Annotated in this window: 50 protein-coding genes (2 of these 50 running past the window's edge); 21 read left to right on the top strand and 29 right to left on the bottom strand. The window is 62.9% G+C overall.

Features of this window, described 5'->3' with window-relative positions; genetic code table 11:
• On the bottom strand, positions 1-672 hold the 5' portion of the coding sequence (locus tag CKW40_RS11735; RefSeq protein WP_095200304.1) for a UDP-2,3-diacylglucosamine diphosphatase. Its footprint begins 144 nt before the window's first position; only the first 672 of its 816 coding nucleotides appear in the window; it begins with the start codon at positions 670-672; the stop codon falls past the left edge of the window.
• A gap of 119 nt (positions 673-791) precedes the next feature.
• On the opposite strand from CKW40_RS11735, the gene CKW40_RS11730 reads away from it, so the two are divergent.
• From CKW40_RS11730 to CKW40_RS11715, 4 genes are all read left to right on the top strand, one after another.
• Entirely contained in the window at positions 792-1,571 is a 780-nt protein-coding gene (locus CKW40_RS11730; RefSeq protein ID WP_095200050.1) for an SDR family oxidoreductase, read from the top strand.
• 177 nt (positions 1,572-1,748) lie between these two features.
• Positions 1,749-4,073: an NADP-dependent malic enzyme gene (locus CKW40_RS11725; RefSeq protein WP_095200049.1), complete on the top strand. Its 2,325-nt coding sequence runs from the start codon at positions 1,749-1,751 to the stop codon at positions 4,071-4,073.
• 192 nt (positions 4,074-4,265) lie between these two features.
• Positions 4,266-4,946: an outer membrane protein gene (locus CKW40_RS11720; protein WP_095200048.1), complete on the top strand. Its 681-nt coding sequence runs from the start codon at positions 4,266-4,268 to the stop codon at positions 4,944-4,946.
• Between the two features lie 160 nt (positions 4,947-5,106).
• Positions 5,107-6,312 carry a DUF2865 domain-containing protein gene (locus CKW40_RS11715; RefSeq protein WP_095200047.1) on the top strand — a complete coding sequence of 402 codons (1,206 nt, stop codon included), beginning with the start codon at positions 5,107-5,109 and terminating at the stop codon, positions 6,310-6,312.
• On the opposite strand, the gene gltX is transcribed toward CKW40_RS11715, so the two are convergent.
• From gltX to CKW40_RS11690, 5 genes are all read right to left on the bottom strand, one after another.
• Positions 6,230-7,603, bottom strand: coding sequence for a glutamate--tRNA ligase (gltX, locus tag CKW40_RS11710; protein WP_095200046.1), 1,374 nt, complete (start codon positions 7,601-7,603; stop codon positions 6,230-6,232). The genes CKW40_RS11715 and gltX overlap by 83 nt on opposite strands.
• Before the next feature lie 148 nt (positions 7,604-7,751).
• A complete protein-coding gene (locus tag CKW40_RS11705) occupies positions 7,752-8,933 on the bottom strand; it encodes a hypothetical protein (RefSeq protein ID WP_095200045.1) in 1,182 nt (393 codons plus the stop codon).
• A gap of 230 nt (positions 8,934-9,163) precedes the next feature.
• Positions 9,164-10,969, bottom strand: a complete 1,806-nt coding sequence (locus CKW40_RS11700; protein WP_095200303.1) for an ABC transporter ATP-binding protein — start codon at positions 10,967-10,969, stop codon at positions 9,164-9,166.
• Between the two features lie 377 nt (positions 10,970-11,346).
• Positions 11,347-13,023, bottom strand: a complete 1,677-nt coding sequence (locus CKW40_RS11695; RefSeq protein WP_095200044.1) for an NAD+ synthase — start codon at positions 13,021-13,023, stop codon at positions 11,347-11,349.
• 147 nt (positions 13,024-13,170) lie between these two features.
• Positions 13,171-13,887, bottom strand: a complete 717-nt coding sequence (locus CKW40_RS11690) for a DNA-3-methyladenine glycosylase I (protein ID WP_095200043.1) — start codon at positions 13,885-13,887, stop codon at positions 13,171-13,173.
• 86 nt (positions 13,888-13,973) lie between these two features.
• Here CKW40_RS11690 and CKW40_RS11685 point away from each other — a divergent pair, with 86 nt between their 5' ends.
• Both CKW40_RS11685 and CKW40_RS11680 read left to right on the top strand, forming a co-directional pair.
• A complete protein-coding gene (locus tag CKW40_RS11685) occupies positions 13,974-14,537 on the top strand; it encodes a DUF1003 domain-containing protein (RefSeq protein WP_095200042.1) in 564 nt (187 codons plus the stop codon).
• Positions 14,534-15,121, top strand: a complete 588-nt coding sequence (locus CKW40_RS11680; RefSeq protein ID WP_095200041.1) for a DedA family protein — start codon at positions 14,534-14,536, stop codon at positions 15,119-15,121. The genes CKW40_RS11685 and CKW40_RS11680 overlap by 4 nt, the downstream gene beginning before the upstream one ends.
• Before the next feature lie 30 nt (positions 15,122-15,151).
• On the opposite strand, the gene CKW40_RS11675 is transcribed toward CKW40_RS11680, so the two are convergent.
• Both CKW40_RS11675 and CKW40_RS11670 read right to left on the bottom strand, forming a co-directional pair.
• Positions 15,152-15,511 (bottom strand): diacylglycerol kinase, encoded by a 360-nt coding sequence (locus CKW40_RS11675; protein WP_095200040.1) that lies wholly within the window; start codon positions 15,509-15,511, stop codon positions 15,152-15,154.
• A gap of 78 nt (positions 15,512-15,589) precedes the next feature.
• Positions 15,590-16,006, bottom strand: coding sequence for a GFA family protein (locus CKW40_RS11670; RefSeq protein WP_095200302.1), 417 nt, complete (start codon positions 16,004-16,006; stop codon positions 15,590-15,592).
• A gap of 415 nt (positions 16,007-16,421) precedes the next feature.
• Between CKW40_RS11670 and CKW40_RS11665 the strand changes: the two genes are divergently transcribed.
• A complete protein-coding gene (locus CKW40_RS11665; protein WP_095200039.1) occupies positions 16,422-17,492 on the top strand; it encodes a GGDEF domain-containing protein in 1,071 nt (356 codons plus the stop codon).
• Positions 17,493-17,604: 112 nt separating this feature from the next.
• On the opposite strand, the gene CKW40_RS11660 is transcribed toward CKW40_RS11665, so the two are convergent.
• The 3 genes from CKW40_RS11660 to CKW40_RS11650 form a co-directional block, all read right to left on the bottom strand.
• Positions 17,605-18,978, bottom strand: a complete 1,374-nt coding sequence (locus CKW40_RS11660; protein WP_095200038.1) for a class II 3-deoxy-7-phosphoheptulonate synthase — start codon at positions 18,976-18,978, stop codon at positions 17,605-17,607.
• Between the two features lie 305 nt (positions 18,979-19,283).
• Positions 19,284-22,781 carry a transcription-repair coupling factor gene (gene mfd, locus CKW40_RS11655; RefSeq protein ID WP_095200037.1) on the bottom strand — a complete coding sequence of 1,166 codons (3,498 nt, stop codon included), beginning with the start codon at positions 22,779-22,781 and terminating at the stop codon, positions 19,284-19,286.
• 71 nt (positions 22,782-22,852) lie between these two features.
• Entirely contained in the window at positions 22,853-23,140 is a 288-nt protein-coding gene (locus CKW40_RS11650) for a succinate dehydrogenase assembly factor 2 (protein ID WP_095200036.1), read from the bottom strand.
• 92 nt (positions 23,141-23,232) lie between these two features.
• Here CKW40_RS11650 and recG point away from each other — a divergent pair, with 92 nt between their 5' ends.
• Positions 23,233-25,341: an ATP-dependent DNA helicase RecG gene (gene recG, locus CKW40_RS11645; protein WP_095200035.1), complete on the top strand. Its 2,109-nt coding sequence runs from the start codon at positions 23,233-23,235 to the stop codon at positions 25,339-25,341.
• Here the strand turns inward: recG and CKW40_RS11640 are convergent.
• The 4 genes from CKW40_RS11640 to glmS form a co-directional block, all read right to left on the bottom strand.
• On the bottom strand, positions 25,293-26,045 hold the full coding sequence (locus tag CKW40_RS11640) for a DUF502 domain-containing protein (protein ID WP_095200034.1): 753 nt from the start codon (positions 26,043-26,045) through the stop codon (positions 25,293-25,295). The two genes, recG and CKW40_RS11640, sit on opposite strands and share 49 nt — an antisense overlap.
• An 80-nt stretch (positions 26,046-26,125) precedes the next feature.
• Entirely contained in the window at positions 26,126-26,425 is a 300-nt protein-coding gene (locus tag CKW40_RS11635) for a HigA family addiction module antitoxin (protein WP_095200033.1), read from the bottom strand.
• 36 nt (positions 26,426-26,461) lie between these two features.
• The gene (locus tag CKW40_RS11630) at positions 26,462-26,743 is read right to left on the bottom strand and encodes a type II toxin-antitoxin system RelE/ParE family toxin (protein ID WP_095200301.1); all 282 of its coding nucleotides are present in this window, start codon (positions 26,741-26,743) and stop codon (positions 26,462-26,464) included.
• Positions 26,744-26,847: 104 nt separating this feature from the next.
• Positions 26,848-28,671, bottom strand: coding sequence for a glutamine--fructose-6-phosphate transaminase (isomerizing) (glmS, locus tag CKW40_RS11625; RefSeq protein WP_095200032.1), 1,824 nt, complete (start codon positions 28,669-28,671; stop codon positions 26,848-26,850).
• Between the two features lie 208 nt (positions 28,672-28,879).
• Here glmS and CKW40_RS11620 point away from each other — a divergent pair, with 208 nt between their 5' ends.
• On the top strand, positions 28,880-29,254 hold the full coding sequence (locus CKW40_RS11620) for an ADP-ribosylation/crystallin J1 (protein WP_095200031.1): 375 nt from the start codon (positions 28,880-28,882) through the stop codon (positions 29,252-29,254).
• Between the two features lie 3 nt (positions 29,255-29,257).
• On the opposite strand, the gene glmU is transcribed toward CKW40_RS11620, so the two are convergent.
• Both glmU and CKW40_RS11610 read right to left on the bottom strand, forming a co-directional pair.
• A complete protein-coding gene (gene glmU / locus CKW40_RS11615; protein ID WP_095200030.1) occupies positions 29,258-30,634 on the bottom strand; it encodes a bifunctional UDP-N-acetylglucosamine diphosphorylase/glucosamine-1-phosphate N-acetyltransferase GlmU in 1,377 nt (458 codons plus the stop codon).
• A gap of 160 nt (positions 30,635-30,794) precedes the next feature.
• On the bottom strand, positions 30,795-31,541 hold the full coding sequence (locus CKW40_RS11610; RefSeq protein ID WP_095200029.1) for a cytochrome c biogenesis CcdA family protein: 747 nt from the start codon (positions 31,539-31,541) through the stop codon (positions 30,795-30,797).
• A 178-nt stretch (positions 31,542-31,719) separates the two neighbouring features.
• Between CKW40_RS11610 and CKW40_RS11605 the strand changes: the two genes are divergently transcribed.
• The 8 genes from CKW40_RS11605 (at position 31,720) to rpmG (ending at position 40,796) form a co-directional block, all read left to right on the top strand.
• Positions 31,720-32,097 (top strand): COG4315 family predicted lipoprotein, encoded by a 378-nt coding sequence (locus tag CKW40_RS11605; protein WP_095200028.1) that lies wholly within the window; start codon positions 31,720-31,722, stop codon positions 32,095-32,097.
• Between the two features lie 371 nt (positions 32,098-32,468).
• Positions 32,469-35,090, top strand: a complete 2,622-nt coding sequence (topA, locus tag CKW40_RS11600; RefSeq protein ID WP_095200027.1) for a type I DNA topoisomerase — start codon at positions 32,469-32,471, stop codon at positions 35,088-35,090.
• 6 nt (positions 35,091-35,096) lie between these two features.
• The gene (rnr, locus tag CKW40_RS11595; protein ID WP_095200026.1) at positions 35,097-37,403 is read left to right on the top strand and encodes a ribonuclease R; all 2,307 of its coding nucleotides are present in this window, start codon (positions 35,097-35,099) and stop codon (positions 37,401-37,403) included.
• The gene (locus tag CKW40_RS11590) at positions 37,403-37,855 is read left to right on the top strand and encodes a DUF983 domain-containing protein (protein ID WP_095200300.1); all 453 of its coding nucleotides are present in this window, start codon (positions 37,403-37,405) and stop codon (positions 37,853-37,855) included. The genes rnr and CKW40_RS11590 overlap by 1 nt, the downstream gene beginning before the upstream one ends.
• 72 nt (positions 37,856-37,927) lie before the next feature.
• On the top strand, positions 37,928-38,668 hold the full coding sequence (locus CKW40_RS11585) for an NUDIX hydrolase (protein WP_095200025.1): 741 nt from the start codon (positions 37,928-37,930) through the stop codon (positions 38,666-38,668).
• A 77-nt stretch (positions 38,669-38,745) separates the two neighbouring features.
• Positions 38,746-39,924, top strand: coding sequence for an MFS transporter (locus tag CKW40_RS11580; protein ID WP_095200024.1), 1,179 nt, complete (start codon positions 38,746-38,748; stop codon positions 39,922-39,924).
• A gap of 91 nt (positions 39,925-40,015) precedes the next feature.
• A complete protein-coding gene (locus CKW40_RS11575) occupies positions 40,016-40,474 on the top strand; it encodes a YqfO family protein (protein WP_095200023.1) in 459 nt (152 codons plus the stop codon).
• A gap of 154 nt (positions 40,475-40,628) precedes the next feature.
• On the top strand, positions 40,629-40,796 hold the full coding sequence (gene rpmG / locus CKW40_RS11570) for a 50S ribosomal protein L33 (RefSeq protein ID WP_006201775.1): 168 nt from the start codon (positions 40,629-40,631) through the stop codon (positions 40,794-40,796).
• A gap of 104 nt (positions 40,797-40,900) precedes the next feature.
• Here rpmG and CKW40_RS11565 read toward each other — a convergent pair whose 3' ends face one another.
• The 7 genes from CKW40_RS11565 to CKW40_RS11535 form a co-directional block, all read right to left on the bottom strand.
• A complete protein-coding gene (locus CKW40_RS11565) occupies positions 40,901-41,968 on the bottom strand; it encodes an ABC transporter ATP-binding protein (protein WP_095200022.1) in 1,068 nt (355 codons plus the stop codon).
• A 4-nt stretch (positions 41,969-41,972) separates the two neighbouring features.
• Positions 41,973-42,821, bottom strand: coding sequence for a carbohydrate ABC transporter permease (locus CKW40_RS11560; RefSeq protein WP_095200021.1), 849 nt, complete (start codon positions 42,819-42,821; stop codon positions 41,973-41,975).
• Positions 42,821-43,744: a carbohydrate ABC transporter permease gene (locus tag CKW40_RS11555; RefSeq protein WP_095200020.1), complete on the bottom strand. Its 924-nt coding sequence runs from the start codon at positions 43,742-43,744 to the stop codon at positions 42,821-42,823. The genes CKW40_RS11560 and CKW40_RS11555 overlap by 1 nt, the downstream gene beginning before the upstream one ends.
• 187 nt (positions 43,745-43,931) lie before the next feature.
• Complete coding sequence (locus CKW40_RS11550; protein WP_095200299.1) at positions 43,932-45,209, bottom strand: ABC transporter substrate-binding protein; 1,278 nt, start codon at positions 45,207-45,209, stop codon at positions 43,932-43,934.
• Between the two features lie 29 nt (positions 45,210-45,238).
• Positions 45,239-46,426 carry a PLP-dependent transferase gene (locus CKW40_RS11545; RefSeq protein ID WP_095200019.1) on the bottom strand — a complete coding sequence of 396 codons (1,188 nt, stop codon included), beginning with the start codon at positions 46,424-46,426 and terminating at the stop codon, positions 45,239-45,241.
• Positions 46,423-47,157, bottom strand: coding sequence for a FadR/GntR family transcriptional regulator (locus CKW40_RS11540; protein WP_095200018.1), 735 nt, complete (start codon positions 47,155-47,157; stop codon positions 46,423-46,425). The genes CKW40_RS11545 and CKW40_RS11540 overlap by 4 nt, the downstream gene beginning before the upstream one ends.
• A gap of 118 nt (positions 47,158-47,275) precedes the next feature.
• The gene (locus CKW40_RS11535; protein ID WP_095200298.1) at positions 47,276-47,983 is read right to left on the bottom strand and encodes a DJ-1/PfpI family protein; all 708 of its coding nucleotides are present in this window, start codon (positions 47,981-47,983) and stop codon (positions 47,276-47,278) included.
• 88 nt (positions 47,984-48,071) lie between these two features.
• On the opposite strand from CKW40_RS11535, the gene CKW40_RS11530 reads away from it, so the two are divergent.
• Positions 48,072-49,019 carry a GlxA family transcriptional regulator gene (locus tag CKW40_RS11530; protein WP_095200017.1) on the top strand — a complete coding sequence of 316 codons (948 nt, stop codon included), beginning with the start codon at positions 48,072-48,074 and terminating at the stop codon, positions 49,017-49,019.
• 9 nt (positions 49,020-49,028) lie between these two features.
• Here CKW40_RS11530 and CKW40_RS11525 read toward each other — a convergent pair whose 3' ends face one another.
• The 3 genes from CKW40_RS11525 to CKW40_RS11510 all read right to left on the bottom strand — a co-directional run bounded on the left by CKW40_RS11525 (position 49,029) and on the right by CKW40_RS11510 (position 52,786).
• Entirely contained in the window at positions 49,029-50,495 is a 1,467-nt protein-coding gene (locus CKW40_RS11525; protein WP_095200016.1) for an FAD-dependent monooxygenase, read from the bottom strand.
• Positions 50,496-51,007: 512 nt separating this feature from the next.
• Positions 51,008-52,381 carry a PleD family two-component system response regulator gene (locus CKW40_RS11515; RefSeq protein ID WP_095200015.1) on the bottom strand — a complete coding sequence of 458 codons (1,374 nt, stop codon included), beginning with the start codon at positions 52,379-52,381 and terminating at the stop codon, positions 51,008-51,010.
• A 33-nt stretch (positions 52,382-52,414) separates the two neighbouring features.
• Positions 52,415-52,786 (bottom strand): response regulator, encoded by a 372-nt coding sequence (locus tag CKW40_RS11510; RefSeq protein ID WP_006334976.1) that lies wholly within the window; start codon positions 52,784-52,786, stop codon positions 52,415-52,417.
• Between the two features lie 247 nt (positions 52,787-53,033).
• Between CKW40_RS11510 and CKW40_RS11505 the strand changes: the two genes are divergently transcribed.
• Together CKW40_RS11505 and CKW40_RS11500 are read left to right on the top strand one after the other, a co-directional pair.
• The gene (locus CKW40_RS11505; RefSeq protein WP_095200014.1) at positions 53,034-53,333 is read left to right on the top strand and encodes a DUF3572 domain-containing protein; all 300 of its coding nucleotides are present in this window, start codon (positions 53,034-53,036) and stop codon (positions 53,331-53,333) included.
• On the top strand, positions 53,330-53,983 hold the full coding sequence (locus tag CKW40_RS11500) for a hypothetical protein (protein WP_095200013.1): 654 nt from the start codon (positions 53,330-53,332) through the stop codon (positions 53,981-53,983). The genes CKW40_RS11505 and CKW40_RS11500 overlap by 4 nt, the downstream gene beginning before the upstream one ends.
• Positions 53,984-54,080: 97 nt before the next feature.
• Here CKW40_RS11500 and CKW40_RS11495 read toward each other — a convergent pair whose 3' ends face one another.
• Both CKW40_RS11495 and CKW40_RS11490 read right to left on the bottom strand, forming a co-directional pair.
• Complete coding sequence (locus tag CKW40_RS11495; protein WP_439330978.1) at positions 54,081-55,688, bottom strand: hypothetical protein; 1,608 nt, start codon at positions 55,686-55,688, stop codon at positions 54,081-54,083.
• Between the two features lie 85 nt (positions 55,689-55,773).
• On the bottom strand, positions 55,774-56,361 hold the full coding sequence (locus CKW40_RS11490) for a GNAT family N-acetyltransferase (RefSeq protein ID WP_095200011.1): 588 nt from the start codon (positions 56,359-56,361) through the stop codon (positions 55,774-55,776).
• Positions 56,362-56,427: 66 nt separating this feature from the next.
• On the opposite strand from CKW40_RS11490, the gene CKW40_RS11485 reads away from it, so the two are divergent.
• Positions 56,428-56,543 carry the 5' end (the start) of a DNA polymerase IV gene (locus CKW40_RS11485; protein WP_095200010.1) on the top strand. The gene runs 1,213 nt beyond the window's last position, so the window shows 116 of its 1,329 coding nt (coding positions 1-116); its start codon is at positions 56,428-56,430; its stop codon lies off the right edge, out of view.

Below are 56,543 nucleotides of genomic sequence, written 5' to 3'. Positions count from 1 at the left end.
GCCGGTGTTGATGTACTGGACATCGCCGAAATTCTCGATGGCGGCATGGTGGATATGGCCGCAGATGATGCCGTCGACATGCGAGCGGCGCGCTTCTTCCGCAAGCATGGTCTGGAACGAGCCGATGAAGTTCACTGCTTTCTTGACGTTGACCTTGGCCCAGGACGAGAACGACCAGTAAGGCAGGCCGAGCAATTGGCGCAGCCGCGTCACCACGCGGTTGACGATCATCGCGGCGTCATAGGCGTGGTCGCCGAGATAGGCGAGCCAGCGCGCGTTGTGCACCACCGTGTCGAACTGGTCGCCATGGATGACGAGCAGGCGCTTGCCGTCGGCTGTTTCATGGATGGCGCGGTCGGCAACGACGATGCCGCCGAAATGCACGCCCTGGAACTGGCGGGCGAATTCGTCGTGGTTGCCGGCGATATAGGTAATCGAGGCGCCCTTGCGTGCCTTGCGCAGCAATTTCTGCACGACGTCATTGTGGCTTTGCGGCCAGTGCCAGCTGCGCCGCAGCCGCCAGCCATCGACGATGTCACCGACCAGATAGATGATGTCGGCGTCGTGGTAGCGCAGGAAATCGATCAGGAAGTCGGCCTTCGCCGCCTTCGAGCCGAGATGGACGTCGGAAATGAACATGCTGCGGAAAGTGCGGGGCTCTTGGCCTGACATCGCGATTTCACCCTTGCTTTCGAGCAGCCTATGCCCCGATTCATGCAACAACCGTATGACGGTTGCGATTGGTCCAGCCTAAGGACTAGCTTGCCGGGCAAATCACAGGAGAAATCGTCATGGATCTCGGTATCCGCGGGAAGAAGGCCATCGTCTGCGCTTCGAGCAAGGGGCTTGGAAAAGGCTGCGCCATGGCGCTGGCCGAGGCCGGTTGCGATATCGTCGTCAACGGCCGCAATGCCGAACTGGTGGCGAAAACCGCTGCCGAGCTGCGCCAGCGTTACGGCGTGACGGTGACGGAAGTCGCCGGCGACGTTTCGAAGCCGGAAGTGCAGAAGGCGCTGCTCGCAGCCTGCCCGGAACCCGATATCCTGGTCAACAACAATGGCGGCCCGCCGCTGCGCGATTTCCGCGAACTCGATCGCGCAAAAATCCTCGAAGGCGTCACCCAGAACATGGTGACGCCGATCGAGCTGGTGCAGGCCGTCCTCGACGGCATGGCCAAGCGCGGGTTTGGCCGCATCGTCAACATCACCTCGCTGTCGGTCTATGTCCCCATCCCCGGCCTCGACCTGTCGTCGGGCGCGCGCGCCGGCCTGACCTCGTTCCTCGCCGGCGTGGCGCGAACGGTGATCGACCGCAACGTCACCATCAACAGCCTTCTGCCCGGCAAGCTCGACACCGACCGTCTGCGCGGCCCGCATGAGGCTGGCACTGTCGAGGACCCCGCAGCGGCCGCGGCACGCAAGACCCGTATCAGCGCCGATGTGCCGGCCAAGCGGCTCGGCACGCCAGAGGAATTCGGCCAGATCTGCGCCTTCCTGTGCTCGGTCCATGCCGGCTATCTCACGGGCCAGAACATACCGGTCGATGGTGGTCTCTATGTCAGCGCCTTCTGATCGAAAGGTCCGTGACGCAGCACTGACTCATCTGGCATGAAACAGCCGTAAGCATCTGACATCTCGTGATTTTTGACGCGCCGGCACTTAAAGCTGGCGGCGCGTCAATTAGCGTCGCGAAAAACCTTGGCCGCATGCTAAAAGGACTCTCGAAGCAGGTTTCGAGGGAGCGGCCGCATGGAAGGCGAGAACAAGAAAACGGCACGTTCGGACCTCGACGAAGCCGCGCTCTACTTCCACAAGCACCCGACACCGGGAAAGCTCGAGATCCAGGCGACCAAGCCGCTCGGCAACCAGCGCGACCTGGCGCTCGCCTATTCGCCCGGCGTGGCCGCCCCTTGTCTTGAGATTCGCGACAATCCGGCGACCGCCGCCGACTACACGGCGCGCGCCAACCTGGTCGGCGTCGTCTCCAACGGCTCGGCCGTGCTCGGCCTCGGCAATATCGGCCCGTTGGCCTCCAAGCCGGTCATGGAAGGCAAGGCGGTGCTGTTCAAGAAGTTCGCCGGCATCGACGTCTTCGACATCGAGATCGACGCGCCGGGGATCGAGCGCATGGTCGAGACGATCTCGGCGCTGGAGCCGACCTTTGGCGGCATCAACCTCGAGGACATCAAGGCGCCTGAATGTTTTGAGGTCGAGGAACAGCTCAAGGCGCGTATGAAGATACCGGTGTTCCACGACGACCAGCACGGCACCGCCATCATCGTCGCTGCCGCCGTGCTCAACGGACTGGAATTCGCCGGCAAGACCATTTCGGACATCAAGGTCGTCACCTCCGGCGCCGGCGCGGCCGCCCTTGCCTGCCTCAACCTGCTGGTCTCGCTCGGCGTGCGTATCGAAAACATCTGGGTCACCGACCGTTTCGGCGTCGCCTACAAGGGCCGCACCGAAGAGATGGATCGCTGGAAAGACCCCTATGTGAAGGACACGGATGCGCGCACACTGGCCGACGTCATCCCGGGCGCCGACGTCTTCCTAGGCTTGTCGGCCGCCGGCGTGCTCAAGCCGGAACTGCTGCAGCACATGGCGCCGAAGCCGCTGATCCTGGCGCTGGCCAACCCCAATCCCGAGATCATGCCGGAAGTGGCGCGCGCTGCGCGTCCCGATGCCATGATCTGCACAGGTCGGTCCGATTTTCCCAATCAGGTCAACAACGTCCTGTGCTTCCCCTACATCTTCCGCGGCGCACTTGATTGCGGCGCCAGCGCCATCAACGAAGAGATGAAGATGGCTGCCGTGCGGGCCATCGCCGCCCTCGCCCGCGAAGAGCCTTCGGACGTCGCCGCACGCGCCTATTCGGGCGAGACGCCGATCTTCGGACCCGAATTCCTGATCCCGTCGCCCTTCGATCCCCGGCTCATCCTGCGCATCGCGCCGGCCGTCGCCAAGGCAGCCTGCGACACTGGTGTGGCGACACGGCCGATCACCGATTTCGCAGCCTATATCGACAAGCTCAACCGTTTCGTCTTCCGTTCTGGCCTGGTGATGAAGCCGGTGTTCTCTTCGGCCAAGGCATCGAGCGCCAAGCGCGTCATCTATGCCGACGGCGAGGATGAGCGCGTGCTGCGCGCCGCCCAGGTGGTGCTCGAGGAAGGCATCGCCGAGCCGATCCTGATCGGCCGTCCGCACGTCATCGAGGTCAGGCTGAAGCGCTACGGCCTGCGCATAAAGCCGGGCGTCGATTTCGGCCTGATCAACCCGGAAGACGATCCGCGCTACCGCCACTATGTCGATCTGCTGATCGAACTCGCCGGACGGCGCGGCGTCACGACCGAGGCCGCGCGCACCATGGTGCGCACCGACAATACGGTGATCGCGGCACTTGCCCTGAAGCGCGGCGATGCCGACGCCATGGTCTGCGGCCTTGAGGGCCGTTTCGAGCGGCATTTGCGCAACGTGACGCTGATCATTGGTCCTCGCGCGGGCATCAAGGACTATGACTTGTCGACGCTGTCCATGCTGATTTCGCAGCGCGGCATCATCTTCCTCACCGACACGCACGTCTCCGTCGACCCGACAGCCGAGGAGATCGCCGAGATGACCGTGCTGGCGGCCGAGGAAATCCAGCGCTTCGGCATCGAGCCAAAGGCGGCCCTTCTGTCGCATTCGGATTTCGGCTCGCGCGATTCACCAAGCGCGCTGAAGATGCGGCAGGCGGCGGCGATCCTGGCGCGCATCGCGCCGGAGCTGCAGTGCGACGGCGAAATGCATGCCGATTCCGCGCTGTCCGAACATCTGCGCCAGCGCGTTTATCCACATTCGCGGCTGAAGGGCGAAGCCAATCTTCTGGTGTTCCCGAACCTCGATTCGGCCAACATCACGCTGACGGCGTTGCGCGCCATGATGGATGCGCTGCATGTCGGGCCGATCCTGCTCGGCACCGACAAGCCGGCGCACATACTGACGCCCTCGGTCACCTCACGCGGTGTCGTCAACATGACGGCGCTGGCCGTGGTCGAGGCCGCGCACAAGGCGCAAGCGATCGCCCATCTGGACTAAGCCGGCTCCAGCAGGGTCGGTCTGGCCTGCAGGGCGGCTTCCCTCATGCGCCGACAACCACCTCGTTCCAAAAACCGGGGTGTTGCCGGCCAGCAACTTGCGATTGCGGAAATTCGACCCTGGCCGGAAGCGGATTTCACAGGGAAAGCCGACCTGATATGGTTGCGCATCTGATTTGACGGCGAGGACGTCATGAAGGGCCTGTTGCTCGCATCCGCATTGTTGTCGCTGATGAGCGGACAAGCTCTGGCCGCGGATGCCATCAGTGCCGATCCCGCAATCGTCCACGACTGGTCCGGCGTCTACGTCGGCGGGCAGATTGGCTATGGTTTCGGAAGGACCGATGCGGCTTACAACTTGCCGAACACCCCGACCATCCGGGGTTCGCAGGATTACGATACCGATGGTTTCCTGGGCGGCGTCCAGTTCGGCTACAACTACCAGATCAACTCCACCGTTCTCGGCGTCGAAGCCGATTTTTCCGGAGCCGACATCAAGGGCGACTCCGACGAGATCCATGTCGGCGCAGGCGACACTTACGACACCAAAGTGGACTGGTTTGGAACGCTGCGCGCCAGGGCCGGCTATGCGTTCGATCGTACCCTGATCTACGGCACCGGTGGGTTGGCGTTTGGCAGCGTCGAAAACCGGTATCTCGACGGTCCCCTGGACAGCTTTTCCGAGAAGAACACCAAGGTCGGCTGGACCGTTGGCGCCGGACTCGAGCAAGCGATCACGGACCATTGGTCGGCAAAGTTCGAATATCAGTATGTCGATCTGCGGGACCAGACCATCGACTATGCCCCGAACTCCAACACCACGTTCGACAACACGTTCAACGCCGTCAAGATCGGCATGAACTACAAGTTCTGACAACCAGCCGAAGCGGTCTATCCATTGTTACTCGGCGGATTGAACCCGCCCAATGCCGCGACCAAAGGGCTGTCGGCCAACCACCGGATAGCATCCGAAATAGACGATTAACCGCGAACGGGGTAGCTTGGCGACCACTGGCAAGCGGGATTTGAGGCGGATGACAAGCGCAGGGTTGAAGCGGGCGCATGCTGCCATGCTGCTTGGCCTTCTGCTGTCCGGCGCCACCATCACCGAACCACAGGCCGCCTCGCGGGTTTGCCGTCAGTTGGAGGCCGATCTTGCCGCCGCTTCGCGCGGCGGTGGCGGTGGCCCGGCCATAATCCAGAGATACGATGCCGCGATCGACCGGCAGCGCGAACAGATCTCGAAGGCCCGCGACCAGGCAAGTGATGCCGGTTGCGGGTTTTCGCTGTTTTCCCGCAACATCAATCGATGCGCCGGGCTCAACGCCACCATCGATCGCATGAACGCCAATCTCGACAGTCTGCAGGCCAAGCGTGCCCGGCTCGCCAGCGGGGGATCACGCCGCGACCGTGGCCGCATCCTGGCCGCGCTCGACGCCAACGGTTGCCGCGACGACACGGTCGCGCCCCGCCACTCGCCGCTGCAGGAAGCGGACCGGGGGGAAGAAGACAGCAACGCGAACCTGTTCGACCAGCTTTTCGGCAACGACAGCCAGCAGAGTGACACACTTGACCAGCCCGATGATGCAGGCGAGGAGCGCAATGTCCGTCGCGTCCTGAACCTGCCCGGCATTCCGGACTTTCCGAGCACCGGCGGCGAGTTCCACACCACTTGTGTGCGCACCTGCGACGGCTATTTCTTCCCGATGTCGAACGCTGCCTCGACGAGCGATTTCGAGCGCGACCAGAAAAATTGCGAATCGAGCTGCCCCGGTACCGAGATGCAGGTCTTCTATTCGCGTGGCATGGACGACGATTCCGCCTCGATGACGTCATCCGTCACCGGCAGGCCTTACAGCGAATTGCCGACCGCCTATCTCTACAAGCAGTCCAACATGTCGCGGCCGCCGGCTTGCGGCTGCAACGCCGCTCAGAATTTCCAGATCATTGGCGGCAACCCGCCGCCCCCGCAGCAGTCGCAGCCGGAAACGGACGCGGCACCGTTTGTTCCCATGCCTGCCTCCAAGCCCGATCCAGGCGCAGACCCGGAGACGCTGGCCAACAGGGAGGGCGGGCTCGACCGTGAAGCCATCAAGCGGCTTTCCGCCAAGCCGGTGACGTCGCCGGTGTCCGCCCTGCCGCCGGAGCAACGCAAGGTCAGGGTCGTCGGGCCAACGTTCCTTCCCGACCCATCAGCGGCAATAAATCTGCAAGCTCCGGCCCCGAAGGCAGTCCAGTAAGGGCAAGCCTCAGCGGCATGAACAGCCCCTTGCCCTTGCGCCCAGTCGCTTCCCTGATCTTGCCGGTCCAATCCTTCCAGACCGTGCCGTTCCAGGGCTCTTCAGGCAGGACATCGAAGGCCTGATGCAGAAAATCGCGGTCGTCGGTGGAAAATTCGGACCGCTCCTGCGGTCCCTCGCGCAGGATGCGCCACCAGCCCACCGCGTCTGAAAGCCGGTCGAGATTGCCGCGCACCGCCAGCCAGAACGGCTCGGCCTGTTCGCCGGAGATGCCAAGCACCATCAGCCTGTCGCGCGCCTCGTCGAACGGCATATGGTGCATCAGCACGCGGTTGAGCACGAACAATTCGTCCGGATCGAACTTGGCCGATGATTTCGAGGTCGCGGCCGGGTCGAAATGACTGCCAAGTTCGGTCAAATCATGCGCGGCCGCGACATTCTCCGAGGTGCCGACCAGCACGGCGAGCGACGCGACGGCCATCGGCTCGATGCCGTCCTCGCGCAGGCTTTCGATGGAAAGCGCCCCGGTGCGCTTCGACAGCCCCTCGCCCGACACGGTGGTCAAAAGATTGTGGTGGCCGAAGACAGGCGGCTCGGCGCCCACCGCCTTGAACAGGGCGATCTGCACGCCGGTGTTGGTGACATGGTCGTCACCGCGGATGACATGGCTGACGCCCATCTCGATGTCATCGACGACGGATGGCAGCGTGTAGAGATAGGTGCCGTCCTCGCGCACCAGAACCGGGTCGGACAGCGAGGCCAGATCGACCGTTTCCTCGCCGCGCACCAGATCGTTCCAGTGGATTTCGGTGCGCTCCGGCTGTAACGGATCGCCGGAGAAATTGGGCAACAGGAAGCGCCAGTGCGGCCGGCGCCCGTCAGACTGGTATTCGGCGATCTGCTCTCGCGTCAGCGCCAAGGCCTCGCGGCCATAGACCGGCGGCAGGCCGCGCGTGCGGCGCACTTTTCGCCGGAGATCAAGCTCTTCCGGCGTTTCGTAGCAGGCGTAGAGAACGCCCGCCGCCTTCAGCCGCTCGACTGCCGCGTCATAGACTTCGAAGCGACGCGACTGATATTCGGTGGCATCCGGAAAAATGCCCAGCCAATGCAGGTCGTAAAGGATGGCGTCGGCGAATTCCTGCTTCGAGCGGGCGACGTCGGTGTCGTCGAAGCGCTGGATAAAGCGGCCCTTGTTGTTGAGCGCAAACAGCCAGTTGAACAGAGCGGTGCGCGCATTGCCGATATGGATGCGGCCGGTCGGTGATGGGGCGAAACGAACGGTAACTGTCATGAGCGGGGCGTACCGGATGCTTTTGTGATTGACAAGACGCGCCCCCGCGCTGCTCGGCACACATAGAACATGACGCGCGCGATGAAAAGACCAAGGCCATGCGACGCGCATGGCTCCTTGTCCAACCAGATCAGGTCGTTGAAGGTGATCAGCGACCGAAGTCGTCGGAACTGAGACGGGTCCAGCGGTCGCCCATCAACCCACCGATGAAGATGTCGCCGGAACGCACCGCTTCCGTAACCTCGGGAATGCGCGAGCGGACCATCGTCCCCCCAGCATAGCGGAAGAAGACGTTCTTGTAGCTGAAGAGTTGCGGCATGAATCTGCTCTGCGCTTGCCCGATGATGCCTGCGCAGCCCATATTCCACGTGTCCGCGACAAGGCCATCCAGCGTTGCGCCCCAGTGAGATCCGGAGGCCTGGATTTGCAACAGGTTCGCGATGCCGCCGGCTTGACCGTAGAAAGCGTAGCAGCCGAGCATTTTACCGGCTTCGTCGTAGGTCCCGCCGAAATGAAGGGGGCCGTCGGCCCGCTTCTCGGCCGCCAATGCCAGCAGCCGTGGCAGTTCGCCATCCTGCCAACGCGGCCGAAGCGCGTAATCGGACATAAGCGTCGGCAACCGCTCCGCAAATTGCGCGGCATCCATCGGCTCGCGATGCACCCGGTGTGACGAGGCATGCTGGACGGACGGCTCGAACCTTTTTCTCGTAAAAGGATCGAATGCCTTGGCGCAAGGATCGAATACAAAGCGAGACAGGCCCGGCCATTTACCGCGTACCACGGCGGAGGCCACCGCGGCCGGCCGGAAAATGCGGGTCCATCCCAGACAATGCACCGGCAGGAGCTGGTATTTCAACGGACGCGCGAAGGCCAGTGATACACGGTTGGCCGAATCGGTCAGGTGCAGATCGAATTCGCCTTGATGCACGGCGCGCAGCAATTGCGGCCCGGCCGAGCCGTGATCGGTTCCGGTGTCGGCCATGAGCGGACCGATGATCGCCGCGTTCAATTCCGTTCCGTTGAGCTCGTAGCGGGCTTTCAGGACACCGAGGAAGCCACCCAGATCGCCCTGTGGGTTGATCTGGACAAGAGCGTTGCTCTCACCGGGCTGGCGGGCAGGGTCAAGATAGATCTTTCTCATATACTCGGCCGTCTCCGCGATCGCGCGATCAAGGAGATGACGCCGACGCCGGCGAAACTTCGTCAGGAAGAGTGCGGCGACGCGCTCGAGATCTTCGGCAACTAGCGGCCGAACCAAGCCGTGGTGGGTCGCCAGCACCGACGGCGCGGCCACCTTTTCCACACCGGTATCTTCGGAAGCAAGATGCATCGTGAAGCCGAAATCCTGCGCAGACCAATCTGATCCCAGAGCACGGGCTTACGCCCCCTGGGTTGCTTTTGAGTAAATATGCAGCAACCAGTGGTAGAAAAGGCGTGTTGTGCCCTGGCATCATAAACAACGTCTAAACCGCCGGGATGCCGCAAGATGCCGCGTAGGTCACTCAGGCTGACAGCGCCTGGTGGAGTTGGCCTCCGGCGGAAGCCAGAGGCCAACTCAGATCAGATGACCAGGCCCTTGGTCAGCTCGAGCGCCTGGCGCTCGAACAGGCGGCGGTAGATGCCGCCCTTCAGCCGGATCAGCTCGTCATGCGAGCCTTCCTCGACGATGTTGCCGCGATCGAAGACCAGCAGCCTGTCGAGCGCCCGCACCGTCGACAGCCGGTGCGCGATGACCAGCGTCGTGCGGCCGACCATCAGCCGTTCCATCGCCTGCTGGATCAGCACCTCCGATTCCGAATCGAGGCTCGATGTCGCCTCGTCCAGGATCAGGATGCGCGCATCGGCCAGGAAGGCGCGCGCGATCGCCACGCGCTGACGCTCGCCGCCCGACAGTTTGACGCCGCGCTCGCCGACCAGCGTGCCATAGCCCTTCGGCAGGCTAGTGATGAAGTCGTGCGCGCTTGCCAGCTTGGCGGCATGCTCGATCTCCTCCTGCGTTGCGTTCGGCCTGGCATAGGCGATGTTCTCGGCCAGCGACCGGTGGAACAGGATCGGCTCCTGCTGGACGATGGCGATCTGCCCGCGCAGCGACGCTTGCGCCACCTCAGAGATGTCCTGGCCGTCGATCAGGATCCTGCCCGCATTCACGTCATAGAGCCGCTGGATGAGCTTGACGAAAGTCGTCTTGCCCGAACCGGAGTGACCGACAAGGCCGACCCGTTCGCCCGGCGCGATATCGACCGAAAAGTCGCGATAGAGCGGCGACCGGTGATTGCCATAGTGGAAGGTGACGTTGTCGAAGCTGATGGCCCCTTGCGTGATCCGGATCGGCCTGGCGCCGGGCCGGTCCTCGATGCCGAGCGGTTCGGACTGGAAATCGACCAGTTCCTCCATGTCGTTGATCGAGCGCTGCAGATTGCGGATATGCGTGCCGATATCGCGCAAATAGCCCTGCAGCACGAAGAACGAGGTCAGCACGAAGGCGACGTCGCCGGCGCTCGCCTGCCCCCACGACCACAAGAGCAGCGACAGGCCGATCACGGCGGCGCGCATGACCAGCAGCAGCGCCCCTTGCGTGGTGCCGTTGATAGTGCCGCGCACCCAGGTGCGCCGCGTGCGCGCACGCCATTTGGCGACCACCTTGCCGAGACGGCGCTCTTCGCGCTCCTCGGCGCCAAAGCCCTTGACCACGGCGTTGCAGCTCACCGCGTCGGCCAGCGAGCCACCGAGGCGCGTGTCCCATGTATTGGCGAGCCTTGCCGCCGGCGCGACATAGCCAAGCGACAGCATCGCCGTCACCATGATGAACAGCACCGAGCCCACGGCCACGACCACACCCATCAGCGGCCAGAACCAGCCGAGCAGCAGCGTCGAGCCGACGAGCATGACGACCGACGGCAACAATGCGATCAGGATGGTGTCGTTGAGCAGGTCGAGCGCCCACATGCCGCGCGTCACCTTGCGCACGGTCGAGCCGGCAAACGAGTTGGCGTGCCAGTCGGTGGAAAAGCGCTGAACGCGATGGAAGGCATCGGCGGCGATGTCGGCCATCATCTTCAGCGTCAGCTCGACGATGCCCATGAACGCCAGGTTGCGCAGCACGACGCCCGTCAGGGCGAGCGCCATCAATATCGAAAACGCCGTCATCGCGGCATTCCAGGCAATGGCGTCGGCGCCTGCGCTGCTGGCGACGGCGTCGACCAGCCGGCCGGAATAGAGCGGCGTCAGCACGTCGGCCAGCGTCGACAGCAGGAAACCAGCCATGATCAGCGACAGCCGCCAGGGCTGGCGCCGCCAATGGGTGAGCGTGAAACCAAGAACGCTGCGAAAGGCGCTCGCGCGCAAATCGATCTTGAAACGAGCCATGATATCATTCGGGCGCAAACGAGCCCGATCCCAATAAGGTCGAAAATTGAAAAAGCCGCGCAAGGGGCCAATGATTGCCCAGAAGCGGAGTGGCATATTTTGGCGTCACGCCCGTAGTCGGGCGGCGACCGGCATCGGCATAAGCCTGTGCTCAATCCGGCGCCGAGGCGAAGGATGGATCTTCGCCGGGTGCCGGTAGAGACCTAGGCTTCGCGGCCTCGCATTACCATGTGAAATACTGCCATTCAGACCTCCCGCAAATGAATCGCGGAGCGGTCGTTATAGAGGCGCCCCGATGCATCGCCAAGACGGGCTCATGCCAAAAGCCTATCTGGTCCAACCACTGCGATTATTTTGCAACAACGGACGAAACGCGCTTACCCGCGATCCCTGAAACGGTTGGTGATGGGATAGCGGCGGTCGCGGCCGAAATTCTTCCTGGTGATCTTCACACCCGGGGCCGCCTGCCGGCGCTTGTATTCGGCGATGTAGAGCAGATGCTCGATGCGCGCCACCGTCGCCCGGTCATGGCCGCGCGCGACGATGTCGTCGACGCCCATCTCGTTTTCGACCAGGCATTCGAGGATGTCGTCCAGCACCGGATAGGGTGGCAGCGAATCCTGGTCGGTCTGGTTCTCGCGCAATTCCGCCGACGGCGCCTTGTCGATGATGTTCTTCGGGATGACCTCGCCCGACGGCCCGAGCGCGCCCGGCGGCACATGGCTGTTGCGCCAGCGCGACAACGCATAGACCTGCATCTTGTAGAGGTCCTTGATCGGGTTGAAGCCGCCATTCATGTCGCCATAGAGCGTGGCGTAGCCGACCGACATCTCGCTCTTGTTGCCCGTCGTGACCACCATCGAGCCGAACTTGTTGGAGATCGCCATCAGGATGGTACCGCGCGCGCGGCTTTGCAGGTTCTCCTCGGTGATGCCTTCCTTGGTGCCCTCGAAAAGCTGCGTCAGCGTATGCAGAAAGCCTTCGACGGGCTCGAAGATCGGCACGATGTCATAGCGGCAGCCGAGCGCCCGGGCGCAATCCTCGGCATCCTTCAGCGAATCCTTCGAGGTGTAGCGATAAGGCATCATGACCGCGCGCAGCCGCTCTTCGCCGAGCGCGTCGACGGCAAGGGCAGCGCAGATCGCCGAATCGATGCCGCCGGACAGGCCGAGCACGACATTCTTGAAGCCGTTTTTGTTGACGTAGTCGCGCAGGCCGAGCATGCAGGCGCGATAGTCGGCCTCCTCCCGCTCGGGAATCTTCGACATCGGCCCTTCCGAGCAGACCCAGCCGTCATCCCCACGCTTCCATGTGATGACGTCGACCGCTTCCTCGAACTGGCTCATCTGGAAAGCCAACGTCTTGTCGGCGCCGATGGCAAATGAAGCGCCGTCGAAGATCAGCTCGTCCTGGCCACCGAGTTGGTTGGCATAGGTGATCGGCAGCCCGCATTCGATCACCTGGCGGATCACGACCTGATGGCGGACATCGATCTTGGCGCGATAATAGGGCGAACCGTTCGGCACCAGCAGGATTTCCGCCCCGCTTTCCGCCAGCGATTCGCAGATGCCGACATCACCCCAGATATCCTCGCAAATCGGAATTCCAATGCGCACGCCACGGAAATTGACAGGCCCCTGGATCTCGGGGCCAGCCTGGAAGACGCGCTTCTCGTCGAACTCGCCATAGTTCGGCAGGTCGAGCTTGTAGCGTTCGGCCAGGATCTTGCCGCCATCGGCGACGATGATCGAATTGTGTGTGCCGCTCTTGCGCTTCAGCGGCGTGCCGATGATGACGCCCGGGCCGCCATCGGCGGTATCGGCGGCAAACTCCTGCGCCGCCTTCTCGCAGGCCTTCAGGAAGGCCGGCTTCAGCACCAGATCCTCCGGTGGATAACCGGCAAGGAAAAGCTCGGTGTAGAGCACGAGATCTGCACCCTGGCGCGCGGCATCCGCCCTCGCCTCGCGGGCCTTGGCGAGGTTGCCGGCGACATCACCGACGGTCGGGTTGAGCTGGGCGATTGCGATGCGCAGTATATCAGGTTTCTTGGTCATGCCCGCTGACTTAGCGCGGCAAAATTCGCCTCGCAATGGCGTTCGCTTGTGCCACCCCAGACCGATTGACATTGGCAGTCGTGTCGGACCGATTGAGATCGTCAATCGTGCCGAACCGAATGACAGTCGTCATTCGGTTCGGACCGATCAGTCCTCGCCCATATACTCGCGCAACGACTGCGGAGAATGGTTCTCGCCGATCGACATCGCCAGGATGCGCGAAATGTGGCGGCGCGGCAGGCCTGTGTCCGCCACCCATCGGTTGATCTGGGCCTGGATCTTGTCGAGGTCCCTCTTCGAGGTCGGGCTTTCGGCGATGTCGAGGCCAGAATCGCGAAGGGCTAACGCCATGTCGGCCGAAATGACGAAAGCATCCCAGCCCAGCCAGCGCAGGAAATACTGGCCGGTATTGCCGCCTAGCCGACTGCCCTGCTTGCCGAGATAGGCCATCAGCCCGACCTGGTCGTCGGCGGGCCAGTTGGCGAGGAATTCGCCGAAGCCGCCATGCTCCTTCGACACGCGTTCGACGAAAGCGGCGTTGTCGCGCACCGATTTGATCTTCTGCGGGTTGCGCACAATGCGCTGGTCCGAAGCCAGATCGTGCCAGAAATCGTCAGGCTGGAACAACAGCCGCTTCGGCTCGAAGCGCAGAAACGCCTTTTCGAAGCCTGGCCATTTCTGTTCGATGACGCGCCAGACAAAACCGGCGGCAAAGATCCGCTCGGCCATGGTCGAGAGAATACGATCGTCGGGGATATCGGCGACGGCGGCATTGTCGGGCACCGGCCCGAGCAGCGTTGCAAGCTCCACTTCGCCGCCCTTGCGTTTTGCCGCACGCAGACGAATTTTCTGGAAATCGGCCATGGGTCCCTCGCTGTTGGCTTGAATGTACCACTTCCCGCGAGGCCCGGCAGCCTCTACGTCTATCTCCACCGACGACGGAGACGGCCATGTACAAGACAATCGACGATCTGGCGAACCGCTGGCTCAAGCGACGGCCGGACGGCCTCAGCCAACTCGAGAACCGGGTGCTGCAATCGACGCTCGAACGCACGACGATTTCCAGGGACACCAACAAGGCGGTCGCTTTCCACCAGACCTTTGGCGACCGGCTTGCCGATACGATCGCCCGCATCGGCGGCTCCTGGTCCTTCATCCTGGGCTTCATCGCCTTCCTGATTGTCTGGACCGTTGGCAATGTCTGGCTTTTGACGCGTGACGCCTTCGACCCCTACCCGTTCATCTTCCTCAACCTGGTGCTGTCGATGGTCGCCGCTCTGCAGGCGCCGGTGATCATGATGGCGCAGAACCGCCAGACTGAACGCGACCGCATCGATGCCGCCCACGACTACGAGGTCAATCTGAAGGCCGAGATCGAGATCATGGCGCTGCACGAAAAACTCGATGAACTGCGCCACAGCCAGATCATCGGCATGCGCGACGAGATCGTGCGGCTGGCCGAGATGGTCAAGCGGATCGACGAGAGGCTGGCGCAACAGCAGTCGGCTTCATGACCGAAGCCATCCATCATTTCATCGAACAATATGGGCTGCTGGCCGTCTTCCTCGGCTGCGTCGCCGAAGGCGAAAGCGCCGCCATCCTCGGCGGCTTCTTCGCCCACCAGCATGTTTTCGTGCTGTGGCATGCCGTTGCCGCCGCAGCACTCGGCGCCTTCGTCGGCGACACTTTCTTCTTCATCCTCGGCAGAAGTTTCGCCGACAACCGCCATGTCGTCAGGTTGCGCAGGCGGCCCGGCTTCCGCCGCGCCTATCGCTTGCTCAACACCCACCCCAACATTTTCGTGCTGTCAAACCGCTATGTCTACGGCATGCGTCTGGTCGGCGGCATCGCGGCCGGCCTGTCGACCATAGCAGCCCCCCGCTTCGTCATCCTCAACGCCATCTCATCGGTGATCTGGGCGGTGCTGTTCAGCACCATTGGTTATGTTTTCGGACTGGGCGCCGAGCATTTCGTCGGCCAGGCGTTGCTGCGCCACGAACGGCTGCTGATCGGGCTTGGCATCGGCCTCACCGTGGCTGTGCTTGCCTGGCTTGCGGCACGCTATATCGCCAAGCGGGAGCGTCGCCGGGAGCAGTGATGCCGCCGGCCTATATGGTTGCGCGGAAGGTCAGATAGGAAAGCCGGTGACCCGCTCGATGAGCGCGATGCCCCAGACGCCGGCGACGATGACCACCGAAATCAGCACCGCCAGCGAACCACAATCCTTGGCCAGCTGGATGTCGACATTGAACTCGCGGCTGAAGGCATCGCAGGCGGCCTCGATGCCGGTGTTCAGCACCTCGACCATAATCAGGAGCAGCACCGCGCCGATGAGTAAGGCATAACCACGCCAGGAGACCGAAACGAACCACGCCGCCGGCAGGGCGAGCACCAGCAGCATCAGTTCCTGCTGGAAGGCCTTCTCGCTGGCGGCCAGCTTGCGGAATGCCCGCACCGAATTGATAAAAGCGTCGATCAGCCGCTGCATGCCCAAACCTCTTTCCGGATCACCGGCACGGGATAAAGCAACGGCCCGATCAAGGGAATAAGGCATCTCGTCCAAAATTCATTCAGCGACCGCTATCGAAGGCGTCGACTTTTCAAACTGCGGCAGCCCGTCGTCGATCGAATAATAGTCGCCTTTGTCGCCAACGAAGATATGACAGTCGCCCTTGAGACTTGTCGGCTTGTCGAACGCTCCTGCCATCACCGAAATATAGTCTTGAGCCCTTGGCTTCCAGAAAAGCACCGACCCGCATGTCTTGCAGAAGCCGCGCCCGGCGAAAGCGGACGCTTCATACCAGGTGATGCTTTCCGTGCCTTCGATCACGATGTCAGCGTCGGCAACATTGGTCGCGGCATAGAAATGCCCGCTTTGCTTCCTGCATTGCGAACAATGACAGTAGACGACCCCTCGCAGCGCTCCCCTTGTCCGGAAGCGGACCGCTCCGCACAGGCATGATCCCTGGTGACTGTCGCTCATTTCGGCACCCCTTGAAGAAACCTCGTCCAGCATCATTGCCAGGATTCCAGCTTTGCGGTGGTTGCACGCAAGCAAATACGACATCGACTGGCGTGGTGAATTCGAAATTCAGTTTCATTTTCAGCAGCGCGCCGAGCGGATTTCAAATTCAAAGCCGCCAAACTGTGTGTCGCCCCGCGAGGATGGTGCAAAAATTTATGCTTCTACAGCCACAGGTAGCGAAAAACCTGTGGAAGCTGCACGAATTAAGGAAACTTTAGCGCTGCTGCAATTATGGTCACGCCAAGCGAAGGTCGCGGGTGGGGATGCGCCTCTTCGCAAGATGGTCTGGACTATCGGGTCGCGCTCCCCAGCTTGGCGACCAATGGAACCCGCAAATTCCGCGTCGGGATCCGAGGGGAAGAGTGAATCAGACATGCAGCCCGCAGCCGCCCCAACAGAACAAAACACCGATATCGCATCCGCTGTTGTGGCGACCATGCGCCAGCTGGGCGTGCTCGGCCTGCCGCGCAACTACGAGATCTTCTACGAAGCATTGAACGGCACCAACCGCGAGCTCAGCCTCGCCGTCGTGTCCTTGAGCAACCGGCCGACGCAGGATGAGCTGGATCAGATCGGGCGAGCTTTCTTCGCCCAGAACCACGGCCCCAGCATCGTCGAGCATGCCCGAGACGTCATCGCCCGGGAGCTGGAGGAGGTCGCATCGCTGTTGCGGAGCGAGCGCAGCCACATCGAAAAATACGGCAGGATCCTCGACGAGACATCGAGCGGTTTGAGTGGCCGCAGCCTGCTTTCACAGGATCTTCTGCAGAAGATCGCCAACGCCATGGCCGTTGCCACCAATTCGACGATCGATCATGGCCGGCAGGTCGCCTCGACGCTCAGCGACAAGACGGCCGAACTCGAGAGCGTCAAGTCGAAGCTCGAGGAATACAAGCGGCTGGCCAACACCGATCCATTGACCCAGATCTGGAACCGGCGCGCCTTCGACAAGGAAATCACCCGGATCTACAACAGCAACAAGGGTATCCTGTTCAATGCCTTGATCCTTGCCGACATCGATCGATTCAAGGATATCAATGACCGCTACGGCCATCCTGTCGGCGACAAGATCATTCAGATCATTGCCGAGATTTTCCAGACCAGCATTCGCGGCGACATGTTCGTTGCCCGCACTGGCGGCGAGGAATTCGCGCTGATCATCGAGGGCGCCAGCGAAGACGCCACCTACGAGATCGCGGAGCGCATTCGCGCCCTGATCGAGCAGACACCATTCACCAGCAGCCAGACCGGCATGAATTACGGCACCGTGACGGTCTCGATGGGAATCTGCATGGCATCGGAGGCCGAGGGTCCGGAGGACCTTTACACCAAAGCCGACCGAGCGCTCTACCGATCGAAGGTCAGCGGCCGCAACCGCGTCACCAAGCATTCGGCAATGGCCGGCCGCGCCGGCAAGAGCTGGCTGCTCTACAAGAAGGACTGACGCCTTCTGCCGATAGCACCCGCACGGGCGTGGGGGACAAACGATCAGCTGAAAATGAAAAAGGCGCCGGGTTTCCCAGGCGCCTTTTTCTTTTCGGCCCAATTGGCCGTGATCAGCCGTTGACGGCCTGCTTGTGCTGCACCGGATGGCTCTTCTTCAGGAGATCCGAAACCAGGAAGGCCAGTTCGATCGCCTGGTCGGCATTAAGGCGCGGGTCGCAATGGGTGTGATAGCGGTCTTGCAATTCCTCGGCCGTGATGGCACGGGCGCCGCCCGTGCATTCGGTGACGTTCTTGCCGGTCATCTCGACATGGATGCCGCCCGGATGCGTGCCTTCGGCGCGGTGCACCTCGAAGAAGGTCTGCACTTCCTTCAGGATGCGGTCGAACGGCCGCGTCTTGTAGCCGGCTGCCTCGATGGTGTTGCCGTGCATCGGGTCCGACGACCAGACCACACTGCGGCCTTCCTTCTGCACCGCGCGCACCAGCTTCGGCAGATGGTCGGCGACCTTGTCGGAGCCGAAGCGGGCGATCAGCGTCAGCCGGCCAGGCTCGTTCTCGGGGTTGAGCAGATCGATCAGTTCAAGCAAGCCGTCAGTGGTCAGCGACGGGCCGCATTTCAGGCCGAGCGGGTTCTTGATGCCGCGGCAATATTCGACATGCGCATGGTCGGGCTGGCGGGTGCGGTCGCCGATCCAGATCATGTGGCCCGAAGTGGCGTACCAGTCGCCCGATGTCGAATCGACACGGGTCAGCGCCTCCTCATAGCCAAGCAGCAACGCCTCGTGGCTGGTGTAGAAATCGGTCTCGCGCAGCGCATAATTGGTCTCCGAAGTGATGCCGACGGCCTTCATGAAGTCCATCGTCTCGGTGATGCGGTTGGCCAGCGACTCGTATTTCTCGCCCTGCGGGCTGTCGGAGACGAAGCCGAGCATCCAGCTATGCACATTCTCCAGGCTGGCATAGCCGCCCTGCGCGAAGGCGCGCAGAAGGTTGAGTGTCGCCGCCGACTGGCGGTAGGCCATTTCCTGGCGGGCAGGATCGGGAATACGCGATTTGGCGTCGAATTCGATGCCGTTGATGATGTCGCCGCGATAGCTCGGCAGCGTCACCTCGCCCTTGGTCTCGTTGTCGGACGAGCGCGGCTTGGCGAACTGGCCGGCGACACGGCCAACCTTCACCACCGGCTGCGCGCCGGCAAAAGTGAGCACGACCGACATCTGCAGGAAGACGCGGAAGAAGTCGCGGATGTTGTCGGCACCATGCTCGGCAAAACTCTCGGCGCAATCGCCGCCCTGGAGCAGGAAGGCCTCACCGGCAGCGACGGCAGCGAGCTGCTTCTTCAGCTTGCGGGCCTCGCCGGCAAAGACCAGCGGCGGGAAGGTGGCGAGCTGGGCTTCCGTGTTCTTCAGCGCGGCAAGGTCCGGATAGGCAGGAACCTGCTTGATCGGCTTTGCTCTCCACGAATTCGGCGACCATTTCGTCATCGCTGCACCCAACGCTCTTTCCGGCAGGCACCCGCGCCCGCCATTTCCCGCCCCTATATGGGGTGGCGGCTCCATACACGAAGCCGATTTCCTATTCTAGACCGGAATTTCAGCGCTGGCGAATGCACAAGCGGTGCTGAGTGCGTTGAGATTCAGGTCAGGCCGAGCCGAAAATGGCTGATACCGAGAACCGGAGCGGAGCGGACATTTGGGTCCGTGAGCTCAGTTCTACTGCGACGCAGTAGAACGGGGAAGCGCAGGTATCAGCCATTTGCAGGCCGGCATCACCTGAATATCAATGCACCTCAGGCCGCCTTTTCGACCAGCCGCGCGAGTTGCGTCATCACCACCGCCGAGCCCGCCAGGCGCTTGTCCGGCGTCGGCCAATCGCGCACGAAGACGACGCTGTGATCCGGCCGGATCTTGGCCAGCGAACCCTGCTCGCCGATGAACTTGACCAGCCCTACCGGGTTGGAGAATTCGCGCTTGCGGAAATGGATGACGACGCCCTTCGGCCCGGCGTCGAGCTTCTCGACATTGGCCTTGCGGCAGAGCGCCTTGATGAAGACGATCTTCAGGAGATGCTTCACCTCGTCCGGCAGCGGCCCGAACCGGTCGATCAGCTCGGCGCCGAAAGCATCGATTTCCTCGGTGTTTTCGAGATCGCCGAGACGGCGGTAGAGCGCCAGCCGGAGCTGCAGGTCCGGCACATAGCTTTCCGGGATCATCACCGCCGTGCCGACGGCGATCTGCGGCGACCAGCCGCCATCCTGGACCTCGCCGGAATCCTTTACCTCGGCCACCGCCTCCTCCAGCATCTGTTGGTAGAGTTCGAAGCCGACTTCCTTGATGTGGCCGGACTGCTCTTCGCCCAGAAGATTGCCGGCGCCGCGGATATCAAGATCATGGCTGGCGAGCTGGAAGCCGGCGCCCAGCGTGTCGAGCGACTGCAGCACTTTCAGCCGGCGCTCGGCGGTGTCGGTCAGCTTGCGGTTGGCCGGCAGCGTGAACAGCGCATAGGCGCGCACCTTGGAGCGGCCGACGCGGCCGCGCAGCTGGTAGAGCTGCGACAGGCCGAACATGTCGGCGCGGTGGATGATGAGCGTGTTGGCGGTCGGGATGTCGAGGCCGGATTCGACGATGGTGGTCGACAGAAGCACGTCGTACTGGCCGTCGTAGAAGGCATTCATGATGTCGTCGAGTTCTCCCGGCGGCATCTGGCCATGGGCCACCGCCACTTTCAGCTCCGGCACGGATTCCCGCAGGAAATCATGGATTTCGGCGAGATCGCTGATACGCGGCACGACATAGAAGGAATGGCCGCCGCGGTAGCGCTCGCGCAGCAGCGTCTCGCGAATGACCAGCGGATCGAAGGGCGAAATGAAGGTGCGCACCGCCATGCGGTCGACCGGCGGCGTGGCGATCAGCGACAGTTCGCGCACACCGGTCAGCGCCAGCTGCAGCGTGCGCGGGATCGGTGTCGCCGACAGCGTCAGCACATGGACATCGGTCTTCAGATCCTTCAGCCGTTCCTTGTGCTTGACGCCAAAGTGCTGCTCCTCATCGATGATCAGCAGGCCGAGATTCTTGAACGAGATCGCGGAACCGAGCAGCGCATGGGTGCCGATGACGATATCGACCTGGCCTTCGGCGATGCCTTTCTTGGTTTCGGCGAGTTCCTTGGCGCCGACCAGCCGTGAGGCCTGGGCGACACGGATCGGCAGGCCGGAGAAACGCTGCGAGAACGTCTTGAAATGCTGGCGCGACAACAGCGTCGTCGGCACCACCACGGCGACCTGGAACCCTTCCATCGCCGCGATGAAAGCGGCGCGCAGCGCCACTTCGGTCTTGCCGAAACCGACATCGCCGCAGATCAGCCGGTCCATCGGCTTGCCGGCGCCGAGGTCGTCACGCACCGAGTCGATCGCCGTCTGCTGATCGTCGGTCTCCTCATAGGGGAAACGGGCGGAGAACTCATCATAGAGGCCCTCTGCCGGCACCAGCGCTGGCGCGGCGCGCATCTGCCGTTCGGCAGCGATGCGGATCAACTGCCCGGCCATGTCGAGCAGCCGCCGCTTCAGCTTTGCCTTGCGCGACTGCCAGGCCCCGCCGCCAAGCTTGTCCAGCGTCGCTTCGGCGGTGTCAGAGCCATAGCGCGACAGGAGCTCGATGTTCTCCACCGGCAGGAACAGCCGGTCGTCGCCGGCATAGTGGATTTCCAGGCAGTCATGCGGCGCGCCGACCGCTTCGATGGTACGCAGGCCGATGAAGCGGCCAATGCCATGATCGGCATGGACGACGATATCACCGGCTGACAGGGCCGAGGCCTCGGCAATGAAATCGGAGGCGCGCTTCTTGCGCTTGGACCGCCGGATCAGCCGGTCGCCCAGAATGTCCTGTTCAGCGACGACAACCAGCTTTTCAGTTTCGAAGCCGGATTCGAGCGGCAGCACGGCAAGAGCGGCCTGCCCCGGCTCGAGCTGTTCGGCTTCCGCCAGCGTCTCGACCTGCTTGAGATTGCCGAGATGATGCTCGGTGAGGATCTGGCCCAGCCGGTCAAGCGAGCCTTCTGTCCAGCCGGCGATGACGACACGGCGGCGCGCGGCGCGTTCGTCGGCGATATGCCTGACGACGACGTCGAAGACATTGACGTTCGGATCGGCGCGCTCCTCGACGAAGCTGCGGCCATGGCGCGAGCCGGCATGGAACACTTTCTTCGCACCGGCATCGGGCGCGTCGAAAGGCGTGAAGTCGATCGCTTCACGAGGCCCAAGCGAGGCGATCAGGTTTTCCGGCGAGAGATAGAGCAGATCCGGTGCTACCGGCTTGTAGGGCACGGCATCCTTCAACGCGGCGTCGGCCTGCTTTTTGCGCGCCTCGTAATGGTCAAGGATCAGCGTGTGACGCTCGGCCAGCGCCTCATGCGCCAGATGGTCGAAAATGACGGGCGTGTCCGGCAGATAGTCGAACACGGTCTCCAGCCGCTCGTAGAAGAACGGCAGCCAGTGCTCCATGCCGGCGAAACGCCGCCCTTCGCTAACCGCCGCATAGAGCCCGTCATCGCGCTGGGGGGCGCCAAAGGCTTCGATATAGGAGCGGCGGAAGCGGCTGATGGTTTCCGGCGTCAGCGCCACCTCGCTCATCGCCTGCAATGCCATCGACTTGCGCTGGCCGGTGGTGCGCTGCGTGGCGGCGTCGAAAACGCGGATCGATTCCAGCGTGTCACCGAAGAAATCGAGCCGCAGCGCCTCGGTCCACCCGGGGGCGAACAGGTCGAGAATGCCGCCGCGCACCGCGAATTCGCCGATGCCGCGCACCGTCGGCACGCGTTCGAAGCCGGACGTTTCCAGCCGCGACACCAGCGCGTTCATGTCGATCTGGTTGCCGGGCCTGGCATGAAAGGTCTGCGCCTCGACAAGATCGGCCGGCGGAATGCGCTGCAATAGTGCATTGGCGGTGGTGAGGATGACGGCGCGGTGCGGCTTCTTCGCCAGCGCGATCATGGCGGTCAGCGCATCGAGACGCTTGGCGGCAGCATCCGAGCCGGGCGAGACGCGGTCGTAGGGCAGACAGTCCCAGGCCGGCAGTTCCAGCACCGGTAGGCCGGGCGCGGCGAAGGCCAGCGCCTCGATGATCGCCGGCAGGCGCTGCCCGTCGCGCGCCACGAACAGCACCGGCTTGTCGGGCGCGATCTCCAGCGCGGCCTGCACAAGCGCAAAGGCTTCATAGCCATCGGCGACGCCGTCGACGATGAACTGGCCGGCACGGCCTTTCGGCAGACCAATGGTGGGAATGAGGCTCATAAAATCACGGTCTTGTTTGTCGCAATTCCTGTGGGAAAACCGCTTCGCACTTTTCCTGGAATTGCTTTTGTTCAGAATGTCATGGTCCGGCGGGACGCCAGGATTTTTTGCAGGACGGCGCAGTCGATATCCGCCGGCACCGGGCGTTCGCCAGTGATCAGCGGCAGGAAGTCGGTGTCGGGAATGTCGAGGAGCCTCTCATATTGGTCGATTTCCTCAGCCGTCAAGGAACCGATCTCGGCGTCGGCGAAGGTGCCGAGGATGAGATCCATCTCGCGCATGCCGCGATGCCAGGAGCGGAACAAGAGTTTGCGGCGGTGGGCGTCCAGCCCCTCGCTTGATCGTTTCGTTCCGGTCATTGTGGCGCATCCTCACTTGCTGCGGCGCATATAGCGTGGATAGAAGGGGCTGTCAGCCTTGCGCTGAGGCCGTCGCGACATAAGCTGACATCATGCGTCCTTCCATCCTTGATCCCTTGTTTGTTCCGATCACTTCGCTTGCCGGCGTCGGGCCGAAGGTTGGCGCGTTGATCGAGAAGGTTGTCACGGCTGATCTTGGTGATCGCGCGGCCCGCGCGGGCGACCTTCTGTTCGTGCTGCCGCATACCGTCATAGACCGCCGCAGCCGGCCAGGCATTGCGGGTTCCGCGGAAGGCCAGATCGTCACGCTCGACGTGCGTATCGACCGTCACCAGCCGCCGCTGCGCGGCAACAAGTCGGTGCCCTACAGGGTCTATGCCCATGATGAAACCGGCGAAATCGGCCTGACCTTTTTCCATGCGCACGCCGCCTATCTCGAAAAGGCAATGCCTGTTGGCGAGCATGTCGTGGTCTCGGGCCGCATGGAATGGTTCAACGGCCGTCCGACCATGGTCCACCCCGACCATATCGCGCTGGCCAGCGAGGCGGAAAACCTGCCGCTGGTCGAGCCTGTCTATCCGCTCACCGCCGGGCTGTCGGGCAAGGTGCTGCGCCGCGCGATCGGCCAGGCGCTGGCACGCCTGCCCGAATTGCCGGAGTGGCAGGACGGCGCCTTCATGCGCCGGCACACTTTTCCGACCTTTGCCGACGCGCTCACCCGCATCCACAATCCGGCCGACCCGATCGATGTGTCCATCGACGGCGCTGCCTGGCGGCGTCTTGCCTATGACGAGTTGCTGGCCGGCCAGGTGTCGCTGGCGCTGGTCCGGTCAAAGATCCGCCGCCTGTCCGGCCGTCCCCTGGTCGGCGACGGCCGCATCGTCGAGAAACTGCGCGCCGCCCTTCCCTATTCGCTGACATCAAGCCAGGAATTCGCGCTGGCCGAAATCAATGCCGACCTCGCCGACCCCGAGCGCATGCTGCGGCTGCTGCAGGGCGATGTCGGCTCAGGCAAGACGGTGGTGGCCCTGCTCGCCATGGCGCGCGCCGTCGAAGCCGGCGGCCAAGCGGCCTTGATGGCGCCGACCGAAATCCTGGCGCGCCAGCATCTGGCGACCATCGCGCCGCTCGCCGCCAAGGTCGGGCTGCGCATCGCCATCCTCACCGGCCGCGAGAAGGGCCGCGAACGCAGCGAAACGCTGGCCGGTCTGGCGAGCGGCGAGATCGACATCGTCGTCGGCACCCACGCGCTGTTCCAGGAAACGGTCACCTTCCACGATCTGGTGCTGGCCGTCATCGACGAGCAGCATCGTTTCGGCGTCCATCAGCGGCTTGCCATCACCGCCAAGGGCGATGCGCCGGATATGCTGGTGATGACGGCCACACCGATCCCGCGCACGCTGGTGCTGACCGCTTTCGGTGACATGGATGTCTCCAAGCTGACAGAAAAGCCGGCCGGCCGCCAGCCGATCCGCACCGTCACGCTGCCGCTGGAACGGCTCGACGAACTGGTTGGCCGCATGGAGGACGCCGTCGCCGGCGGCCAGAAGATCTACTGGATCTGTCCGCTGGTGGAAGAATCCGAAGAGATCAAGCTGATGTCGGCCGAGGACCGTTTCGCCTCGCTGAAGCCGCTGTTCGGCGACCGCATCGGCCTTGTCCACGGCCGCATGAAAGGCGCCGAGAAGGACGAGGCGATGCGCGCCTTCAAGGAGGGCGAGACCCGCATCCTGATCGCCACCACGGTCATCGAGGTCGGTGTCGATGTTCCCGACGCCACCGTCATGGTCATCGAGCATGCCGAGCGCTTTGGCCTCGCCCAGTTACACCAGCTGCGCGGGCGCGTGGGGCGTGGCGACAAGCCATCCTCCTGCGTGCTGCTCTACAAGGATCCGCTCGGCGAGACCGCAAAACGCCGGCTTTCGGTAATGCGCGAGACCGAGGACGGTTTCCTGATCGCCGAGGAGGATCTCAAACTGCGTGGCGAAGGCGAGTTGCTGGGGACCCGCCAGTCGGGCACGCCAGGTTTCCAGGTGGCGCGCATCGAGGCGCATGCCGACCTGCTGGAGGTAGCCCGCGACGATGCCAGGCTGATCCTGTCACGCGACCCGGAACTGCAATCCGACCGCGGCGAAGCGCTGCGCCTGCTGCTCTATTTGTTCGGCCGCGACGAGGCCGTGCGGCTCTTGCGCGCTGGATGAGGCCCTAGCGGTGGATTGGCCACCGTTCCGTTGATCGGCTCGCCATTCAGCGTCATCATCTTGCTCTTCACTTCGGGCGCCACCAGCCCGGCAGAGACGATCAGCTTGGCGCCGTCCTCGATCGTCATGTCGAGCAGCACGATGTCCGACTTCAGCACATACATCAGGAACCCGGTCGTCGGGTTTGGCGTGCAAGGCATGAACACCGCAATCAGCGGATCGCCTTCCTGGTCGAGCTTCTCATTGATCTCGGTTTCCTTCTCGCTGGCGACGAACACCAGCGACCACACGCCCTTGCGCGGATATTCGACCAGTCCGACCTGGCGGAACATGTCGCCCTTGTTCGACAGCACGGTCTCGAAGATCTGCTTCAGCGAACCATAGATGCCGCGCACCAGCGGCATGCGGCCAAGCAGACGCTCGCCGAAACCGACAATGGCGCGGCCGACAATGTTGGCGGTGAGAAAACCGATCAGCGTGATCAGGATCAGCGCGACGATCAGCCCGAACCCCGGGACCGGAAACGGCAGATAGGTGTCGGGGCTGTAGCGCGCCGGAATATAGGGCTTTACCCAGGAATCGACCCAGCCGATGAACGACCAGGCGATATAGGCGGTGATCGCCAGCGGCGCGCAGACGACGAAGCCCGTGAGGAAATAGTTCCTCAGCCGGGTCATGCCGGAGGTCTTGGGAGCATCGGACATGGTTCACCGGGGCGCGGGTTGCAGCGCAACATTAGTGAACCGGAAGGCCGTTTGGAACTGCGAAGTTTTTAAAGAGCCGATTATGCCGCCGCGTCCAGCGGTTCGATCTTCTCGAGTTCCGGGGCCAGTTTCCTCGCCTCGGTCTCAAGCTCATAAGCTTGCTGAAAATTCATCCAGAACTGAGGCGTGGTATTGAAAAACCGGGCAAGGCGAAGAGCCGTATCGGGGGTCAAACCGATCTCCTCCTTGGCAATACGCTCGATCCGTGTGCGCGGAAGATTGAGTTTTTTTGCGAGCGAGCCAGCGCTCATGCCAAGCGGAACGAGATACTCTTCGCGCAGAAATTCTCCAGGGTGAATTGGACGTGTGAACTTGAGCATAGTTCAGGATCCTCAAGGGTCAGGGCAAGAGCCCGTTCAGTGGTAGTCAACGATCTCCACGTCTTCGGCGCCAGCGGTTGTCCATCTAAAGCAAATGCGCCATTGGTCGTTGATGCGAATTGAATGCTGCCCAGCTCGGCTGCCTTTCAGGGCTTCAAGGTGGTTTCCTGGCGGTGAGCGAAGGTCATTCAGTTGCACGGCATTTTCGATTGCACGAAGCCGACGTTCGCCTCGGGCAACCAAATCTGGCGGAAAGCCTTTCGGCGCCTTGCCCTCAGCAACGGCTTCCACCGCCTTGCCTTTGAACGAAACGATCAACCACGCGCCCTCACTTTGTATCATACATTGATACAAAGTCGCGCGCAAGACAATGTATCATTGATTGATACTTACTTCATCGACCGAATGCCGAGAGCGTGCCCCTACTCCACCGTCACCGATTTCGCCAGATTGCGCGGCTGGTCGACATCGGTGCCCATGAATACGGCGGCGAAATAGGCCAGCATCTGGATCGGCAGTGCGTAGATGATCGGCGAGATGATTTCCGGCACATCCGGCAGGATGATCGTCTCCATCGTCTTCACGCTTGAGTGTGCCGCTCCCTTGCTGTCGGTGATCAGGATGATCTTGCCGCCGCGCGCCGCCACTTCCTGCATGTTCGACACGGTCTTCTCGAAAATGCGGTCATGCGGCGCAATGACAATGACCGGCATGTTCTCGTCGATCAGCGCGATCGGCCCGTGCTTCAATTCGCCTGCAGCATAGCCTTCGGCGTGGATGTAGGAGATTTCCTTGAGTTTCAGCGCGCCTTCCATGGCCAGCGGGAAATTGGTGTCGCGGCCCAGATAGAGCACGTCCTTATAGCGTGACAGTTCGCGTGCGATGCGCTCGATCTGCTCTTCGAGCTTGAGCACCTGGTTGGCATAGCGCGGCGCTTCCGAAAGCGCGCGCACCAGGGTCTTTTCCTCATCTTTGGAGATCGTGCCGCGCGCCACACCCGCTCGCACGGCGAGCGACGCCAGCACCGAGAGCTGGCAGGTAAAAGCCTTGGTCGAGGCGACGCCGATCTCCGGACCGGCAAGCGTCGGCAGCACGACGTCGGATTCGCGCGCCATGGTCGATTCCCGTACATTGACGACGGCGCCGATCTTCATGCCGGCCTTGCGGCAGTAACGCAGCGAAGCCAGCGTGTCGGCGGTCTCGCCCGATTGCGAGATGAAGAAAGCGGCATCGTTGGCCGACAGCGGCATCTCGCGGTAGCGGAATTCCGAGGCGACATCGATATCGACCGGCAGCCGTGCATAGCGTTCGAACCAGTATTTGCCGATCAGGCCGGCGAGATAGGCGGTGCCGCAGGCCGAGATCGCCAGCCGGCCGATCTTGGCGAAGTCGAAAGGCAGATCGAGCGGCTTCGAGACGCCCGAGACGAAATCCACATAATGCGCCAGCGTGTGCGAGATCACTTCGGGCTGTTCATGGATTTCCTTCTCCATGAAATGGCGCCGGTTGCCCTTGTCGACCATGAAGGAGGTCGACAGCGACTGCTGGCGCTTGCGCTCGACCTTTTTGCCGTCGATGTCGAAGATGGCGACGCCGTTGCGGCGCACCACCGCCCAGTCGCCGTCTTCGAGATAGGTGATGGAATTGGTGAATGGCGCCAGCGCAATGGCGTCGGAGCCCAAGAACATCTCGCCATCGCCATGGCCGACGGCCAGCGGCGGGCCGTTGCGGGCGCCGACGATCAGGTCCTCGTCGCCCTTGAACATGATGGCCAGCGCAAAAGCGCCTTCGAGCCGCTTCAGCGCCTTGTGCGCCGCCTCGACCGGCTTCAGCCCCTTGGCCAGTTCGCGCGCCACCAGATGCGCGACGACCTCGGTGTCGGTCTGCGACGAGAAGGAGTAGCCGTCGCGGACCAGTTCGTCGCGCAGCTCGGCAAAATTCTCGATGATGCCGTTGTGGACGATGGCGACACCGTCGGAAAAATGCGGATGCGCATTGGTCTCGTTGGGCACGCCATGGGTGGCCCAGCGTGTGTGGCCGATGCCGATCGTTCCCTCGAGCGGCTCCTCCTTGAGACGGCGTTCGAGGTTGATCAGCTTGCCTTCGGCGCGCCGGCGGGCGAGTTGACCCTTTTCGATGGTGGCAACGCCGGCCGAGTCATAGCCGCGATATTCGAGCCGCTTCAGTGCGTCGACGATGAGCGGTGCAACCTGCGAGTGGCCGACGATTCCAACGATACCGCACATGCAGACAGTCCCCGATTCTCCATGGAAAACCAGCGCTATTTAGGGATGGCCGGCCTGCCGTGAAAGTCACATTGCATTTCGTCCGCTGTAACGGACGCTTGCAGAGGCATGCACCATGTCAGACCGCTCTTGCAATCCGGTTACTGCAATTGTTCGGTTTTCAGCGATCCGGTTTTCGTTCCGGCAATATTTTGGCTAAGCTTCGGCCATGAATGAAGCCCAGCCCACCATTACACTCTGGCGTCCTGTCGGACCTCAGGAATTGAAACTGATCGAGGCGTCTGACATGGGGGCGTTTCCGCCGCGCTTGCCCGAACAGCCGATCTTCTATCCGGTTCTGTCCGAAGCCTATGCCGTGCAAATCGCGCGCGACTGGAATGTGCCGGCCAGCGGCGCGGGTTTCGTGACCCGGTTTGCCGTGCTGAAAAGCTTTCTCGACCGCTACCGGATCGAGCATGCCGGCAGCAAGGCGCATCTGGAATACTGGATCCCTGCCGAGAACCTCGATGACTTCAACAAGGCCATCGTCGGCAGGATCGAGGTGACCGCCTCTTTCGGTCGGGATACGGCGCCGGCCGGCTGACCGTCAGTGATCCGCGCCGGCGGCGTTCTTCTTCGCCGCCGCGGCCGAGGCAAAGCGCTCGCGCAATTCCTTGCCCTTGCCGGGGATGGTCTTTTGGCGGGCGCGGCCGAAGGCCAGCGCATCGTCAGGCACGCTTTCGGTGATCACGCTGCCGGACGCGATGTAGCCGCCCTTGCCGATCGTGACCGGGGCCACCAGCGAGGAATTCGAGCCGACAAAGGCGCCCTCGCCGATGTCGGTGAAGAATTTCGAATAGCCGTCATAGTTGCAGGTGATGGTGCCGGCGCCGATATTGGCGCCCGCGCCGACCCGGGCATCGCCGATATAGGTCAGATGGTTGACCTTGGCGCCTTTCTCGATAACAGCCTGCTTGACCTCGCAGAAATTGCCGACTTTTGCTTTGTCCCGGAGATCGGCGCCCGGCCGCAACCGCGCGAACGGCCCGACATCGCAGTTGGCGGCAATGGTTGCCCCTTCGATATGGCTGAAGGCATGGATCTTGGCACCGCCAGCGATCTTCACGCCCGGACCGAACCAGACATTCGGCTCGACAATCGTGTCGGCGCCGATCTCGGTGTCGTACGAGAAATACACGGTCTCCGGCGCGATCAATGTCACGCCCGACAGCATCGCCTCCTGGCGCCGACGCGCCTGCCAGATGCCTTCGGCCTGCGCCAGTTCAGCGCGGTTATTGATGCCGAGCGCATTCTCGAAACTGGCCTCGGTGGCGACGACATCGAGACCTTGCGCGCCGGCGATCTCGACGATGTCGGTCAGATAATACTCTCCCTTGGCATTCTTGTTGCCGACCGCGTCGAGCAGCTTCAGCGCGTGGGCGCCGGCCACCGCCATCATGCCGGCATTGCAGAAGCCGATCTTCTTCTCCGCCTCGGAGCAGTCCTTTTCCTCGCGGATGGCAATCAGCTTGCCGCCCTTTTCGACCAGCCGGCCATAGCCGTTTGGAAGAGGCGGACGGAAGCCGATCACCACGACAGCCGCACCTTCGGCGAGTTTCGACCGCGCCACGGTCAGCGCCTCCGCATCGATCAGCGGCGTGTCGCCGAACATCACCAGGATATCGTCATAACCCCTTGATATCGCTTCGCGAGCAGCAAGAACGGCGTGCGCCGTACCTAGGCGCTTTTCCTGCACGAAAGTCTCGGCCTTCGGTGCGAACTTCGCCACCGCCTTGCGCATCTCTTCCGCGCCATGACCGATGACGATCGCCTCGCTGCTGGCACCGGCGGCTTCTGCGGCCTTCGCCACATGAGCGACCATCGGCAGCCCGGCGATCTGATGCAGCACCTTCGGCAGCACGCTCTTCATGCGCGTGCCTTCGCCGGCGGCGAGGATGACGGACAGGCAGGATCTCTGGCTCATAGGCGAACAACCATGGGAAAAGGGTTGGGAATCAAGACAGGATAGCAGTGGCGCCATGCTGCACCAATGCGGTTAAAATCCGGTGAGATGGTCGAGCAACTGACTTTTAATCAGTAGGTCCACTGTCCGATGTTTTAGAGCAAATGCCGCAGTGGCAGCGTTACCCCAGCCGCCCCAGCACCGGGAAATTCTCCAGCAGCCAGTAAGACACCGTCTGCACGCCGCCGGTGAGGAAAAATACGCCGGCGACGACCAGAAGCGCACCGATGGCCTTTTCGACGCGGCCGAGATGGACGCGGAATTTGCCGAGGAAGCGCATGAAGGCGCCGGAAAACAGCGCAGCGATCAGAAACGGGATGCCAAGGCCGAGCGAATAGGCGGCGAGTAGCAGCGCGCCCTCGCCCACGGTTTCGCGGCCGCCGGCCAGCGTCAGGATCGGTCCCAGCACCGGACCGATGCAAGGCGTCCAGCCAAAGGCGAAGGCTAGTCCCATGACATAGGCGGCGACGGCACTGGCCGGCTTGCCCTGCGACTGGAAGCGCGCCTCGCGCGACAATAGCGGAATGCGCAGGATGCCGAGGAAATTCAGCCCCATCAGGATGATAAGCACGCCGGCACCCATCGCCAGTTGCTCCTGCCAGACGCGCAGCAGCCGGCCGATGGTCGACGCGCCGGCGCCTAACGCGACGAACACGGTCGAGAAGCCGAGCACGAAGGCGATCGAGGAATAAAGCAGCGCGCCGCGCGTCCCTTCGCGGGCCGTCACGCCCGCATTGCCGCGAAAATCGTCAACGGAGACCCCGGCCATATAGCAGAGATAGGGCGGCACCAGCGGCAGCACGCAAGGCGACAGGAACGAGATGGCTCCCGCCCCGACCGCGCTGACATAGCCGATGTCCAATGCCATTCCAAAACTCCAACTGCTTCGGCCGGATATAGCGACGCCTAGGCATGTCTGCCAATCACCATTGTGTGGAAAGTCATCGCCGCATGCGTAGATCGGGACGAAAGCGCCTGCATGAGACGTTGATATAAAGAGGCCGCGATTTCCCGCGCGTCTCCAAATATCAGCCAGGGAGATTTCCATGAGAACCATAACAATAGGGCTGGCAGCACTTCTGCTCAGCACCGCGGCATCCTTCGCCGCCGAAGCGTGGAAGGAAGCCGATGTCGGAGGCACCAAGATCTACACCGATGCCAAGGGCATGACGCTTTACACCTACGACAAGGACGAGAAGGGCAAGTCGAACTGCTACGACAAATGCGCCGCCAACTGGCTACCGCTGAAGGCCGAGGCCGGCGCGAAGACTTCCGAAGGCTGGACAATCGTCGACCGTACCGACGGCACCAAGATGTGGGCCTATGACGGAAAGCCGCTTTACACCTTCATCAAGGACAAGAAAGCCGGAGATGTGAGCGGTGATGGCGTCGCCGGCGTCTGGCATACCGCCAAAGCCGACTGAACCCTCATGCCATATCCCGCTCGCTGGCGGGATATGGACTGGTCGCCGGACATCCTTCCTCGATCCGGCGGCCAGCTTGTTTGTGAACCGTATCGCCCACGCCTCGGTGCGGCATTGCGGCGAATTCTTCCTCGACTCGATGCAAACATGAAACCGAGCCATTGCAGCCGACTCGAGACCGCCATCTCTCCAAGCCAAAATCTGTGATTTTCTCCATACACTCTAAGAGTGTATTGCTGCGGACAGCTCCGCAATTTGGGCGCTTCCCCTTGACCGGATGCAAAAGCGCGGCCATGTGAGCGACAAATAGAACGAGATTTCGTCGCGCGCAGCGGAATTCTTCTGCCGCACCACAGCTGATATGAGACCTCATGGACGTCGTCGTCGTCGAATCGCCGGCCAAGGCGAAGACAATCAACAAATACCTCGGCAGGAACTACAAGGTTCTGGCCTCGTTCGGCCATGTCCGCGACTTGCCGGCCAAGGACGGCTCGGTGCGTCCGGATGAGGATTTTGCCATGTCCTGGGCGGTCGACACCGCCTCGGGCAAGCGCCTCGCCGACATCGCCAAGGCGGTCAAGGATGCCGACGGCCTGATCCTCGCCACCGACCCGGATCGCGAAGGCGAAGCCATCTCCTGGCACGTGCTGGAAGTGCTGAAGCAGAAGCGCGCATTGAAGGACAAGACCGTCAGCCGCGTCGTCTTCAACGCCATCACCAAGTCGTCGGTGCTGGAAGCGATGGCCAATCCACGCCAGATCGATGCGCCGCTGGTCGATGCCTACCTTGCCCGCCGTGCACTCGACTATCTCGTCGGCTTCACGCTGTCGCCGGTGCTGTGGCGCAAATTGCCCGGCGCCCGCTCGGCCGGCCGCGTCCAGTCCGTGGCGCTGCGCCTGGTCTGCGACCGCGAATCCGAGATCGAACGCTTCATCCGCGAGGAATATTGGCAGATCGCCGCCATCCTCGGCACGCCGCGCAACGAGACGTTCGAAGCGCGGCTGACCGCCTTCGAGCGCAAGAAGCTGCAAAAGCTCGATATTGCCAACAAGGCGCAGGCCGACGACATCAAGGCGATGCTCGAGGGCGCGACCTTCAAGGCGCTATCCGTCGAAGCCAAGCCCACCAAGCGCAATCCCGGCCCGCCCTTCACCACCTCGACACTGCAGCAGGCCGCCTCATCGGGTCTCGGTTTTTCGGCCACCCGCACCATGCAGGTGGCGCAGCGGTTGTATGAAGGCATGGAGATCGGTGGCGAGACCACCGGCCTGATCACCTATATGCGAACCGACGGCGTGCAGATGGCGCCCGAGGCGATCTCGGGTGCCCGCGACGCCATCGCCAAGGAATTCGGCCCGAAATATCTGCCGGAAAAGCCGCGCCAGTACACCGCCAAGGCCAAGAACGCCCAGGAAGCGCACGAGGCCATCCGCCCGACGGATTTCATGCGCACCCCGGCATCGGTGCGGCAATACCTCGATTCCGACCAGATGCGGCTTTATGAGCTGATCTGGAAGCGCGCCATCGCCAGCCAGATGCAGCCGGCCGAGATCGAGCGCACCACCGTCGAGATCGAGGCGGTGAACGGCGCCCGCACCGCCGAGCTTCGCGCCGTCGGTTCGGTCGTTCGCTTCGACGGCTTCATCGCCGCCTACACCGATCAGAAGGACGACGACGCGGAAGACGAGGAAAACCGTCGCCTGCCCGAAATCCGCGCCGGCGAACAGCTTGCCCGCCAGGCGATCAACGCCACCCAGCACACGACCGAGCCGCCGCCGCGCTATTCCGAGGCGACGCTGATCAAGAAGCTGGAAGAGCTCGGCATCGGCCGCCCGTCGACCTATACGGCGATCCTGAAGACACTCGAGGATCGCGACTATGTCACGATCGACAAGCGCCGGCTGGTGCCGCAAGCCAAGGGCCGCCTGTTGTCGGCCTTCCTGGAAAGCTTCTTCGAGCGCTATGTCGAATATGACTTCACCGCATCGCTCGAGGAAAAGCTCGACGAGATCTCCGACGGCAAGCTCGCCTGGAAGGACGTGCTGCGCGATTTCTGGAAGGATTTTTCGGGCGCGGTCGCCGACATCAAGGAACTGCGCGTCACCGACGTCCTCGATGCGCTGAACGAAGAACTGGCGCCGCTGGTTTTCCCGACGCGGGAAGACGGCTCCAACCCGCGCATCTGCCCGAAATGTGGCACCGGCAATCTGTCGCTGAAGCTCGGCAAGTTCGGCGCCTTCGTCGGCTGCTCGAACTATCCGGAATGCTCCTTCACCCGCCAGCTCGGTGACGCCGCCAATCCGAATGGCGAGAATGGCGGTGGCGAGGAGGGCACCAAGGTGCTCGGCAAGGACCCTTATACGGCCGAGGAAATCACGCTGCGCTCAGGCCGCTTCGGCCCCTACCTCCAGCGCGGCGACGGCAAGGAAGCCAAGCGCTCGAGCCTGCCCAAGGGCTGGACGCCTGAATCCATCGACCATGAGAAGGCACTCGCCCTGCTGGCGCTGCCGCGTGATATCGGCAAACATCCTGAAACGGCCAAGATGATCTCGGCCGGGCTCGGCCGCTACGGCCCGTTCGTGCTGCACGACGGCACCTACGCCAATCTCGACAGCATCGAGGATGTGTTCTCGATCGGCCTCAACCGAGCTGTCACGGTGATTGCCGAGAAGCAGTCCAAGGCCAAGGGTGGCCGCAACGGTGGCACGGCGGCTGCGCTCAAGGAACTTGGCGACCATCCCGATGGCGGCGGCAAGATCGTCGTGCGCGACGGCAAATACGGGCCTTACGTCAATTTCGGCAAGGTCAACGCCACGCTGCCCAAGGGCAAGGATCCGCAATCGGTAACCATCGAGGATGCGTTGGCGCTGATTGCCGAGAAGGAAGCCAAGGGCGGCGGCGGCAAGAAGCCGTTCCGCAAGGCGGCAGCGGCCAAAGCGCCGGCAGCCAAGAAAACAGCGGCCAAAAAGCCGGCCGCGAAGAAAAAAGGGTAGGACGGCGTGGCGCGCAGGATCACCGGACGAAGCCACGGCGATCCGCGCACCGCCGACACGAGAGCCAAGGTCAAGGACGACTACAGGCCCTCGCGCGACGAAATCCTGCGCTATATCGCCGAAAATCCCGATCGCGCCGGAAAGCGCGACATCGCCAAGGCCTTCGCGCTGCGCGGCGATGACCGCATCTGGCTGAAGGACATTCTGCGCGACCTGCAGGACGAAGGCGTGCTGACCAAGGAGCGCAAGCGGCTGGCCCGCGTCGGCGCCCTGCCCCATGTCGCTGTGCTCGACATTTTTGGCCGCGACGGCGACGGTGTCCTGCTGGCGCATCCGGCCGAGTCCGTGGGCACGGGCGAGCCACCCGTCGTCTCGATCCGCGTGTCACGCAGCGGCAACGGATCGGCACCGGGCATCGGCGACCGCGTGCTGGCCAAGACCTTTCCGACCGATGATCCGTCCGGCCCCGCCTATACCGGCCGGGTGATGAAGATCTTCGAGAAGCGCACCGATGCCGTTCTCGGCGTCTTCCGCGTGCTGAAGGACGGCACATTCCGCATCGAGCCGGTGGAACGCCGCCAACCCGAACTGATCGTCGACAAGGAATTCCAGAACGGCGCTGAGAATGGCGACTTGGTCGAGGTCGAGCCCGCGCGCGCCTCGCGCTATGGGCTGCCGCGCGCCAAGGTGCTCAACGTGCTGGGTTCGCTGACCAGCGAAAAGGCGGTCTCGATGATCGCCATCCACGCCCACGACATCCCGCACATTTTCCCGGCCGACGTCATCGCCGAATCCGAGACCGTCAAGCCGGCAACGCTTGATCACCGCGAGGACTGGCGCGACCTGCCGCTGGTCACCATCGATCCGGCCGACGCCAAGGACCATGACGACGCCGTCTTCGCCACGCCCGATCTGGACGAGAAAAACCCCGGCGGTGTGATCGCCACCGTCGCCATCGCCGATGTCGCCGCCTATGTCCGCTACGGCACGGCCCTCGACCGCGAAGCCTTGAAGCGCGGCAATTCGGTCTATTTCCCGGACCGCGTCGTGCCGATGCTGCCCGAGCGCATCTCCAACGATCTCTGTTCGCTGCGTGAGGGCCAGGATCGCCCGGCGCTGGCCGTGCGCATGACCTTCTCCGCCGATGGCCACAAGATCCGGCACTCCTTCCATCGCGTGATGATGAAATCCGCTGCGAAGCTCGCCTACCCGCAGGCGCAGGCGGCGATCGACGGTGTGCCCGACGACAAGACCGGCCCGATCCTCGACACTGTGCTGAAACCGCTCTGGGACGCCTATGCGATCCTCAAGCGCGGCCGCGACGGCCGCCAGCCACTCGAACTCGACCTGCCGGAGCGCAAGATCCTGCTCAAGCCGGACGGCACGGTCGATCGCGTCATGGTGCCGGACCGGCTCGACGCCCACAAGCTCATCGAAGAATTCATGATCCAGGCCAATGTTGCCGCCGCCGAGACGCTGGAGGCAAAGAAGCAGGCGCTGGTCTACCGCGTCCACGATGCGCCGTCGCTCGCCAAGCAGGAATCGCTGCGCGAATTCCTACAGACGCTCGGCCTGTCGCTGGCGCGCGGCGCGCAGATGCGGCCCAGCCAGTTCAACGGCATTCTGGAGCGCGTGCGCGGCGCCGACAATGAGGCGCTGGTCAACGAGGTGGTGCTGCGCTCGCAGAGCCAGGCCGAATATTCGCCTGGGAATATCGGCCATTTCGGCCTCAACCTCAGGCGCTACGCCCATTTTACCTCGCCGATCCGGCGTTACGCCGACCTGATCGTGCATCGCGGGCTTATTGCCGCACTTGGCCTCGGCCCGGGGGGACTGACGCAGGACGAAGCAGCTCGGCTCGAAGACGTTGCGATACTGATCTCCGGCACGGAACGGCGTGCCATGGCGGCCGAGCGCGATACGGTCGACCGGCTTATATCAGCCTATCTCGCCGAGCGCATCGACGACCGCTTCGACGCCCGCATCTCCGGCGTCACCAAATCAGGACTATTTGTCCAATTGCCGCAATATGGCGCTGATGGCTTCATCCCTGTGTCAACTCTGGGCGGCGATTACTATATATACGACGAAACGGCTCGCTCCCTGTTCGGAGAACGCTCGGGCAAAGGCTACCAGCTCGCGGACCATGTCGAGGTTCGGCTCGTCGAGGTGGCACCAATGGCCGGCGCGATGCGCTTCGAGATGTTGACCGACCCGAAGCCCCTGCCAGGCTCCAGTAAGTCGTTTCACAAGGCCAAGGGCCGCGCCCGTGCGTCGCAATCGCGACCTGGTTCGCGCGGCAGGAGACGATGATGCCAAAAGAATTAGGGATACAAGAACAGGTTTTCGGCGGCGAACATCACACGGGCCGGGTTGCCCGCCCCTTGTGGACGGCGATGAAGCGCGGCCTGTTGGGCCGCTGCCCGAACTGCGGCGAAGGCAAGCTGTTCCGCGGCTTCACCAAGACTGTCGAGACCTGCAGCGTCTGTGGCGAGGAGATCCATCACCATCGCGCCGACGACCTGCCGGCCTATCTGGTCATCGTCATCGTCGGCCACATCGTTCTCGGTGCCTTCATGGGCGTCGAAGCGACGTCGACCTTGTCCACCTGGCAGCACATCCTCATCTGGGTGCCCTTGACCATCGTCTTGTCGGTTGCCCTGCTGCAGCCTGTCAAAGGCGCCGTCATCGGACTGCAATGGGCGTTCTATATGCACGGATTCGGTGGCGAAAAGGATGGGGCGGAGTCTCACCACGGCGCCTAAGCGCTACTGGCGCAATATACCGACCGTGAAAGGCCACTTTCGTTTGCAAGAAGTTTCCGCTAGGTCCAGCGCATGGAAGCAATGACCAAGGCGGATGTCGACAAGCTCGACAAGGGTCTTGCCGCACATGGCGGCCGGCCCCTGCGTCCGCGTGATGCCGCGACCCTGATCCTGCTCGACCGCAAGGACGATGAGGTGCTGGTGCTGATGGGCCGCCGCCACGCCGGCCACGCCTTCATGCCCGGAAAATTCGTGTTTCCCGGTGGCCGTACCGATCCGGCCGACAGCCGCATCGCGACCGCCACCGCATTGCATCGCGACGAGGAAGCCAAGCTGCTTGCAGGTCCCGGCCGCACCAGTGCCGCGCGAGCCCGCGCCGTCGCCTTGTCCGCAATCCGCGAGACCTATGAGGAAGCCGGTCTGCTGATCGGCCAGAAGGCCGCCTTCGCGACCGACAAGCGCGACTGGCAAGGTTTTGTCGAACACGGCGTAAGGCCTTCGCTCGAAACGCTGCGCTTCATCGCGCGCGCCATCACTCCGCCCAACCGGGTCCGCCGCTTCGACACCCGTTTCTTCAGCGCCTGGCGCAGCGATGTCGCCGTCGAACTGCCGGGTGGTGGCCCGACCAACGAACTCGAGGAACTGGTCTGGCTGCCGCTTGCCAAGGCCCGGGAAGCCGATATACCCGACATCACCCGAATGATCCTGGACGAGCTGGAAAAGCGCCTTGCCGGTGATCCACTGCTGCGTCCGGGTGGCCCCGTCCCCTTCTACCGACTTGTCCGCAACCGCTTCACCCGCGAACTTCTGTAGAGCAATTCCAGGAAAGTGTGACGCGGTTTTCCGCCCGGAATTGCGTAAGATCAAAGAGACAGAGTATTCAGCATCCCATGACGGTCGATACCCAACCACAGGGCGACGAACGCGTACACTGGCTGCCAATGGTGGCGGCGATTTCGTCGATCAGCGTCGTCGGCATCGCCATTGGCCTCGGCATGCCGCTGCTCAGCGTCATCCTGGAAACGCGCGGCCACTCGGCTTCGATGATCGGCCTCAACACCGCCGTCGCCGGTCTGGCCTCGATTGCCGGTGCGCCGCTGGCGACGCCGCTCGCCATGCGCTTTGGCGTCGCCTGGACCATGATCGCGATGATCGCCACCGGCGCGCTAGCCTTTGTCGGCTTCCATTTCGCGCCTGACTTCTGGATGTGGTTCCCGCTGCGCATCGTGCTGCATATCGCGTTGACGGTGCTGTTCATCCTGTCGGAATTCTGGATCAGTACCTCGGCACCGCCACATCGCCGCGGCCTTGTCCTAGGCATCTACGCCACCGTCCTGTCGCTTGGTTTTGCCGCCGGACCGTGGCTGTTCGCGCATCTCGGCAGCTCAGGTTTCAGGCCGTTCGGCGTCATCATTGGATTGGTGACGCTGGCCGCGATACCGGTGTTGGCGGCGCGCAACGAAAGCCCGAGCATTGTAGCCGATGGCGAAACCAGCAATTTCCTGCGCTACATCTGGCTGGTGCCGACCGCGACTTTTGCCGTGCTGGTGTTCGGCGCGGTCGAGACCGGCGGCTTCGCGCTGTTCCCCGTCTATGGCAACCGCATCGGCTATTCCGAAGCCGACGCGGCACTGTTGCTGACCATGATCGGCCTTGGCAATGTGCTCCTGCAGATCCCGATCGGCATGATCAGCGACCGCGTTTCGGACCGGCGCTATCTGCTGCTCGCCTGCGCCACGGTTGGCCTTGCCGGCACGCTGTTCATGCCCTTCTTTGCCGCGAACTGGCACTTGATGGCAGCGCTTCTATTCGTCTGGGGCGGTGTCGTCGCGGCCATGTACACGATCGGCCTCGCCCATCTCGGTTCGCAGCTCTCCGGCCACGAACTGGCGTCGGCCAATGCAGCCTTCGTGCTGTGTTACGGCGTCGGCATGGTGCTTGGCCCACAGGCCATCGGCATCGGCATGGACAGTTTCGGGCCTTCCGGCTTCGGCTGGTCACTCGGGCTGTTCTTCGCCGCCTACATGGCGCTGGTTGGCGTCAGGCTCGTCCGCAAGATTCTCCTTTGACCCTTTGACAAGCGACCGCTGCTGACAGAACCGTGTCAGGAGCCTCAGGGTAAAAGAGTGTCCCCAAACATCGGACGTTGAGGACACTCCCATGATCGACAGTGGCTTTGAAACCACATCCCTGCGAATGACGCTCCTGCTGCTTGTGACCTTCCAGGCCCCGGCCGCGGATGTCGACCGCATCATGGACGCGGTGGTTGCAATCGCCCCGCTGGTCATGGGCAAGTATGACCGCAACGCCTATCAGTCGGCACACGGCATCGAGCGCTACAGGCCGCTCGAAGGGGCTGCGGCCGGCGCCGAAGCCGAATTGCGCCGCCGCCCGGGCACGGTCGAGGTTTCCTTCGAATTGCCCGACGACCAGGCGTTGGCTGCCCGCGTCGTCGAAGCGATTTTCCAGGCGCACTCCTATCAGGAGCCGGTGATCCGCATCCAGCCGATCCTCGCCAGCCGCTCCAAGGGGCTCGACGACCGCGCCAATCCGAATCGCTGGTGGAACACGACCGGAGACTGGAAGAAGGTTGCGGTGCCCGAGGCGGAAACCGCCTGATTTATGCGTAATGGACAGCCCGGGCGGGCTACATCGGGTCCGCCGGGCTTGACTTTCCGGGCACGTTCTTTATGTGTCGCGCCAAGTTTCCCGCGTCCGGGTGTTTTCCCGTGCTCCAGCGGCCAAAACCCCACGAACATAACGGACTGATATCATGGCCAAAGCCGCAAACATCAAGATCAAGCTTCTGTCGACCGCCGACACCGGTTTCTTCTACGTGACCAGCAAGAACAGCCGTACCAAGACCGACAAGCTGTCGTTCCGCAAGTACGACCCGGTCGCCAAGAAGCACGTCGAATTCAAGGAAACCAAGATCAAGTAATCTGGGTTTTCCCTCTGCAAACAAAACGCCGCCCATCGGGCGGCGTTTTTGTTTGCAAGGCTGAGGCTGCTGGCTGGGTCCCCCCGGCATGTGCTGAATTTCCCTCAGCCGATGCGGTCACCGCTCTTCGGATCGAACAGATGCAGCGACGCCGGATCGGCCGCCAGCCGCACCGTATCGCCAGGCTTCACGCCGGCGCGGCCCATGGCGAAGACGCAGAGCTGCTGGTTGGCCAGTTTGACGTAGAACTGCGTTGAAAGCCCGAGCGGCTCCACAACCACCACCTCGCCCTCCAGCACACCGTCATCGGCCAGCCTGATATGCTCGGGCCGCAGGCCGATGGTGATCGCGTCGCCGTCCTTGAGCGGCAAGCCATCCGGCAGCCGCAGCTTCTGGCCATCGGCCAGCACGGCATCCGACTTCCCGTCCTTGCGAACCGTCGCCGGCAAAAAGTTCATGCCCGGTGAGCCGATGAAGCCGGCGACGAACATGTTGGCCGGCCGGTCATAGAGATCGAGCGGCGCGCCGACCTGCTGGATCAGCCCGTCATGCATGACGACGATTCGGTCGGCCATGGTCATCGCCTCGATCTGGTCGTGGGTGACGTAGACCGAGGTGGTCTTCAACTGCTGGTGCAGCGCCTTGATCTCGGCGCGCATATGGACACGCAGCTTGGCGTCGAGGTTCGACAGCGGCTCGTCGAACAGAAAAACCTTGGGATCGCGCACGATGGCGCGGCCCATGGCGACGCGCTGGCGCTGACCACCGGACAGCTGCCGCGGCAGGCGTTGCAGGTAGGTGTCCAGGCCCAGCCGCTTGGCCGCACCGTCAACCCTGGCGTCGATCGTCGTCTTCTCCGCCTTCTTCAACAGCAGGCTGAAGCCCATGTTCTTCGACACGTCCATATGCGGATAGAGCGCGTAGGACTGGAACACCATGGCGATGTCGCGGTCCTTTGGTGCGACGTCATTGACCAGCCGCTCGCCAATCCGGATCTCGCCACCGGAAGCTTCCTCCAGCCCCGCGATCATGCGCAAAAGCGTGGACTTGCCGCAGCCGGACGGGCCGACCAGGACGACGAATTCGCCATCGGCGATTTCAAGGTCGACCGCATGCAGGACACGGACGGCGCCATAATCCTTGCGGACCTTATCGAGCGTAACAGAAGCCATCGATCTATCCTTTGACGGCGCCGGCGGTCAGGCCGGTGACGAGATAGCGTTGCAGGAAAGCGAAGAAGATGCAGACGGGGATCAGCGCCAGGATGGACGCCGCCATCATCTGCCCCCAATCGACGGCGAATTTGCCGATGAAGGTGAGCAGGCCGACGGCAAAGGTCTTCTGGTCGTCGCTGGAGATCAGCATCAGCGCGAACAAAAGCTCGCTCCAGGCGGCGGTGAAGACGAAGCCAAGCGTCGCACCCATGCCGGGCAGCGTCAGCGGCACGATCACCTTGCGCATCGCCTGCGCACGCGTGCAGCCGTCGATCATGGCCGCCTCTTCAAGATCCTTGGGAATGCCGTCGAAGAAGGACTGCATCAGGAAGGTGGCAAAGGCGGTGTTGAAGGCGGTGTAGATGATGATCAGCCCGGTCAGGCTGTTGATCAGACCGATCTGACCCATGACGCGGTAGATCGGCGGAATGACCATCACCAGCGGAAACGTCTGGGTCAAAAGCAGCATCAAGGCCAGTGCCGCCTTGCCACGAAAGGTGAACCGCGACATGGCGTAGCCGGCGAGTGTGGCGATGACGGTCACCAATGCCGCCGTCGACACCGAGACGATGACGCTGTTGAGGAAATAGCGCGGGAAATCGGTGGCCTCGAGCACGGTGATGAAGTTCTGCAACGTCATGTGCGACGGCCAGAAGGTGATGCCTTCGGAATAGAGCAGCCGCTCCGGCGTCACCGAGATCTTCAGCGTCCAGTAGATCGGGAACAGGGCGAAGACCACATAGGCGGCGATTGCCGCGTAGAGGCCGATACCGCCGAAAAATCGTTGTGAGGCTGAGCGTCCCGCGATCATCAGACGTGCCTCACCAGGGAGCGGCGGATGGCGATCAGCGCGATCGCATAGGCGATCAGCAGGACGAGCAGCAGCACGGCCACCGCCGAGGCATAGCCCTTGTCCAGCGACTTGAAGGCGCTGACATAGATGTAGACCGGCACTGTGTTGGTCGAGCCGGCCGGCCCGCCCTCGGTCATGACGAAGATCAGGTCGGCAAAGGTGGCGATCCAGATGGTGCGCAGCATCACGGTAATCGCAATGGTCGGCGCCAGGAACGGCAGCGTCACCTTGGTGAAGCGCTGCCAGGGCGAAGCGCCATCGATCGCCGCCGCCTCGTGCAGTTCCGACGGGATAGACTTCAGCGCCGCCAGCAGCGTGATGGCGAAGAAGGGAATGCCGAACCAGACATTGGCAATGATCGGCCCCCACATGGCGGTTGCCGGATCAGAGAGCACATTGGTCGGCTCCGCCTTCAGCCCCAGCGCGAACAGCCAATGCGGCAGCGGCCCGACGATCGGGTTGAACAGCCAGGCCCAGGTCAGGCCCGACAGGAAGGACGGCACTGCCCAGGGCAGGAACACCAGCGCCTGCACCACCTTGCGGCCCCAGAACGGCTTGTCGAGCAGCAGCGCCAGGCCAAGGCCGAGGAAGAACTGGAAGAACAGGCTGGCGACCGTCCACCACAGCGTGTTGACCAGCGCCTGCCCCAGCACCTGATCCGACAGCATTGCCTGATACTGGCCGAGCCCGACATATTCCGACTTGAAGGCCGAGAATTTGCGGAAGGAGTAGCTGATGCCGATCACCAGCGGCACCAAAAGCACCACGACCAGCAGGATGATCGCCGGGCTGAGATAGAGCCAGGGCTCGATAGCGGCGTGCGACAGCCGCTTTCGTCGCGGCTTGCCGGCGGATCGGATTTCGGACACGGCGTAGGTCATGGATTTGGCTCTACGGTGGGGGATGGGCGCCGGAAGGCAAAACAGCGTCCTTCTCCCCGTTCAACGGGGTGAAGATGCCGGCAGGCAGATGAGGGGCGGCGCGTACTCACGAAAGTATGGCGCCGCCCCTCATCCGTCCCTTCGGGACACCTTCTCCCCGTAAACGGGGAGAAGGAAGAAGTTGCGCCTACTTCTTGTTCTTCGCCAGCCAGTCCTGCTGCTCCTTGGTCAGGAAGGCAGCCCATGCGTCGGCTGCTTCCTTGGCCGTCTTCTGGCCAAGCAGCACTTCCTGGAAGTTTTTGATCGCCACCTGGTCGACGAAATTGCCGAGGTTTTCGAGATGCGTCGGCGGCGTCACCATTTCATATTTGGAGCTGTCGCTGAGCTCCGTGAACCAGCCCTTGAACTGTTCGGTCTTGAAATGGGCATCCTGGTCGGCGCCATTGTGGATCGGGACGACCCCGACTTCCTTGGCCCATTCCAGATTGTCCTTTGGCGACAGCAGCGTCGCCATCAGCTTCCAGGCATCGTCCTTGTGCTGCGAGTTGGCGAACATCGCCCAGCCGGCATAACCCAGCGTCGGATAGGATTTTCCGCTCGGTCCAACCGGCAGCGGCGCCACGGCGAAGTCGTCTGCGCTCATCTTGTCGGCGATGCCGAGCAGCGCGTCCGGATCCTGATTGAGCATGGCGCAGGTGCCGGAATAGAAACCGGTGACGGTCTCGTTGAAGCCCCAGCTCACCGCATCCTTCGGCGCCAGGCCGTTCTTGTACATGTCGGCCAGCATCTGCAGGCCCTTGACCGAGCCCTCGTCGTTGATGGTCGATGTGCCGTCCTCGTTGAAGTAACCGCCCTTGCCGGCGGCGATGTTCATGAACATATGCATGCCGTTGAACGCACCGGGGCCGCCTCGCAGGCAGTAGCCGTATTTGCCTGGAATGGCGGAGATCTTCTTGGAGTCGGCGACGAACTCGTCAAGCGTCGCCGGCGGGCCGTCGAGACCGGCCTGCTTGAACAGCTTCTTGTTCCAGAACAGCGCGTTCACATAGTAGCCGTAAGGGATCATGTACTGTGTGTTGTTGACCGTCGAGCCGAACTGCTTGGCACGGTCGCCCAGCGTCTTGGCGTCGTCCCATTTGGCCATATAGGGGCCGAGATCCTCGAGCTGGGCATTGTTGGCATAAAGGCCCATCCAGCGTTCCGGCATCTCGACGACGTCGGGCGTGTCGCCGGCCTGCACCATGGTGAGGAACTTTTCGAAGGCCTGGCCCCAGGGCAGCGAGACCAGTTCGACCTTGACGCCGGGATTGGCCGCCTCGAACTCGGCGATCTGCTTCTTCAGGAATTCAGTGCGCGGCGGGCTGGTGATGACTTCGACCATTTTCAGGGTCGAGTCGGCCAGCGCGCTCCCGGCGGAAATCGCCAGCCCCGCGACGGTGGCAAGCATGACGGTCAGTTTTTTCATGTTCAAGACTCCCATTTTGAACCCGCTTGTTATTTTCTGGCTTTTTCGAAGGCCTGGGCGACGTCGGTCCAGAGGTCTTCGACACTTTCCAATCCGACATTGAAGCGGATGGTTCGGGGGCTGACGCCGAAGCGCGCCATCGAATTCAGTCCCGGCGTCTGCTCCAGCGACGCCTTGGCCGGCACGACCAGGCTCTCATGCCCGCCCCAGCTGACGCCGATGCGGAAATATTTCAGCGCATCGACGAAGACGGGGATGTCGATATCGTCCGTCACCTCGAAGGAGAACAGGCCGGCATAGCCGGCCAGCGTCGCCTTGCCCGGATGGTTCGAATAGACGGGATGGTTGACGCGCTCGACATGGGCATGTGCCTTCAGCCGCTCCGCGATGGTGAGCCCGCTCTTCATGTGATGCGGCAAGCGCAGCGGCAGCGTCCGCAAGCCGCGCAACAGCAGCCATGCCTCGAACGGCGACAGCTTGCCGCCGAGATAGGAATAGGTCTGCTCGTTGATGTGCTTGACATGCGCCGCCGAGCCCGCGACCACGCCGGCGACCGTGTCGCTGTGGCCGCCGAGATATTTCGACGCCGAATGCAGCACCAGGTCGACGCCATGGCTGATCGGCTTCTGGAACACCGGCGAAGCCCAGGAATTGTCGATCGTGGTTATGATGCCTTGCTCTTTCGCCAGCCGAGCCAGATGTGCGATGTCCTGGAGTTCGAACATCATCGAGGTCGGGCTTTCCAGGTAAAGCAGCTTGGCACCGGGAAGTGCCGCCGCCACCGCATCCGGATCGGAGCCGTCGACATAGTCGACCTTGATGTTGAGCCGCGGCAAAAGCCGCTCGAACAGCCGGTAGGCATCGCCATAGCAATTGCGCACCGCGACGATGCGCTCGCCGGCGCCGACGAAGGCAAGCACGGTGGCGCTGATCGCCGCCATGCCGCTGGAAAAGCCGCGCGCGGCCTCCGCACCCTCGAGTGCGGCAACGCGCGCCTCGAACTCCATCACCGTCGGATTGTCGCCGCGCGAATAGATCGGCTGCTTTCGTTTGCCGGCAAAGGTATCCGCCATTTCGGCATAGTTGGCGAAGGTGAACAGCGATGTCTGGTAGATCGGCGGCACCACCGCGCCACCCGGGAACGGCTCGTCATGCGCCAGAAGCGTCGCCGCCTCGGCAAGATAATCGTGTTCGAAGCCGGTCGGATGCTCGTTCATGTCTGGCTCGGAAGTTTGAGTTTGGCCGCACCGCGCTTCAGATCGTCCTCGACGGTGGCGATCAGCTTGAGCGCCTCGGCGCGGGCGCCTTGCGGGTCGCGTGCGGCGATGCATTGGTAGATGGTGCGATGGTAGGGAAAGCTGGCGTGGCCAAAGTCACGCACGCCGAGCGGATGCTCCCAGAAGCGATGGAACAGTTCGTGCATGGCGGCGATGATCTGTTCGAACAGCGGATTGCCAGAGACCCGATAGATCGCCTGGTGGAACTCCCAGTCCTCTTCCGACGACATGCCATCGCGGGTGCGGAACGCCTGCTCCATGATGTCGAGCTTGCGCTCGATCTCGGCAATGTCCGCCGGGCTGGCGCGTTCGGCGCAAAGGGCCGCCGCCTCCGCCTCCAGCGCGCGGCGGATTTCAAGCGTATGCATCAGGCTGGTGAAGTCGTTGCCGCCGGCCAACGTCAGCGGCATGTGCAGCATGTCGGGTGACACGGCCGCCTTGAGGTAGGTGCCGCTGCCTTGCCGGCGCTCGACCAGGCCAAGTCCCTCCCACCGCGTCAGCGCCTCGCGCACCGTGTTGCGGCTGACCTTCAGCCGCTCGGCCAGGATGCGCTCGGTCGGCAGCCGCTCGCCGGGCTGCAGGGCCTCGGCGCGAACAAAGCCCACCAACGCCTTCAGAACGGCGTCATCGCGCGCCGTCGTCTGAATGGGTGGCAGGCTGTTCTGGTCCACGCTCCCTCCAAGTGGTCCAATGGTCCAACCAATTTCTGCACGGACGGAGAGACGTGTCAACAGCTGAAAGCAAGGATGGGCTGAATGGCGCGCCACGGCGCCGTTCAGCCCATCGGGTTCAAGCGTGGCTTCGCGCCGGGGTGACGGCTGCGCGCGTGGCGCGCCAGCGCGCGAACATGTCCTCGCGAATCTGCCTCGAACCCGCAAGCCGCTTCTTTGCTTCCGCCAGCACGGCAGGCAAAGCCTGTGCGGGCGTGCCCGATTGGAACGGAGGAGCCGGGGCATATTCGAGCGAGAGCTGCACCGTTTCGGCCTCGGCCTGACCGAGAAGCCTGGCAACCAGGGCGAGGCCGAAATCGATCCCCGAGGTGACGCCGCCGGCGGTTATCAGGTTTCCGTCCTCGACAATGCGCTCGTCGACTGGAATGGCGCCGAACTCTTCAAGGAAATCATGCGCGTACCAATGCGTCGTCGCCCGCTTGCCTTTAAGCAGGCCGGCGGCACCGAGCACCAGGGCGCCGCTGCACACCGATGTTATGTAGCGTGCCTGCGCAGCGCGCTCCCGCACGAAATCGAGGACGGCCTGGTCCTCCAGCAGCGGGTTGACGCCGCCTCCACCCGGAATGCACAGCACATCGAGAGGCGGGCAATCGTCGAAGGTCGCCGTTGGGTTGAGCGACAGCCGCGTCGACGACATCACCGGATTGCGATCCTTCCAGATCAGTTCCACCTCGGCGCCCTTTGCCGATGCCAGGACTTCATAAGGGCCGGTGAGGTCGAGCTGCTGGACATTGGGGAAGACGAGGATCCCGAAGCGAAGGGTCATGGAACTCTCCATAGGTTGACTCCAGCCAATCTAAGGCATCATGCTTTGGCACGATCGCCAATCACCCCTCGTTTCAAGCCAAATCGCCATGCGCCATATCGAAATACTTGCCTATCCCGACATCCAGCTCCTCGATGTCAGCGGGCCGCTTCAGGTTTTCGCCAGCGCCAACGACTTCAGGACGCAGGCCGGTGAACCAGCTCCCTACGAGGTCGCGGTCGTCGCCGCCTCCCCGCGGATCAGAACGTCCGCCGGCCTCGTGCTGGAGACCGCGGCGCTGCCGCCGCATAGGTCGAGGATCGACACGCTGATCGTGCCTGGCGGATGGGGTGTCAACGCGGCCTGCGAGGATCCCGAACTGATCCAATGGATAATCGGCCGCTCGCGCGACGCCACGCGAACAGCGTCCGTGTGCAGTGGCGCCATGCTTCTGGCGACGGCAGGACTGCTCGACGGCCGGCGTGCGGTTACCCACTGGGGACGCTGCGCCGAGTTCGCGCGGCGCTTTCCAGCGGTCCGCCTCGAACCCGACCCGATCTTCATCCGCGACGGCAATGTCTGGACGTCCGCAGGCGTGACGGCGGGCATAGATCTCGCCCTTTCCTTCGTCGAGGCCGACCTTGGCCGGCGCGTGGCGCTTGCGGTGGCGCGCGAGCTGGTGGTCTTCCTGAAACGACCCGGTGGCCAGGCGCAGTTCAGCCAGACGCTCAAGCTGCAGCAAGGCGACGAACGCTTCGACCGGCTGCATGGCTGGATTCAGGACAATCTGGACGGCGACCTTTCGCTGCCGAACCTGGCCGAGCGCGCCAATATGAGCCCGCGCAGTTTCTCCAGGCACTATCGGGAGGCAACGGGCCGCACACCTGCGCGCGCGATCGAGGAGATCCGGATCGAGGCGGCGCGACAGATGCTGGAACGAGGCCAGGCCGTCAACCAGACGGCCCGCCGCTGCGGCTTCGGATCGGAAGAGACGATGCGGCGCGGCTTTCTGCGCGTCCTCGGCACAAACCCGCGCGATTATCGCGAACGCTTCTAAAGCGTGTCGCTAACGCGCGGCAGGCGGCCCGAACCAGGTGGTCAGCGCGTCGGTCAGTCCCTGTTGGGTTCCGACCCCAACCCAGGCCACATAGCCATCGGGCCGGATCAGCACGGCGGCCGGCGCGGCGACCGTCCCGAGAACCGGTAGCTCCCAGGTGCCATCATATCCAGCCTCGATCTGTCGGACCCGATCCGCCCAAGGCGCCATATCCAGCCTGCCTGGTTCACCGAGGTTGAGAAGCACCGGTCGGGCGTCGCGCAGCAAGCTGAAGGCCCGCACTGGACCGTTGGCCGTGGCCAGGTCGAGGTCGGGCATTCGCCGCCCAAGCAGTGGATGTCCCTCGCCGAGGTCGTACTGGATGCCCAGACCGGACATCTCCGCGTCGATCCGTTTGCGCGGCTCATCCATGCCGAGCAGCTCGGTAAAGATGTCGCCCAAGGCCTTGGTGCTGGCATCCATGCGACGAAGCGCAACCTGTGCCATCGCGTTGCGCAGCACGCGAGCGGCGATCGGATAGCGCTCGGCGTGATAGCTGTCGAGCAGGCTTTCCGGTGATGTCCGCTTGACCACCTGGGCCAGCTTCCATCCCAGATTGACCGCGTCCTGCACGCCGATATTGAGCCCCTGCCCGCCCATCGGAGGATGGATATGGGCGGCGTCGCCGGCCAGCAGGACACGTCTGTCGCGGTAAGCGGCAGCCTGCCGTGTCATGTCGGTGAAGCGGGAGAGCCAGGTTGGACTGTGGGCCCCGAAATCGGTGCCATAGACAGCGACAAGCGCCTCCCCGAGGTCGTCCAGCGTCGGTTCGCCGCCAATGGTCAGTTGCCTCTCGGTCAGCACGACACCCACCCGGCTGTCCTCGATCTTGCCTATCGCATGAATTCCGTGGACGTCGCTGCGAAAGCCCAATGCCGGTTCCCTAGACATTTCGACCTCGGCGATCATCCAGCTCATCGTCGGGTCCCATCCGGCGAACTCGATGCCCGCCGCCTTGCGGATCGTGCTGCGCCCTCCGTCGCAGCCGACGAGATATTGCGCCCTCAACCGTCGGCCGCCGGACAGATCCAGGTCGACACCGTCATCATGCTGCGTGAAGTCAGTGACGTCCTGTCCGCGATAGACCGGCACCCCCAACTCGTTGATCCACTCGGCCAATGTCCGTTCGATATGGTTTTGCCGCAGCGCCAGCAGATAATTGTGCCGGCTGGGAAAGTCGCTGATATCCAAACGGATCATGTGAAAGCCGACGGTTTGGAAGCGCTGCCCCAGCGAGAGGAACCGGTCGGCAATTCCGCGCTGATCGAGAATTTCGATGGTGCGTGCGTGCAGGCCACCCGCGCGCAAGCCGATTAACTGCTGGTCCGGGCGCCGCTCGACAATGGCGACGTCGATGCCCGCCAGAGCGAGTTCGCCGGCCAGCATCAATCCTGTCGGACCAGCCCCCGCGATCACCACTGCATGATCAAAAATCATTAATCGTCACTCCCGTTTCGCGCCTGATCTGCGTGGGTTTTACGGGAGGAGCTGGGTCTTGCCGCAAGCCCCTTGTGCGCCATATGTACGAAATGGAAGGGGTGCTCTCCTGCGCGGATCGCTTTGAACGGCCGACAGCCGTGGATCGAAGACGGGAGCCCGGATTGCCTGCAGGCAAAAAATCAGAGTCCTTCGTGCCTTGGCACGAAGTTCTGATGTTGTGTTTGGAAGAAGGGGGCCGGTCGGCGTTTGGCAGCGGTACGAGGAGGCCACTATGTGCCAGCGCCGGCCGGCCGACCCCACGGACCCAGGAGATGCGGCGGACCTGAGCATCATGGGGTATTTCTAGGGATCGAGCCGGCTATGTATCCTCGTGCCGGCTTCGTCTTGGCCTGCACATTTGCGCAAGAGCTTATGAAAATCAACAGTTTCTTAACCAAGGCTCGCGAATCGCTTGGATTAAGGTAAATGGCTAACCTTGTTGGATTGACCGTACAATCGGCCGCAGGCGGCTACGCCGCCTTCGCAACCACACGGTTGCGGCCGCCGCTCTTGGCTTCATAAAGCGCGAGATCGGCGCGCTTCATCAGCGCCGCCACCGTATCCACGCCTTTCAGCACCGACGACACGCCGACGCTGACGGTGACCTCGATCGTCTTGCCGTCGGCGCCGATGGCGAAAGGCTTCTGGGCGATTTCGGCGCGGATGCGTTCGGCCACTTTCTCGGCCACGGCGCCATCGGTGTCCGGCATGACTACGACGAACTCCTCGCCGCCGAACCGGCAGGCAAGGTCGATACCCCTGACATTCTTGCGCAGCCGCCGCGCGAATTCCCGCAGCACCTCGTCGCCGCCATCATGGCCATGCGCGTCATTGATCGACTTGAAGCGGTCGAGATCGGTGATCATCACCGACAGCGGCCGGCGCCGCGCCACGGCGCGGTCGAACAGCGTCTGCAGATGGCTGTCGAGATAGCGGCGGTTGTGCAGTCCGGTCAGGCCGTCGGTCACCGCCATTTCGATGGTCTGGGTGACACTGGCGCGCAATTGGTCGTTGTAGCGCTTGCGGCGCACCTGGGTGCGCAGCCGCGCCGTCAGCTCCTGCTGGTCGATCGGCCGCATCAGATAGTCGTTGATGCCGAGTTCGAGGCCGCGGATGATGCGCTCCTCCTCGCCCTCCTCCGCCAAGAGGATGATCGGCACGAAACGCGTGCGGTCAAGCGAGCGCAACTGCGAGCAGAGTCTCAGCGGATCGAAATCGGCGAAGGCCGTCGAGATCATCACGCATTCATAGGATGTCTCGGCCGCCTGGAAGAACCCGGCATGCGGATCGCCGTTGACATCAAGATCGGCGCGGTCGCGCAGCATTTTCTGGATGCGCTCGACCGACGATTTGCGCTCGTCGATCAAAAGCACTTTCGGAATCGTGTCCTCGGACGCGAAATTGCGGCTGAGCAGTTCCTCGATGCCGATGTTGCGCGTCGTCGAGGCACGCAGCCTGAGTTCGTCGGTCAGCGACTTCAGCCGGACCAGGCTCTTGACGCGCGTCATCAGTTGCAGGTCGTTGACCGGCTTGGTCAGGAAATCGTCGGCGCCGGCTTCCAGCCCGCGCACGCGGTCGGACACCTGGTCGAGCGCGGTGATCATCACCACCGGAATATGCGACGTCGCCGGATCGCTCTTCAGCCTGCGGCAGACCTCGAACCCGTCCATGTCGGGCATCATGACGTCGAGCAGCACGACATCGACCTTGCCGTTCTCGCAGGTCTCGATCGCGTCGGGCCCGTTGGTGGCGGTCAGCACCTCGAAATATTCGGCCAGCAGCCGAACCTCCAGCAGCCTCACATTGGCAGGGATGTCGTCGACGACGAGGATCCGCGCGGTCATTTCACAAGGCTCCGGCTCGGCTGGAATGGCACATCAGGCATCGCCCAGATAAGATTTGATGGTTTCGATGAAACGCGGCACCGAGATCGGCTTCGAAATATAGGCTTCGCAGCCGCCCTGGCGGATGCGCTCCTCGTCGCCCTTCATGGCGAAGGCGGTCACCGCGATGACCGGGATGACATGCAGATCGTCGTCTTCCTTTAGCCATTTGGTCACTTCCAGGCCCGACACTTCGGGCAGTTGGATGTCCATCAGGATGAGATCCGGCCGGTGCTGGCGCGCCAGGTCGAGCGCCTCGAGCCCGTTGCGGGTGCGCACCGTCTCGTAGCCGCTTGCTTCGATGAGGTCCCGAAAGAGCTTCATATTGAGCTCATTGTCCTCGACGATCATGACCTTCTTAGGCATCGACATCCCGTCCCGGCCGTCCCTCCGCTCGAAGGTGACCGTCATGCGCCCCTGGTTGAACGCACCAAACCCTGCTTCACTATACGGCAATATGATTGACGAAACGGAAACCTTCGGGCTGCAAAGCAGCCCGAATTCCACCTCGCCTGCCTGCGCGTCCAAACGGCGCGCCGCGCTGTAAAGGCTTGCCGCAAGCAACTCTTGCCATTACTGCGGAAGAGACTCATTCCACATACCGAAGGTAGTGATGGCAAACGCGGCGTCAATGCGCGAAGAGGCGGAAACCCTTGCCGTGAAGGCGCTGGGCTTCGTCGCCTCCGATCCGGAGCTGTTGCCGCGCTTTCTGGCGATCACCGGAATAGAGGCGCATTCGATCCGCAAGGCCGCCGGCGAGCCGGGTTTTTTGGCCGGCGTGCTGCAGTTCATCCTCGCCCACGAGCCGACCCTGATGCGCTTTGCCGAGGAGACCGGCACGCCGCCCGCCGCCGTCGGCAAGGCGTTGCGCGCCCTGCCGCTCGGCGACGACAACCATGAGCATTCCATATGAGCGATGATCCGGAGACCGCGCGCCAGATCGAGGAACTTTCGGCCGACGACCGGCCGCTGCTGGTGCTCGACGTCGACGACGTCGTGCTCGAATTCATCCGCCCCTTCCCGCATTTCCTGAAATCGCGCGGCTACGGCCTGACGCTGGCGTCCTTCCGGCTGACCGGCAACATTGCCGAAACGGCCAGCGGCCGGCTGATCGAACAGCCCGAAGTCACGGCACTCCTGGGCGATTTTTTCGACGCGCAAGCCGATTGGCAAAGCATCACCGACGGCGCCGCGGAAGCGCTGGCAAGGCTTGGCGACCGCGCGGAAATCATCTTGCTGACAGCCATGCCGCACCGTCATCGCGCCGTGCGTCGTGCCCATCTCGATGCGCTGAGTCTCACCTATCCGCTGCTGACCACCGAAATGGCCAAGGGACCGGCCGTGGCCAGGCTGCGCGGCAAGAGCGGCCGGCCGGTAGTCTTCGTCGACGATCAGCCGCACAATCTGGCATCGGTGCGGGAGAAGGTCGCCGACGCCAATCTTTTCCACCTGATGGCCGACAATTCGCTGCGGGCGTTCCTGCCGGCAGTTCTGGACGATGTCATCGTCGTCCAGGACTGGCACGAAGCCGCGCCGAAGATCGCGGGCGCGCTGGGGCTCTAAAGCAATTCCAGGAAAAGTGTGAAACGGTTTTCCCGGGAAAAGCGCGTAGCGCTTTCCCTTGGGAATTGCGTCAAAACAAGAGTCTAGAGCCGAACCCTCAAGGATTCAGCTTCGCCCCTGCCCCGCCATTGTCGCCGCCGCCACTATTAGCGCCGCCGCCACTATTAGCGCCGCCGCCACTGTTGGCGCCACCAGCGTTGTCACCGCCGCTGCTATCGTCCGCGCCGTCACCATCGTCGACGCTGTCGTCCACCGCCGGATCGGCGGGCTTCAGCATGACGCCATTGACGGTGACCGAGCCGTCGGACTTGGTGCTGACAGCCCATTCCAGCCGGCCGTCCGGCAGCGTCTTGGCAAAACCCTTGGCCATGAGGGCGACAGGCACGTATTGCCCCAGCTCCGGCTCTGCTTTTGCCGCCTCCTGCAGATGCGCCATGATCTTGTCGAAGCCGGCGACATCGACCGTGAGATTGGCGTCGGGCTTCTGGCCGAAGCTCGTCATCTCGCCTTCCAGCGCGATCTCCATATCCTTGTTCTTCACGGTGCTATGGCCGATGACGACTTTCGGCGCCTTGGCCAGGAAGTCGGCCTTGAGCTGGTCGCCGAACTCAGGCGACAGCGGCGGATCCTGATTGAGATCAAAGGCTTCGATCGCCTTCTTCGCCATGCTGTCGAGATCGATATTGGCGCCGCCGAAGTTGAGGTCGATATCGGTGGGCAGCAGCGCCACGCTCCAGCTCGGCAAAAGCTGCTGCGGTACGGTCAGCCCCGATGCCTTGATGCCGTAGGTGACCTTGCCGCTCTGGGAAACGCCGTCGCTGCCGAACGCGGTGCTGAGCTGCGTCGCCCCGAAAGTGCCGATCGGGCTGTCGACCGCGAAATCCTTGAAGCCATAGGTGCCGTCGATGCGTTCCCACACCGGAAGCGCGGCGCGCAGAAGCGACTTCAGCTGTGCCTGGTTTGCCTTCAGCGTCTTCTCGTCCTCATTGGCCACGGCAAATGCCAAGAGGTCGAGCAGCGGCCTCGTCTGCACGCCCTTGCCGCTGGCTTCCACCGACAATTCCGGCGACTTCACGGTGATCGGAAAATTCAACCCGTTCTCGGGATCATTCAATTTTATCGTTTCGACGAAATTCGAAATCTTCTGCGACGTGGTGAAATCGACGCCGCCATTGGCAGCCTTGGTGGCGGCAATGGTCGCACTGCCCGCGCCAGCGCTGGCCTCCATCTGCTGCTTGGCCTCCTTCGATGCAATCGTCATGCCGGCCATCGAGCTGGCGCCGCTCATGAAGGCCGCCAGACTGGGGTCATAGACACCGGAACCCTTGCCATCCTTGATCGAGAACTGCGTGCTCTGCAGCCCCTCGGGTCCGTTGAACTCGAAGGATCCGCCTTGCGAAAAATCCATCGAGACATCCCAGGTCCCATCGCTGCGCGGCTTGACCAGCAAGGCGTAGGGCGCGAAGTCGAATTTCACCTGTCCCTGCGAGGGAAAGGTCGCGGCAAGCGCCTGGAGATCGAACGCGATCTTGTAGGCGTCGCCTTCGACCGAAACCTTCAGAATGCCCTTGTCGAGCGCCTGTTTGCCGACATAGCGGGACAGGTCATCGGACAATTGCTTCGCGCCCTTGTTGTCGACGGTCTGGCCGAAAGCGGGCGCGCAGAACAGAAGCGCGGTAAAGGCAACTGGCAGCATACGGTTCACGGCAATTCTCCGTTGGGTCGAAAGGCAAAAAATCGTTTCGTACTTCTGGTAGGGAAATACCATCACAACTGCAAGATGATGACAGTCAGGCAATCGGCTTCAACACCAGCCGCATCAGCGGCCGGCCCGCCTTGCGTTCGACAAGCCGCTCGAAACCGGCCTTCTCGAACACGCCCGACGAGCCGACGAACAGACCGATCGAGCGCGAATCGCGCGACAGGTCGATCGGGCAGGCCTCGACAAGCCGTGCCCCGTTGCTGCGAGCGAAATCGATGCCGCCCTCGACGAGGCGATGGGTGATACCCCGCCCCCGCGCCTTGGCGCGGATGAAAAAGCAGGAGATCGCCCAGACGGCCGGATCGGAAGCGTCGGCGGGATCGATCGGCGCCGAGCCCCTGCCCTTGTTGTTCCATTCGGGCACGTCGGCGCGTGGCCCGATCTGCATCCAGCCGACCGCCTTGCCATCCTCGAAGGCCAGCAGGCCGGGCGGCGGGCCGGCTTCGATGCGCGCCTTGATATGGTCCTTGTTGCGCTCGCGGCTGCTCTCGCGCCGCGCCGCCGGCGCCAGTCGGAAATGCGTGCACCAGCAGCCGTAGCAGGCGCCCTGCTTGCCGAAAAGGTCCTCGAAATCAGGCCAGAGCTCAGGCGCCAGCGGCGCTATGGTCGTGCTCATACGGTTCTCCCCAGGCCAAGCTTGTCGCTGGCCCTGCACTGTCGTACCATTGCCTCTGTTCTCTTTATGTTCGCAGTGATGGCGGCCCCTGTCAACAATCCCGATCACGGTTTTTGCCGTGACTGCCTGACGTTTCAGCGCAGTGAAACGCGCCGCTGCGAGCGCTGCGGCAGCCCTCGCCT

Origin of the sequence: Mesorhizobium carmichaelinearum (assembly GCF_900199455.1) — a bacterium.
In the GTDB taxonomy this organism is placed as follows: Bacteria; Pseudomonadota; Alphaproteobacteria; order Rhizobiales; family Rhizobiaceae; genus Mesorhizobium; species Mesorhizobium carmichaelinearum.
Note: the sequence above shows the minus strand (reverse complement) of the source record. Positions and strands in the feature narration are given on the sequence as shown.

What these genes read in the sequence shown, in the direction of transcription:
- CKW40_RS11730 (WP_095200050.1), top strand. Translation starts at nt 792, where the DNA reads ATGGATCTCGGTATCCGCGGGAAGAAGGCCATCGTCTGCGCTTCGAGC.
- CKW40_RS11725 (WP_095200049.1), top strand. Translation starts at nt 1,749, where the DNA reads ATGGAAGGCGAGAACAAGAAAACGGCACGTTCGGACCTCGACGAAGCC.
- CKW40_RS11720 (WP_095200048.1), top strand. Translation starts at nt 4,266, where the DNA reads ATGAAGGGCCTGTTGCTCGCATCCGCATTGTTGTCGCTGATGAGCGGA.
- CKW40_RS11715 (WP_095200047.1), top strand. Translation starts at nt 5,107, where the DNA reads ATGACAAGCGCAGGGTTGAAGCGGGCGCATGCTGCCATGCTGCTTGGC.
- gltX (WP_095200046.1), bottom strand. Translation starts at nt 7,603, where the DNA reads ATGACAGTTACCGTTCGTTTCGCCCCATCACCGACCGGCCGCATCCAT.
- CKW40_RS11705 (WP_095200045.1), bottom strand. Translation starts at nt 8,933, where the DNA reads ATGCATCTTGCTTCCGAAGATACCGGTGTGGAAAAGGTGGCCGCGCCG.
- CKW40_RS11700 (WP_095200303.1), bottom strand. Translation starts at nt 10,969, where the DNA reads ATGGCTCGTTTCAAGATCGATTTGCGCGCGAGCGCCTTTCGCAGCGTT.
- CKW40_RS11695 (WP_095200044.1), bottom strand. Translation starts at nt 13,023, where the DNA reads ATGACCAAGAAACCTGATATACTGCGCATCGCAATCGCCCAGCTCAAC.
- CKW40_RS11690 (WP_095200043.1), bottom strand. Translation starts at nt 13,887, where the DNA reads ATGGCCGATTTCCAGAAAATTCGTCTGCGTGCGGCAAAACGCAAGGGC.
- CKW40_RS11685 (WP_095200042.1), top strand. Translation starts at nt 13,974, where the DNA reads ATGTACAAGACAATCGACGATCTGGCGAACCGCTGGCTCAAGCGACGG.
- CKW40_RS11680 (WP_095200041.1), top strand. Translation starts at nt 14,534, where the DNA reads ATGACCGAAGCCATCCATCATTTCATCGAACAATATGGGCTGCTGGCC.
- CKW40_RS11675 (WP_095200040.1), bottom strand. Translation starts at nt 15,511, where the DNA reads ATGCAGCGGCTGATCGACGCTTTTATCAATTCGGTGCGGGCATTCCGC.
- CKW40_RS11670 (WP_095200302.1), bottom strand. Translation starts at nt 16,006, where the DNA reads ATGAGCGACAGTCACCAGGGATCATGCCTGTGCGGAGCGGTCCGCTTC.
- CKW40_RS11665 (WP_095200039.1), top strand. Translation starts at nt 16,422, where the DNA reads ATGCAGCCCGCAGCCGCCCCAACAGAACAAAACACCGATATCGCATCC.
- CKW40_RS11660 (WP_095200038.1), bottom strand. Translation starts at nt 18,978, where the DNA reads ATGACGAAATGGTCGCCGAATTCGTGGAGAGCAAAGCCGATCAAGCAG.
- mfd (WP_095200037.1), bottom strand. Translation starts at nt 22,781, where the DNA reads ATGAGCCTCATTCCCACCATTGGTCTGCCGAAAGGCCGTGCCGGCCAG.
- CKW40_RS11650 (WP_095200036.1), bottom strand. Translation starts at nt 23,140, where the DNA reads ATGACCGGAACGAAACGATCAAGCGAGGGGCTGGACGCCCACCGCCGC.
- recG (WP_095200035.1), top strand. Translation starts at nt 23,233, where the DNA reads ATGCGTCCTTCCATCCTTGATCCCTTGTTTGTTCCGATCACTTCGCTT.
- CKW40_RS11640 (WP_095200034.1), bottom strand. Translation starts at nt 26,045, where the DNA reads ATGTCCGATGCTCCCAAGACCTCCGGCATGACCCGGCTGAGGAACTAT.
- CKW40_RS11635 (WP_095200033.1), bottom strand. Translation starts at nt 26,425, where the DNA reads ATGCTCAAGTTCACACGTCCAATTCACCCTGGAGAATTTCTGCGCGAA.
- glmS (WP_095200032.1), bottom strand. Translation starts at nt 28,671, where the DNA reads ATGTGCGGTATCGTTGGAATCGTCGGCCACTCGCAGGTTGCACCGCTC.
- CKW40_RS11620 (WP_095200031.1), top strand. Translation starts at nt 28,880, where the DNA reads ATGAATGAAGCCCAGCCCACCATTACACTCTGGCGTCCTGTCGGACCT.
- glmU (WP_095200030.1), bottom strand. Translation starts at nt 30,634, where the DNA reads ATGAGCCAGAGATCCTGCCTGTCCGTCATCCTCGCCGCCGGCGAAGGC.
- CKW40_RS11610 (WP_095200029.1), bottom strand. Translation starts at nt 31,541, where the DNA reads ATGGCATTGGACATCGGCTATGTCAGCGCGGTCGGGGCGGGAGCCATC.
- CKW40_RS11605 (WP_095200028.1), top strand. Translation starts at nt 31,720, where the DNA reads ATGAGAACCATAACAATAGGGCTGGCAGCACTTCTGCTCAGCACCGCG.
- topA (WP_095200027.1), top strand. Translation starts at nt 32,469, where the DNA reads ATGGACGTCGTCGTCGTCGAATCGCCGGCCAAGGCGAAGACAATCAAC.
- CKW40_RS11590 (WP_095200300.1), top strand. Translation starts at nt 37,403, where the DNA reads ATGCCAAAAGAATTAGGGATACAAGAACAGGTTTTCGGCGGCGAACAT.
- CKW40_RS11585 (WP_095200025.1), top strand. Translation starts at nt 37,928, where the DNA reads ATGGAAGCAATGACCAAGGCGGATGTCGACAAGCTCGACAAGGGTCTT.
- CKW40_RS11580 (WP_095200024.1), top strand. Translation starts at nt 38,746, where the DNA reads ATGACGGTCGATACCCAACCACAGGGCGACGAACGCGTACACTGGCTG.
- CKW40_RS11575 (WP_095200023.1), top strand. Translation starts at nt 40,016, where the DNA reads ATGATCGACAGTGGCTTTGAAACCACATCCCTGCGAATGACGCTCCTG.
- rpmG (WP_006201775.1), top strand. Translation starts at nt 40,629, where the DNA reads ATGGCCAAAGCCGCAAACATCAAGATCAAGCTTCTGTCGACCGCCGAC.
- CKW40_RS11565 (WP_095200022.1), bottom strand. Translation starts at nt 41,968, where the DNA reads ATGGCTTCTGTTACGCTCGATAAGGTCCGCAAGGATTATGGCGCCGTC.
- CKW40_RS11560 (WP_095200021.1), bottom strand. Translation starts at nt 42,821, where the DNA reads ATGATCGCGGGACGCTCAGCCTCACAACGATTTTTCGGCGGTATCGGC.
- CKW40_RS11555 (WP_095200020.1), bottom strand. Translation starts at nt 43,744, where the DNA reads ATGACCTACGCCGTGTCCGAAATCCGATCCGCCGGCAAGCCGCGACGA.
- CKW40_RS11550 (WP_095200299.1), bottom strand. Translation starts at nt 45,209, where the DNA reads ATGAAAAAACTGACCGTCATGCTTGCCACCGTCGCGGGGCTGGCGATT.
- CKW40_RS11545 (WP_095200019.1), bottom strand. Translation starts at nt 46,426, where the DNA reads ATGAACGAGCATCCGACCGGCTTCGAACACGATTATCTTGCCGAGGCG.
- CKW40_RS11535 (WP_095200298.1), bottom strand. Translation starts at nt 47,983, where the DNA reads ATGACCCTTCGCTTCGGGATCCTCGTCTTCCCCAATGTCCAGCAGCTC.
- CKW40_RS11530 (WP_095200017.1), top strand. Translation starts at nt 48,072, where the DNA reads ATGCGCCATATCGAAATACTTGCCTATCCCGACATCCAGCTCCTCGAT.
- CKW40_RS11525 (WP_095200016.1), bottom strand. Translation starts at nt 50,495, where the DNA reads ATGATTTTTGATCATGCAGTGGTGATCGCGGGGGCTGGTCCGACAGGA.
- CKW40_RS11515 (WP_095200015.1), bottom strand. Translation starts at nt 52,381, where the DNA reads ATGACCGCGCGGATCCTCGTCGTCGACGACATCCCTGCCAATGTGAGG.
- CKW40_RS11510 (WP_006334976.1), bottom strand. Translation starts at nt 52,786, where the DNA reads ATGCCTAAGAAGGTCATGATCGTCGAGGACAATGAGCTCAATATGAAG.
- CKW40_RS11505 (WP_095200014.1), top strand. Translation starts at nt 53,034, where the DNA reads ATGGCAAACGCGGCGTCAATGCGCGAAGAGGCGGAAACCCTTGCCGTG.
- CKW40_RS11500 (WP_095200013.1), top strand. Translation starts at nt 53,330, where the DNA reads ATGAGCGATGATCCGGAGACCGCGCGCCAGATCGAGGAACTTTCGGCC.
- CKW40_RS11490 (WP_095200011.1), bottom strand. Translation starts at nt 56,361, where the DNA reads ATGAGCACGACCATAGCGCCGCTGGCGCCTGAGCTCTGGCCTGATTTC.